34 protein-coding genes, 1 tRNA gene and 1 pseudogene are annotated in these 43,294 nt (G+C 51.2%); 15 read left to right on the plus strand and 21 right to left on the minus strand.

Going from position 1 to position 43,294, the window contains the following annotated elements; all coding sequences use genetic code 11:
• Together GOV89_RS22715 and GOV89_RS21320 are read left to right on the plus strand one after the other, a co-directional pair.
• Positions 1–314 (plus strand): annotated as a pseudogene (locus tag GOV89_RS22715) (hypothetical protein); the annotation flags it as partial.
• A gap of 881 nt (positions 315–1,195) precedes the next feature.
• Positions 1,196–2,035 (plus strand): SDR family oxidoreductase, encoded by an 840-nt coding sequence (locus GOV89_RS21320; protein ID WP_171181970.1) that lies wholly within the window; start codon positions 1,196–1,198, stop codon positions 2,033–2,035.
• 386 nt (positions 2,036–2,421) lie between these two features.
• Here GOV89_RS21320 and GOV89_RS21325 read toward each other — a convergent pair whose 3' ends face one another.
• From GOV89_RS21325 to GOV89_RS21335, 3 genes are read right to left on the minus strand one after another with little or no spacing between them, the layout of a single operon-like run.
• The gene (locus GOV89_RS21325) at positions 2,422–3,546 is read right to left on the minus strand and encodes an ABC transporter permease (protein WP_171181972.1); all 1,125 of its coding nucleotides are present in this window, start codon (positions 3,544–3,546) and stop codon (positions 2,422–2,424) included.
• Positions 3,547–6,246 (minus strand): ribosome-associated ATPase/putative transporter RbbA, encoded by a 2,700-nt coding sequence (gene rbbA / locus GOV89_RS21330; protein ID WP_171181974.1) that lies wholly within the window; start codon positions 6,244–6,246, stop codon positions 3,547–3,549.
• Positions 6,243–7,238: an HlyD family secretion protein gene (locus GOV89_RS21335; protein WP_171239053.1), complete on the minus strand. Its 996-nt coding sequence runs from the start codon at positions 7,236–7,238 to the stop codon at positions 6,243–6,245. Before GOV89_RS21335 ends, rbbA begins: the two co-directional genes overlap by 4 nt.
• Positions 7,239–7,508: 270 nt before the next feature.
• Between GOV89_RS21335 and GOV89_RS21340 the strand changes: the two genes are divergently transcribed.
• Positions 7,509–9,155 (plus strand): alkaline phosphatase family protein, encoded by a 1,647-nt coding sequence (locus GOV89_RS21340; protein WP_209509760.1) that lies wholly within the window; start codon positions 7,509–7,511, stop codon positions 9,153–9,155.
• 210 nt (positions 9,156–9,365) lie between these two features.
• On the opposite strand, the gene GOV89_RS21345 is transcribed toward GOV89_RS21340, so the two are convergent.
• The 4 genes from GOV89_RS21345 to GOV89_RS21360 form a co-directional block, all read right to left on the minus strand.
• Complete coding sequence (locus tag GOV89_RS21345; protein ID WP_171239054.1) at positions 9,366–9,782, minus strand: c-type cytochrome; 417 nt, start codon at positions 9,780–9,782, stop codon at positions 9,366–9,368.
• A 418-nt stretch (positions 9,783–10,200) separates the two neighbouring features.
• Positions 10,201–10,539 carry a cytochrome c gene (locus tag GOV89_RS21350; protein WP_171239062.1) on the minus strand — a complete coding sequence of 113 codons (339 nt, stop codon included), beginning with the start codon at positions 10,537–10,539 and terminating at the stop codon, positions 10,201–10,203.
• 860 nt (positions 10,540–11,399) lie between these two features.
• Positions 11,400–11,819, minus strand: a complete 420-nt coding sequence (locus GOV89_RS22720) for a hypothetical protein (protein ID WP_209940277.1) — start codon at positions 11,817–11,819, stop codon at positions 11,400–11,402.
• Between the two features lie 703 nt (positions 11,820–12,522).
• Entirely contained in the window at positions 12,523–13,230 is a 708-nt protein-coding gene (locus tag GOV89_RS21360) for a helix-turn-helix domain-containing protein (protein ID WP_170486081.1), read from the minus strand.
• Positions 13,231–13,373: 143 nt separating this feature from the next.
• Here GOV89_RS21360 and GOV89_RS21365 point away from each other — a divergent pair, with 143 nt between their 5' ends.
• From GOV89_RS21365 to GOV89_RS21380, 4 genes are all read left to right on the plus strand, one after another.
• Complete coding sequence (locus GOV89_RS21365) at positions 13,374–14,180, plus strand: class I SAM-dependent methyltransferase (RefSeq protein ID WP_170486082.1); 807 nt, start codon at positions 13,374–13,376, stop codon at positions 14,178–14,180.
• Between the two features lie 283 nt (positions 14,181–14,463).
• A complete protein-coding gene (locus GOV89_RS21370) occupies positions 14,464–15,255 on the plus strand; it encodes a class I SAM-dependent methyltransferase (RefSeq protein ID WP_170458396.1) in 792 nt (263 codons plus the stop codon).
• 304 nt (positions 15,256–15,559) lie between these two features.
• A complete protein-coding gene (locus GOV89_RS21375) occupies positions 15,560–16,336 on the plus strand; it encodes a 2-keto-4-pentenoate hydratase (RefSeq protein WP_170791928.1) in 777 nt (258 codons plus the stop codon).
• Between the two features lie 108 nt (positions 16,337–16,444).
• Complete coding sequence (locus tag GOV89_RS21380) at positions 16,445–17,917, plus strand: DUF2779 domain-containing protein (RefSeq protein WP_170585298.1); 1,473 nt, start codon at positions 16,445–16,447, stop codon at positions 17,915–17,917.
• A gap of 85 nt (positions 17,918–18,002) precedes the next feature.
• Here GOV89_RS21380 and GOV89_RS21385 read toward each other — a convergent pair whose 3' ends face one another.
• Complete coding sequence (locus GOV89_RS21385; protein ID WP_348540132.1) at positions 18,003–18,980, minus strand: adenylate/guanylate cyclase domain-containing protein; 978 nt, start codon at positions 18,978–18,980, stop codon at positions 18,003–18,005.
• Between the two features lie 462 nt (positions 18,981–19,442).
• On the opposite strand from GOV89_RS21385, the gene GOV89_RS21390 reads away from it, so the two are divergent.
• Both GOV89_RS21390 and GOV89_RS21395 read left to right on the plus strand, forming a co-directional pair.
• Positions 19,443–19,536 (plus strand) — tRNA-OTHER (locus tag GOV89_RS21390).
• Positions 19,537–19,555: 19 nt separating this feature from the next.
• Positions 19,556–20,434, plus strand: a complete 879-nt coding sequence (locus GOV89_RS21395; RefSeq protein ID WP_171239055.1) for a hypothetical protein — start codon at positions 19,556–19,558, stop codon at positions 20,432–20,434.
• 236 nt (positions 20,435–20,670) lie between these two features.
• Here GOV89_RS21395 and GOV89_RS21400 read toward each other — a convergent pair whose 3' ends face one another.
• From GOV89_RS21400 to GOV89_RS21435, 8 genes are all read right to left on the minus strand, one after another.
• Positions 20,671–21,993 carry a VWA domain-containing protein gene (locus tag GOV89_RS21400; RefSeq protein WP_170679174.1) on the minus strand — a complete coding sequence of 441 codons (1,323 nt, stop codon included), beginning with the start codon at positions 21,991–21,993 and terminating at the stop codon, positions 20,671–20,673.
• Positions 21,986–22,756, minus strand: coding sequence for a helix-turn-helix domain-containing protein (locus GOV89_RS21405; RefSeq protein WP_171239056.1), 771 nt, complete (start codon positions 22,754–22,756; stop codon positions 21,986–21,988). Before GOV89_RS21405 ends, GOV89_RS21400 begins: the two co-directional genes overlap by 8 nt.
• Positions 22,735–23,874: a hypothetical protein gene (locus GOV89_RS21410; RefSeq protein ID WP_171239057.1), complete on the minus strand. Its 1,140-nt coding sequence runs from the start codon at positions 23,872–23,874 to the stop codon at positions 22,735–22,737. Before GOV89_RS21410 ends, GOV89_RS21405 begins: the two co-directional genes overlap by 22 nt.
• The gene (locus tag GOV89_RS21415) at positions 23,858–25,375 is read right to left on the minus strand and encodes a hypothetical protein (RefSeq protein WP_170679168.1); all 1,518 of its coding nucleotides are present in this window, start codon (positions 25,373–25,375) and stop codon (positions 23,858–23,860) included. Before GOV89_RS21415 ends, GOV89_RS21410 begins: the two co-directional genes overlap by 17 nt.
• Before the next feature lie 92 nt (positions 25,376–25,467).
• Positions 25,468–25,860 (minus strand): thermonuclease family protein, encoded by a 393-nt coding sequence (locus GOV89_RS21420; RefSeq protein ID WP_170494867.1) that lies wholly within the window; start codon positions 25,858–25,860, stop codon positions 25,468–25,470.
• Positions 25,861–26,272: 412 nt separating this feature from the next.
• Entirely contained in the window at positions 26,273–27,274 is a 1,002-nt protein-coding gene (locus GOV89_RS21425) for an AraC family transcriptional regulator (protein WP_170679166.1), read from the minus strand.
• Positions 27,275–27,439: 165 nt separating this feature from the next.
• On the minus strand, positions 27,440–27,754 hold the full coding sequence (locus GOV89_RS21430) for a hypothetical protein (RefSeq protein WP_171239058.1): 315 nt from the start codon (positions 27,752–27,754) through the stop codon (positions 27,440–27,442).
• A gap of 202 nt (positions 27,755–27,956) precedes the next feature.
• Positions 27,957–29,570, minus strand: a complete 1,614-nt coding sequence (locus tag GOV89_RS21435; protein ID WP_170679162.1) for a hypothetical protein — start codon at positions 29,568–29,570, stop codon at positions 27,957–27,959.
• A gap of 1,362 nt (positions 29,571–30,932) precedes the next feature.
• Here GOV89_RS21435 and GOV89_RS21440 point away from each other — a divergent pair.
• From GOV89_RS21440 to GOV89_RS21450, 3 genes are read left to right on the plus strand one after another with little or no spacing between them, the layout of a single operon-like run.
• On the plus strand, positions 30,933–31,601 hold the full coding sequence (locus GOV89_RS21440) for a HEPN domain-containing protein (protein ID WP_170679160.1): 669 nt from the start codon (positions 30,933–30,935) through the stop codon (positions 31,599–31,601).
• A gap of 53 nt (positions 31,602–31,654) precedes the next feature.
• A complete protein-coding gene (locus tag GOV89_RS21445) occupies positions 31,655–34,078 on the plus strand; it encodes an AAA family ATPase (RefSeq protein WP_254435589.1) in 2,424 nt (807 codons plus the stop codon).
• Positions 34,079–34,084: 6 nt separating this feature from the next.
• Positions 34,085–35,386: an McrC family protein gene (locus tag GOV89_RS21450; protein WP_170541096.1), complete on the plus strand. Its 1,302-nt coding sequence runs from the start codon at positions 34,085–34,087 to the stop codon at positions 35,384–35,386.
• A 54-nt stretch (positions 35,387–35,440) separates the two neighbouring features.
• Here the strand turns inward: GOV89_RS21450 and GOV89_RS21455 are convergent, their stop codons facing one another.
• The gene (locus GOV89_RS21455) at positions 35,441–35,791 is read right to left on the minus strand and encodes a hypothetical protein (protein ID WP_171239059.1); all 351 of its coding nucleotides are present in this window, start codon (positions 35,789–35,791) and stop codon (positions 35,441–35,443) included.
• Positions 35,792–36,055: 264 nt separating this feature from the next.
• On the minus strand, positions 36,056–36,187 hold the full coding sequence (locus GOV89_RS23145; protein WP_171239064.1) for a DUF3291 domain-containing protein: 132 nt from the start codon (positions 36,185–36,187) through the stop codon (positions 36,056–36,058).
• A 148-nt stretch (positions 36,188–36,335) separates the two neighbouring features.
• Here GOV89_RS23145 and GOV89_RS21465 point away from each other — a divergent pair, with 148 nt between their 5' ends.
• A complete protein-coding gene (locus tag GOV89_RS21465) occupies positions 36,336–37,040 on the plus strand; it encodes an SDR family NAD(P)-dependent oxidoreductase (RefSeq protein WP_171239060.1) in 705 nt (234 codons plus the stop codon).
• Positions 37,041–37,514: 474 nt separating this feature from the next.
• Here the strand turns inward: GOV89_RS21465 and GOV89_RS21470 are convergent, their stop codons facing one another.
• Entirely contained in the window at positions 37,515–38,327 is an 813-nt protein-coding gene (locus tag GOV89_RS21470) for a hypothetical protein (protein WP_170486092.1), read from the minus strand.
• A 164-nt stretch (positions 38,328–38,491) separates the two neighbouring features.
• On the minus strand, positions 38,492–40,333 hold the full coding sequence (locus GOV89_RS21475; protein ID WP_170486093.1) for an adenylate/guanylate cyclase domain-containing protein: 1,842 nt from the start codon (positions 40,331–40,333) through the stop codon (positions 38,492–38,494).
• 212 nt (positions 40,334–40,545) lie between these two features.
• On the opposite strand from GOV89_RS21475, the gene GOV89_RS21480 reads away from it, so the two are divergent.
• Together GOV89_RS21480 and GOV89_RS21485 are read left to right on the plus strand one after the other, a co-directional pair.
• Positions 40,546–41,400 carry a PHB depolymerase family esterase gene (locus GOV89_RS21480; RefSeq protein WP_170486094.1) on the plus strand — a complete coding sequence of 285 codons (855 nt, stop codon included), beginning with the start codon at positions 40,546–40,548 and terminating at the stop codon, positions 41,398–41,400.
• An 86-nt stretch (positions 41,401–41,486) separates the two neighbouring features.
• Positions 41,487–42,308 (plus strand): class I SAM-dependent methyltransferase, encoded by an 822-nt coding sequence (locus GOV89_RS21485; RefSeq protein ID WP_170486095.1) that lies wholly within the window; start codon positions 41,487–41,489, stop codon positions 42,306–42,308.
• A gap of 351 nt (positions 42,309–42,659) precedes the next feature.
• On the opposite strand, the gene GOV89_RS21490 is transcribed toward GOV89_RS21485, so the two are convergent.
• Positions 42,660–43,294: LysR substrate-binding domain-containing protein (locus GOV89_RS21490; protein ID WP_171239061.1), on the minus strand; the 635-nt coding region annotated here is incomplete at its 5' end.

Consider the following 43,294-nt stretch of genomic DNA (forward strand, 5'->3'; position numbering starts at 1 on the left):
CGGTTGAGAGGGTCGATCTCGACGGAGACCTACAACGCGACTGGGTTCTGAATGAATCTGGTTTTGCGTGTTCAAGCGCCGCATCTCTATATTGCGGAACTGGCGGATGCGTCTCGCACTTCTTGATTGAAGAGGAGGTGCACTCGTTGCTCAACCAAGGCTGGACGGTCATTGATTTTGGGCGTCAACGCGTTGTCGTCGCAGATATACATGGCTCTAATTGCGACGGAATAAACCCAACGCCTTGCTTCAGCGCCAGTACTTGGGATGCGGACGCTAAAACGTGGCGCTCGTCTGCTGGCGATTGGGAGTAAGCTGCATTTGAGCATTGCAGATAAGTCATTGGAGCTGTTTTGTTCGATGGGCTTTCTTTAGCACGCAATCTTATGGGCAAATCATGCACTCCGACTCGAAAGCACTCTGGCTTCTGTCGTTAGGTGCTCTCAAAACTGAGCCAAAGCCAGTGCCTTACAGCTATAAGTATATATAAGCTCGCATGTCTCAATACTTGATTGCAGAAATTTTCCAAAGGTTGTCCGCAATGAACCTGAAACGACGTCCTTCTTAAGACACCAGGGAACTAAAAAGGCGGTATGGTTTTGATGAAACTCCATACACACAGCCTCAACCCGCAATGTTAGGTTCTAGTCGTCCCAATAATCCTCTTCTTGCCGCCGCCGTTCTTCCGCGCAAGAGGAACAAAATCCAGTAGCATCCAGATAATCTGTTTTTCTGTCATCATCCACAAACGATGTAGGGACGCGCGTAACGCTGCATTCCTATCATTGATTTTATTCAGAAAATCTGGGTGTCGTCGCCCATAAGTTTGCACGATTCGCCCAAAAGTTTGCACGGTTCACTATACGCGCTCAATTGTCGATTGACTTAGCGTAGCTCGATCAACTTGAACGCACCAAAACTCAATCAAAAGTGCATTCTAGTTGGCAAAACTCAACCCAAACCACGCTTGGGCAGCAAAAACTCCAAAATGAAGTGGACAAGAGTGGCATGGCAGACCCCGTCATTCCGATAAGCTTACAAGCAGAAAAGGCGACCTAGGCGCTATTCACCGCCTACGGTTTGGAAGGTATTATCAAGCTGAAGACTAACGTTGCCGACGCCGCCTAATATCACCAGGCCGGTCTGGATTTTCCGGACCTTTCGATCCAACACGGGCTTAGGAGGAGCTTAGCCGATGACACACCCCGCATTTACCTCAGACTCTGTGGCCGTGATTACCGGGGGTGCTTCCGGCATTGGCCTCGCCACCGCAGTGAAGTTCGCGCAAATGGGAATGCGCATTGTTATTGTTGATCGAGACACCGAGAAACTGGCGGCCGCGGCAAACATAGTGTCTGCCGCTGGCGCGGCCGATGTAATGACGTCTGAGACAGATGTCCGTGATCGTGCGCAGTTAGAGGCGTTGGAGCGGATGGTGGCAGACCGCTACGGAGGGACAGATATTCTGATGAACAATGCCGGTGTCGGAGGCAATTCATCGACAGTTGGCGACGCCGCGGCTTGGGACAATATGCTGGGTGTAAACCTATGGGGTCCGATCCACGGCACCCAGGTCTTCGCGCCAAACATGATCGCTCGTGGCAGACCAGGCGCAATCATCAATACAGGGTCCAAACAAGGCATCACGACACCGCCAGGTAACCCGGCTTACAATGTCTCCAAGGCGGCTCTCAAAGCCTTTACCGAGGCACTGTCCCACGAGCTCAGAACGGGCCCAGGTCATCAGATTACCGCGCATCTTCTGGTCCCAGGATTCGTCTATACCGGCATGATCTCCGCGCCCGAGAAGCCTGCCTCCGCCTGGACCGCTGAGCAGGCGGTCGACTTCTTTGTTGAAAGCGTGAACCGAGGGGATTTCTACATCCTTTGCCCCGACAATGACGTTTCACGCGATATCGATGAGAAACGCATTGCTTGGAGCGTGGGAGACATCATCGAAAATCGCCCACCTCTCAGCCGATGGCATCCAGACTATAAGAAAGCGTTCGCGGACTTCATGGCGAAGCCTGGCTGATCATCGCCATAGCCCAACAATCACGACAAGTTAGCGATTGAAGAATGCCGCCAGCTTTACAGTTGCCGACAGCCTGTCGCCTGTCACCATAATTGAACCTCATTAACAGTCTCATCTGGCCTGTCCAATTCTATTGTGTGTACCCGTTGTGGCGTAAAAAAACTTCGGTTCAGAAACGGGCGGAGAATTTTGTCGCTTGAACGCCTTGGACTTGCCCATTTGATTCAGAAGGTTTCGACACTTTCAGTGCAAACCTTTGAGTTTGCGACTATGGCCTTTCAAAACCTCGATTGCATCGCAATCCAGCCGTCGGCCCACATAATGCCGATATGACTAGAGACATTGAAGCTAGCGCTCCAATCTGTCACAGCCAACAAGTTGGATTGCTAGCTGATCTGCGCAAGAGAACGCCGAAAAAGCCGTAGGCTCATTAGTAACAAAGCAATTCCCAACAACGTCATCCAAACGAATTCCGGCCAGACAGTCTCAATACCAGCGCCTTTGAAAACAATAGCCTGACTTGCTGACATGTAATGGCGTGACGGCAGAACCAAAGTACCTGCCTGCAACCACGCCGGCTGACCTTCAATTGGGGTTTCGCCACCTGACAGCATTAGCATTGGCAGCACAATCAACATGACCAGAAGCGCGAACTGCGCCATAGAGCGTGCAATGGTTGCCAGAAACACCCCAAGCGCCGTCGCAGTAAAAAGAAACAACGCCGTGCCAACCAAAAACAACATCTTGGATCCAGCGATACTAATACCCAAAGAACCCTGCATCACAAATGTTAGTGAAAGACCAGCCGCTACCAAAACCACTGCTGCATTCGCCCAAATTTTAGCAATAGCTATGTCAAATGGGGCAAGCGGCATGGCAAGGAGATGTTCAATAGTCCCGTGCTCTCGCTCTCTAATCATTGCCGCTCCGGTCAATATAGTTGTGAGCCACATGATCTGGCCGATCAAAGCAACGATACCAGCAAAACGTACAGTATCTCTATTTGGGTTGAAGGCGCTTCTAAGGATGACACTGATTGAGGGAGCATCCACTAGATCGATACCAATTGCATAGCGATGTATTTCAGCGCTCAAGATACTGGTGATGTAGTTTGCACCAATACCGGCCTGTTCCATAGCGGTTGCGTCAATAAGAACTTGAATCTCCGGACTGCGCCCTGCGCGCAGATCCTTTTCGAATCCGGGGGGCACAGCCACAACGAAAATAAAGCGCCCAGCATCCATGTACGCTGGTCCTTTTCCGGGTTCGATTAGGACGACCGGTTGGAACTCTGGTGGGAAAAACGCTGTGGCAAGTGATCGAGAAAGAGGCGAGTCGTCTTCATCCGCAAACGCTATCGAGGCGTTGTTTACAGAACTTGCCACTCCCGTTGCTTCCATGATCGGGGCCAGCGTGAACGACCAGACCAACAATGCCATCATCACCCAATCACGGCGCAGGCTCATCACTTCTTTCAAGCCTAGCCAGAATATGCAGTAGAAGCGCTGCATTCACTTCTCCTGCGCCCGAAGACATAGGGCTGCGATCAGTGTCAGAACTGGTCCGAAGCAGGCGAGGGCCAGAATGTCTGGCGCAAGGGCCTCCCACCCCAAACCTTTAGTGAAGGCTCCAACGTTTAGGTGTAGGAAATATGAGGAAGGCCAAAGAGAGCCAACCACTTGTGCGCCTCCTTCAAGCGTTGAAACAGGTTGCAACAGACCTGAGAACTGGATTGTTGGGACAACTGAGGCGATGGCAGTTGCAAACGTGGCGGCCACCTGACTGGATGTCATTGTGGCGATCAACAACCCGTAGGATGTTGTTGCCCAAACGTAAAGAAGGGCGCCAACAGCCAAAGGGAAAGGGTTTCCTTTTAACGGTACCCCGAAAAGAAAAACTGTCATTCCGGCCAAAAGCAGAAAATTTGCGTAGGCGATCAAAATGTATGGAATTTGTTTGCCGACTAGAAATTCAAGCCGCGTGGTTGGTGTCACGTAGAAATTGACAACTGACCCCAGCTCTCGTTCCCTTGCTACGCTTACAGCAGTCAAAACAGCTGGCAACATAATCAGTAAGATAGCAGGCATTGCCGGAGCCATCGCGGCGATGCTTTCAAAGCTCTGATTGTAGCGAAACCGGGGTTCGATCCGGGCAATATCTATCTGGGTTTTGCCATTGCTATGGGCATATTCCGAGAGAAATGATTGGTGCAATCCGGAAACATAACCTTCAACCGTCTCACCTTTAAATGGGATAGCGCCGTCTACAGTTGCAAGTATCTGGGTCGGTTCACCCGTACTCATCTTTCGGTCAAAGTCAGGTGGCAACTCAACAACCAGAGAGACCTCACCTGCCACTAGACGGTCGCGCCCTTCGCTGGCGCTTTGCAGCGGCGATGTGGCTTTAAAGTAGGACGATCCGGCGAATTCAGCCGAATAAGCACGACTCTCCGGCCCCTGAGAAAGGTCAAGTACCGCGAATTCAAGTTCATCTATATCCAGCGTAATTCCAAAGCAAAAAACTAACATTAGAATAGCAGAACCCAGAAACGCGAAAGCCAGACGCACCGGGTCACGAGCTACTTCAACGGTTTCGCGCCGCGCATATGCCAATACACGAGAGAAATCCCTTCGACTGGCTTGGGATTTAGTCCCAAATTCTACTTCTGGCGCGACAACAGAGACTGGTTTTTCTGCTGCTTCCAATATCGAAATGAAAGCGTCTTCAAGGCTTTCCACCCCTTCAATAGCGATCAGTTCAGCCGGAGTACCTTCCGCTAGAACTCTACCAGCATGCATAAAAGAAACGCGATCACAGCGTTCCGCCTCGCCCATGAAATGAGTGGACACAAAGATTGTAACCGACTCATTTCGAGAGAGCTCAATCAGCAAATCCCAGAAGGAATCGCGCGCCTCTGGATCCACACCGGATGTTGGTTCGTCGAGAATTAGCACCCGCGGGCGGTGGATCACTGCTACGGCTAGCGACAGTCGCTGTTTGATCCCAAGGGGCAGTGCCGTCGCCAACGTATGCCGGTGTTCCTCGAGCCCAAAGCGCTCAGTGAGTTCCGAAACACGTTGTTCTCGGTCGGCAATTGCAAATATCCGCGCATGCAATTGTAGGTTCTGATGGACCGACAACTCGCCATACAAGGAAAAGGCCTGGCTCATGTAGCCGATTTCACGCCTCATTTTTCGATCATATGCATCGACAGGGTTGCCAAACAGCAGTGCTTCACCTGAGCTGGAAGGTAACAAGCCAGTCAACATCTTCATTGTCGTGGACTTGCCGCAACCGTTTGATCCTAGAAACCCGAATATCTCTCCTTGATTGATTGTGAAGTCGACGTTGTCTACGGCCGTGAAATCACCAAAGCGTCGTGTCAGTCCACGCGCAACTATCACTGGGCTTGCTTCGATCTGCACATTCGTTTTGTTTTTCCCCTCCGATTCGACGGGCAACTCCTGTGATCTCAGACGCCGATATGCAATTTCGAGGTCGACATCACTCCCTTTCAATTCGGCGGGCTTCCCCTGAAAGATGACTTGACCCGCGTCCATCGCGACAATCCGGTCAAAACCGTCGGCTTCTTCCATGTACGCCGTTGAAACCAATACCGACAGTTCAGGGCTTTTTGCTCGGATTGCATCAATCAAAGCCCAGAACTGCCGACGCGACAACGGGTCGACCCCGGTCGTTGGCTCATCCAAAACCAAAAGTTTGGGGTCATGGATTAAAGCACAGCAAAGGCCTAGTTTTTGCTTCATCCCACCCGAGAGCTTGCCCATCAGACGGTCTTCAAACTGCGCAAGCCCTGTCGCAGCCAATAGCGCTGCGATACGGTCATCCCGCTCTGAATGCCCTTGAGCAAAGAGACCTGAGAAGAACTCGAGGTTCTCGCGTACAGACAGCTCCGGATACAGGTTTCGACCCAGCCCTTGCGGCATGAAAGCGATGGCTGGGCAAATCCTGTGTCGATGGCCAGAATTGCCAATCGGGCCGCCTAGAACGTCGATATTGCCGGATTGCAGTTTCTTTGCGCCGGTGATCAAACCAAGCAGTGTAGACTTTCCCACCCCATCCGGCCCGATAAAGCCCACAAGCTGGCCGCCTGGCAGTTCCAACGAAATAGAATCCAGTGCAACATGCTTCCGATAGCGGTGCGTAACACCTGAAATTCGAATATCGCTGGTTTCACCCTCTACTCTCATTCGAAAAGCTCTGCTGGGATGCGTTGTTCCAGCGTCTCAGGCCAAGCAACGGCTGGGTTAAGCCGGATCACCGCGACACCGCGCAGACCGGTTTTGACGTGCTCGATCCGACTTTCAACCAAGTCTATTGGGATACGGACGCGAACGCGAAAAACCAGTTGCTCCCGTTCATCCAGGGTCTCGACCTGTTTGGGAGTGAATTGTGCCTCGGGAGAAACAAAGCTCACGAATGCAGGTATCGCATATTCCGGCAAAGCGTCGAGCACGATGCGAGCCTCAGCTCCAATGGGCAAAAGTCCGGCTTCACGCGCCGGAAGAAAAACTTCCATGTAAACATTCTCAAGGCCAAGAATAGTCAGGATTGGTTCGCCCGCGCCAACGACCTCTCCGGGTTCTGCAAGCCGGTAAAGCACGCGTCCGGGCAAAGGTGCCACTAGAGCGCTGTCTTCAATCTGTGCTTCGATCCTGCGCACTTCTGCCTCAGCGGCTGCAATACGGCTTTCTGCGGTTGCAACTCGGGCTTTGGCGGCGCCCAATACTGCTGTAGCAACTTTATGAGTGGTATCGCGATCTTCAAAAATAGTTTTGGAGATATTTTGTCCTTCCAGCAACGCCGTGGCACGATCAAGCTCTTGCTCAGCCCTGCGCTGTTCGCTTTCGCGTTGCACAACGAGCGCTTCTGCTTCGGCCTTTGTTTGATTTGCCAATGCTACTTCGGCTCTAGCCCGATCCAGGGCCGCAGATAGCTCGTCTATGTCCATTTCGGCCAGGATTTGACCGGCTGCAACCATACTGCCCTCTGTTGCCGTTACCTTCGCAACCCGACCTGCATTAGTTGGTGCTATTTCGACTTGTTCCGCTTCAACCCGCCCGTTTCCTTGAACAAACCCAACCGGCAATTCATCGCCATCCTCGGCAACAACGACATACAGCAACGCACCAGCAATTACTAAACCAGCCAAAATAAGAAAAACCGATAGGCTTTTGGTCATAGCGTTTCACCTGAAACAGGGTTTCTGGCGCAGAGTTTAGTGTCTTAAAAGACTCAAAGCCTTGTTTTGGATCAAAACCGACCCGGACACCTCAGTGCCAAGCAATTGTTTGTATGAACACCGGTTTGGGTGTTGCAGGCTCTTTCGCGATAGGTGGGAAGAAGTAGACTTGAAGCGTTTTTGTTATCAGTTTGGTATTGAAACGGGTTGTTCTAACGCGCAATTGCGGTCGCCGCTAACCAGCTGCGCAATACAGCGAAAGGAAACACTATGACCAAAACACTAAGAGCTTGTTTGTCTTTGTGGTTGGTTGCAGTCGCTCCTGCGTATGCACAAGAACCTCCTCGTCTCGTTTTGCAGCTGACCGTTGACGCGTTTCGGGGCGATCTACCGACACGCTACTTTGAGAATCTTGGGGAGGGTGGCCTTAAGTATTTACTTGAAAACGGTGTACACTATGTGGACGCCCATCATTGCCATGCCAATACAGAGACTGTTGTCGGGCACGCCACATTGGCCACCGGGGCAACACCGGCAGTGCACGGGATGATCGGAAACATTTGGTTCGACACAACCCTAGACCGCCTTGTTTACAACGTTGAAGACAGCACCGCTCCGCTCCTTGGAGATGGCGCTGGCGTCAATGACGACATTGAAATTGACCCAACACAGGCGGCAGCTGGCACAGATGGGCGGTCACCACGCGCTATGCTTGTTACAACTCTTTCGGACGAATTAAGCGCTTCCACTGCTGGTGCGGCCAAGGTCTTTGGAGTTTCAATCAAAGACCGTGGGGCTATTACAATGGCGGGACAAAGCGGCAAAGCATTCTGGTTCTCAAAAGCCGCAAACCGTTTTGTCACAAGCTCGTATTATTACGACAAATACCCGGATTGGGTTTCCGCCTGGAATGACGCATCGCCAAGCGCCTCCTTTGAAGGAACCTCTTGGGAATTGATGCACCCAAAGGAAGCCTATCTCTTTGGCGACCGTGACAACCAACCATGGGAGACGGATGTCGCCGGGTTCGGCACAACCTTTCCTCATCGCTATTCTTCGGCGCAAAATGGGTTTGACCCGCTGGAAGATCCCTACTTTACGACCTTTTTAACGCTTAGTCCCGCTGGTGACGATCTGACGGCGCAATTTGCCAAACGATTGATTGATGCCGAGGATATCGGGCAAGACGCGGTAGCGGATTATCTGGCGATTAGCTTCTCGTCCGTGGATTACGTCAACCATGTGTTTGGCCCCTCCAGTCTTGAAGCCGAGGACACGATATACCGCCTCGATCAGACTCTCATGAATCTCTTCGCGTTTATTGACGAACGGATTGGGCTGGAAAACGTTTTGATCGTTCTATCGGCGGACCACGGCACCACCGATGCGCCGGGCTATTTAGAGAGTGTTGGCATCCGAACTGGCCTTGTTGCTCCGGACACATGGGACCCGACGGAACAGATAGCCAGGCTTAAGGAGCGGTTTGGGATCACCGGGAAATTGCTTGAGGGTTATAATCACCCCTATCTCAATATCGCCCCCGAAGTATTGGCTCGCAGTGATATTGACTTACCCACGCTGGAGTCAGCCATTGCAGAAGAGCTTCTATCCTTTCCCGATGTGGCATTCGCCGTCCCCAGTACGGCTATCGAAGCAAACCTCCTGCCCGATACCGACATCATGCGCTTGGTCCGCAACAACTACCACCCCACCCGATCCGGGAACATATACGTAATCTTCAAACCCGGCTGGTTCATCGCGGACTTCGATGGTCTGTCTGTCACATCCACCCACGGGTCACCGTGGCGCGGTGACACACATGTGCCGATTATCTTTGCTGGACCGAACTTAAAACCGCAACGGGTCGCACGCCGTGTTTGCACGACTGCTCTCGCATCCACACTGTCAGCATATTGAGCACGGCACGTCCTAATGGTGCGAGCGGTGAGGTACTACAAGAAGTCTTGGATTAGACCGCTGTGAAGCGCGAGACCTGATACTGAAGCACGCTAGGCCAGACCGCGACGACATCGTCCACAAAGCGATCCTCATATTCGTTGCTTCTTGGCGACTACGGAAACCGCCCAACGTAGCATTCTTTAGCATACGTATATGCGGAGCAGAACTTCACGGAACATATCGTTCCGGCTTCGGAGACTGAATACTCTCCAAATACTCAGCAACTTCGATTAGTCTGGAAGGAATACGCGTAACCAAACCATTCCCCGTATCGAATTCGACAGTAGGGCCGTCGTTCAACTCGTTGATTATTGGCATGTCATCGCGAGGTTCTTGAACTTTCAAATAACCGTCCAAGATCGACATGACCTCCAACATGGGCCACACGCCTCCCCTACGGTCGGAAATCTTTGTTAAATCAGCAGGATCAGTTTTCAAATCAGCTGCGTCAGGCCCTTTTCCAGATGCATCGATTCCGTGACATCTGGCGCAATGCTCAACAAAGAAGTCTTTGCCAAGGTCCGAAAACTCATCGGCCGCAGACGTCGTTGCAACCGAACTAATGCCCATGCTTGCAACGATCATAAAGTGCCTCATAAGCCGGAGGTCCTTTGCAACACGAGAGTTTACTACAACAGAAATGGACCGACATCTTCCCCCGGTCAACGTCGGTCCTCTACCATATAACATTTGCTATCCTGTGGCCCAAAACCGATTGATGGGGACAGGCAGCAACGAGCTCAGAACAGCTTCACTATTTAACATTCGAAATTTAGCATGTGAAGGCGCTCGACTCTTTGACATAAATCATATTTCAACTCGCAGTCTGCCAGAATTGGACTCGACACGCCAATTCGGCCAAATGATTTTGAGTGACTGCTTACGCCTAGCAGAACACGGCGCTTCACAATGCTGGGCCTGCAATTGTCACCGGGTCAAAAAAGGTGCAAGTCCAGAACACCGGCAAACGATCAATTACTGACCTAACGCCAAGAACACCAATCTACTGTTGGATGCCTTCTAAGAAAAACAATAACCCTGCTAACTCGCGCGGGGTGGGCGTCAAGACACCCTCGATTTCAACCGGAACCAGGTCTTCCGCCATTTCCCCACCAAATTCCGGCATAACCCGAGCAAGATGGCTGTTTCCTGGGTCGCCATAGATGTAGCTTAGGGCCCGTGCTTGAGGGAAAGTGCCTGCGTTCTTCGCGCTCAATGTTGTCAAATCTGTTGGCTCAACGGAAAGACCGCTGCTTGCCGGGCCACCGCCTCTACCATCCACACCATGACAAGAAGTACAGTTTTCTGAGAAAAAGGCTGCCCCATCAGCGCGAGTGGGCATGACATCGGCGTCAGGATACAAATCTGTACACGACGCTGTGGCTAGAGCGATAAATCCAGCCGATAAAATAACCCACCTTATAGCGTGCATGCTCTACCCCGTTTATTATTCAGCCTACGGTCCAATGTAGAACATGGCAATGACAGCAACTGCCGTTTTAGGATCGGTGAGGGCCAACTTTACAAAACTCTCACAAAACGATGTAGGGACGCGCATGACGCTGCGTTCCAGTCACTGATTTTATTCATGAAATTCAAGTGTACTCGCCCATAACTTTGCGCGACGTTTGCGCATAATTCTGCACGATTTGCCCAAAAGCCTGCACTCCGAGTCGAAAGCACTCTGACTTCTGTAGTTAGGTGCTCGCAAAACTGACCCAAAGCCAGCGCCTTACAGCTATAAGTACATCTAAGCTAGCAAGCTTCAACACTTGGTTGCGGAAAGTTTGCCACAGGTTATTGGCAATGAACCTGAAACGACGTCCGTCTAAAGACACCAGTGGACTAAAAAGGCGGTATAGTTTTGATGAAACTCCATACACATAGCCTCAACCTGTGATGTCAGGTTCTAGTCGTCCCAATAGTCCTCTTCCTGCCGCCGCCGTTCTTCCGCGCAAGAGGAACAAAGTCCAGTAGCATCTGGGTAGTCTGTTTCTCTATCATCATCCATATAGACTGTCCGAAGACAGTCGGAACACTGTTGGTGTGCCATGCTTACCCTCTAGGTTTAGTTTTGATGAAACCGCCTGATCGGGTCGGCGATTTCATTACCGTTCAATTGTGGTGGATTCTGACTTCTTGCCGCTATGAAACAACAAGGAAGTGGCGGAGCGCCGAGTGCGAAGCGTCCAATCCGCCAAACTATGTTACGGGCAGTTTGCGACGCTCGACTCTCTTCCAATCCCGTCCGGAAACGATGCCCCAGTTTCCCGCTCCGTTAGGGCGACGCCAACGCGGAGTGGCCATCTTCTGAAGTTCGGAAAGCGCTTCGTCATAGGAGTCATACTGAACCTCCTCCCCCTTGGCTCCAATTGTGAATTTACCGCCTCGAGCCAGACGAGGATGGAAATAAGCGTTATCGGTAGCCACCGGAACGAAAACCACTTCATCTTCGAAATCTATGCTGGGCAAGATTGGTGTAACGTTATCCGGCTTTTCCCAAATTGAAGGGTAATATTCCTTCCGACCTTTAAGCCATTGAACAGCACTCGATGCAGTTACACCCTGCTCAGCCTTTACAAGACAGCTTTCGCCGCTCGACAACGATGTAGGTGCGCTCATAACGCTGCATTGTTTACATTGATTTCGTTAAAGAAAATCTTGGAGCTTTGCCCAAAACTCTGCGCGGTACTTGCGCATAACTTTGCACGATTTGCCCATAAGTTTGCGCGTTCCAAAGTACGCGCTCAATTTAAGATAGTTCCTGTACGGGTCCTACAACTTTAGAGCACTGCCCTTCAATCATAAGTGCGCTTTGATTGGCAGTCTTCAACTTTTGACCGATCAAAGTACTTCACTCGCACGCAGGCGATAAACCGCAAACGCGTCAGTTATGAGATGCCTGGACAACAACAGCAAACAAACGCGCATCAGCGCAAATTTATTCGCGCAGGAGAAATGCCACATGGATCTCAAAGACTTCTCCGGCCTGTGGGTCTGCTTTGGGCTGGATGCGGACTCCGCGACAATGAATGCGAACGGCCGCTCTGAGCCCAAAAAGACTGATGCTGCGCTATGCTCGAAAGGCGGCTTCTCAGGCTGCGGGCAAAAACCTGCCAAAACCTCTGAGGTTTTGGACGGGGTTTGTGACACGGCTAAGCCGTTGATCTTACGTTAGGGCAGGACGATGTGCCAAAAACGACCGTTTTTGGAACTCACACCGGAGCCACGTGCACCCAGAAGTTGCTGAGAGGTTTATGGCTCGGTCGGCTGCTGCGTGCCCAAACCTCCCAAATGCTCCGGGCTCAGCGAGTGTCCGGGTTTCTCACTCCGGTCGCAGTGGGAGGATGTCAGGAACCTTCGCGTAGGGTGCGGGAGGCAGCCAGTTCTGAAATGTCCGCGCCAGTCGCGGATCACCACTAAGGAAGAATGACCCCAGCTCCGTCTCCTTTGCCAACGTCGTTCGCCCCATGATGATGCCGCCCATCGCGACCAATGTTGTTTCAACATATAGGTCAACGTCGAGATCAGGATCGTGGACGCAAAGTTCAGGAGGCATTCCCCGCTGGGCCAAAAACCAAAATGTGTCGTAGTCCGTTGGCTCATCCCTGAAATGAAAGCGGATCACGGATCGCTTGTCAGGCAGAGCATCTACCTGGAGCACGCTTTGACACTTCCACATCATAGGTGAGGCAAGTGTTCCAGCGAGCGCGACCTCTGCCTCAATGTTCTGCTGTGCCCAGACCCCGAGCGCTTTGATGACAGGTTCCAACGCTTCGGACTTCGGCGTACGGAAATAGTCCACGGCACCCGTTGCTTTGTCTTCGACACGCTCAACTAGACCATTGTGCTCCATCTCCGAAAGTCGCCGTGAAAGTACGCCGGGGGAGATGCTGCCGAGGCGTCTTCGTAATGTGTTGAACCTGGTGGCTCCGGCCCAAATCTCAGTCAGGATTGGAATAGTCCATCTTGGTTCCAGCAACTGGCTGGCACGGGAAATTGGGCACAGAAGACCGTATGGTTTAACGTTCATGAAAAACTCCTCACCCCCACATCATAGCCAGCAAAGCCACTTGGGCTAGTACGTCTGAAGTACCGGCATCAGTACCTCCCACGCACTACTCTAGCAGAACTCCACCATGGTTGAGTTGGTCATCACATAGTGAGGAGAAAACGATGACACAGAACAGCCCTATGACAGGGGTCGCTAACGGAGAGATGTGGGGCCATCGGGCGCAGGATTGGGCCAAGTATCAGGAGGCCTCCATTGCACCTGTATTTGACGCGGTTCTCGACCATACTGGCGTGAGCGAGGGGACAAGATATCTTGATATCGGCTGCGGGGCAGGAATGGCGGCCGCAAAAGCCAGCGCGCTGGGAGCGGTGGTTACTGGTCTCGATGCATCAAGTGCATTGATCGACATTGCCCAGTCCCGGTTACCGGCAGCGGCCTTTCACGTAGGGGATTTGCAGGAACTCCCGTTTGCAGATGGCAGCTTTGATCTGGTGACAAGTTTCAACGCCATCCAATATGCCGGGGATGTCGCCGAGGCTCTTTCAGAGGTGAAACGCGTCCTTGCACCTGGTGGCACAATAGCTATCGCGACCTGGGGCAACCCGGACGGCATGGAAGCAGCTGAGGTAGTGACAGTTTTGAAGCCGCTATTGCCGCCGCCGCCACCCAACGCACCGGGCCCGTTCGCTTTGTCTGATGACGAAGTTCTGCGTCAGTTCGTTGAGAACGGCGGGTTCGAAGCATTCGATGTATTCGATGTCGACAGTCCTTGGTCTTATCCCGATGAACCGGCTGCAATCGCGGGTCTTGCCGCATCTGGCGTAGCTGCCAAAGCAATAAGCTTGGCAGGCAAGGATGCGGTGGATGAAGCGCATCGTTCGGCCATCGCTCCATACCGCAAGGCAGATGGTCGGATCGAGTTCGGCGCCGCTTTCAAGGTGGTGCTTGCCAGGTTATCAACCGAATAGCACTTGATGCGAAAGACTTAGTCCTAAAATGCGGCCGTTGCAGGCCTCCAGAGCAATGGCCGCTTTGTCTGCACTGCCGACCTAGACACGCGCGCTTGTCGTATGATCAACTCGACGTAAGTGCTCGCGGTTTGGTTGATCGAACGTTAGCGCTCACAAACGACCGTTTTTGACCAGAGGGTTCTGTCATCGGGTTATTGTCACGGGCTTCTTAGAAATTTGACCGCCGAGTTCGCTGCTGTGTATCGTGCTCCAATCCGTGCAGCCAGAAAGGATGAATGCCGTGACATTCCAGCTGGTGGGCAATGGCCCACAAATCTACGAAGAGGTCATGGTGCCCCTTTGGTTTGGTCGGTGGGCCGAGGCGCTGATTGATCTGGTATCGCTTCAAAAGTCCGAAAATGTTTTGGATGTTGCATGCGGAACAGGCGTGACGACGCGGATGGCAAAGAAAAAAGTCGGGCCGAATGGAAGGGTAGACGGCCTCGATATTAACGGGCCAATGCTTGCAACGGCCAAAGAACTGGCGGATGGCCTCAACATCAACTGGATCGAGAGCGATGTCTGCGACAGCGGTCTACCGCCCGGGACTTACGATGTCATCCTGTCGCAGCACGGCTATCACTACTTCCCCGACAAGCCGCAAGCTCTCTCAGAGTTTTTGCGGCTACTTGTTCCAGGCGGACGTATGGCTTTCTCAATCTGGGACGGGCATAGCCCATATACAAATGCAATCTGCGCTGCAGTCGAGCATCACATTTCAGCTGAGATTGCGGGTAAGCAACGCGCACAACGACAAACACCGTCTTTAGAAGAGCTCAGAGATCAGTTGAGTGCCCAAGGGTTCACCAATGTGGCAGTTCATCGACAAGAGCTCATGATTGACGTGCCGCTCGCGCCGGAGTTTGTACCTTTACATCTAGCGTCAATGCCTATTGCAGGTGCGTTTGCTGGACTTACTGAAACGGCCCAGAAAGCACTGATCGACGAGGTTACGGAAGCCCTCTCAGACTACGTGCAAGGGGATCGGCTGGTTTACCCAGACGCCGTGCATGTGGCGGTTGGGTACAGATAGAGATGCCTCCAAGGTCCGGTTCTTAGCCAAAGCTCATGCGTTTATGTCATCGGTGAAAACGACCGTTTTGGGCCATGCAAGGATTCCGGAAGCGGCCTTTTGCGCAACTGCAGCGAAAACTCACTTTGTCCGCAACTCAGTCGTTGCCCCGACTATGTCGAACATCTGCCGTTGGTACGAAACTGCCGTATAAGTTAAAGACACTTTGTAGGTCTTGGAGCTAGACTTGGGCGAAAATCATTACTCTGGTCCTTCAGAACCTTGCTTGTATCGCAATCCAGCCGTCGGCGAGTATAGTACGAATATGACAAGAGATCTTGAAGCTAACGCTCAGAAAATCGCTCATGCCCTGACCTCTGGCCAGCAGATACCCAAACTGTCTTCAGAGGCAGGAAAGCTAACACTGGATGACGCTTATTCGCTTGCAAGTCGCGTCCGAGAGCTTCAGGGCAAAAAGAGAGTCGGCCGAAAAGTCGGCTTCACGAACCGCACGATTTGGCCTGTTTACGGTGTGGATCAACCCATTTGGGGAGAGGTCCACGCAGATGGGCTGTTTTCGACTGATCAGCCGGTAAACTTGGCAAGTTATTCAGAACCGAGAATCGAACCAGAAATCGTACTAGGCCTTGGCTATGCCCCGACGGCTGAAATGAACAATGAACAGTTGGCAGGTTGCGTGGAGTGGGTCGCTCCAGGGTTTGAAATCGTGCAATCGATTTATCCCGACTGGAAATTCTCAGTCGAAGATTCAATCGCAGCACAAGGATTGCACGGCTGCCTTGTTCTTGGCGACAAAGTCGCGGCGACGCATGATGTTTTGATCGGCTTGGCCGAAGTGCCACTAGCATTGTTCAAGGGCACCAAGGCCATCGGGTCCGGCAAAGGTGAAAACGCGCTTGGAGGCCCAATTGAAGTCCTGGCTCATCTTGTGTCTCTGCTCTCCGAAGCCGACCAGCTTCAGGGAGGCGAGCTGGTTACAACCGGTACTTTGACAGACGCATGGCCAGTGTCTCCGGGTGAAGAATGGTCAGCTGGTTTTGGTGGCGTGATGGACACCGAGCTCTCGGTACGATTTACATGAGGCTTTGGTAGAGTGGTGACGCCGACTGCACCAAAGAAATGTTGCTCTCAATAGCTGACCATGATGGTCTTCCACTGGTTTCATCAATTCTGGGATGCAAATTAAACGATGCTATCCAAATCAGATTACATGATGTTTCTTAGGCACCCAGCCTGGCTATGGATCAAGAAACACGCCAGGCATCTGTTGCCGCCGATTGACCCCTCATTGCAAGCGCGCTTTGACGAGGGGCACGCGTTTGAGCCTTTTGCTGAGGAGCTATTTGGTGATCTCGTTCACCTCGGTTTTTCAGATTTTTCAGAATACCAGGCTCTGCCCGCGCGTACTTTGGAGGCTTGGAGAAACGGTGCAAACGCAGTGGCGCAGGGACGTTATGAAGATGGAACCATAACTTGCATCTCCGACATCGTGAGCCGCAGTGACGATGGGTACGTTCTGACAGAGATCAAGAGCGGGACTTCTGCAAAGCCCGAGCACACTTTTGATCTCGCATTCCAGCGTGTCGTGCTTGAGGCAGCCGGGTTCCCCATTGCGCGCTGCGAAGTGGCACATGTGAACCGTGACTACGTCAGAAACGGCGAAATCAATCCGCGAGAGCTTGTCAGCATCACTGACATCACGGATGCGGTGACTGAGCAGCTCGAAAAAACACGCACGCGTATCGATCAGGCATTGAGCGTCGTTGCCAGCGGTACGATGCCTGATCCGTCCCCCGAACGTGCGCGCCTTAAATCCTACGGTGAATGGCTGGAGATCCGCGAGAAGCTCGACCCTCCAATCGCGCAAGACAGCATCCACCGCCTTCCGTTCATGAACGCGGAAAAAGCCTCCGCACTCATCGCAGACGGGATCACAAAGATTGACGAGATCAGTGATCCATCTGTGTTGGGCAAGTCAACACAGCGCTACTTGAGAGCAGTGGCAAACGGTGCACGCACAATCGACCATCAGGAGTTGAGCAGGTTTCTGAGCGAGATTGTCTATCCGGTTTATTTTTTTGACTACGAGACGTCTCAGAGTTTGCTGCCACCTTGGGACGGAACGCGTCCCTATCAGCAAGTGGCTTTCCAGTATTCCTTGCATATCCAGCGTGAGCCTGGCGGAGAAATTGAGCACAGGGAGTATCTCCACCGAGACGCCAGTAACCCGATGCCAGCCTTGCTGAAAAGGCTTCGTGAGGACATAGGAGACGTTGGCTCTTTAGTGGTTTGGTATGCGCCGTTCGAGAAATCGCGCAATACGGAAATGGCGGAAACCTATCCAGAGCACGCTGGGTTTCTGGAAGACTTAAACGCCCGCGTAGTTGATCTGATGAAGCCGTTTGCGGATGAAGTGATCAACGATCCCGCGTTCAAGGGAAGCGCCTCCATCAAGGCCGTTCTTCCAGCGCTTTTGCCAGAACTTTCATACGATGATCTGGACATCAAAGAGGGAGCGAGCGCGTCTCGCCTTTGGAAGGACGTAACACTGACCGAACCGGATGATCCAGAGCGCGAGAAGGTCTATTCTGATCTTGTGGCGTATTGCACGCGCGACACCTGGGCGATGGTCGCAATTCACCGGGAACTGCTGGCGATGTGAGGTGTGCTGCGAACCTCAAAACAACTTGCGGTGCTGCTCCCCAAGGAGACTAGGCGAATTACCGGAGTTACGGCGCCCCCAAGACTTAATCTTGCCACTCCAACCGATACAAGACGTGGTGACCGCGTAGACCTTTAAGGAGTCTGGGTTCTATTTCAGAAAAAGAGAAATCGGTTCGTCCTCCGACCATGGCACGAGTCGCATCTGAAACGAGTATCTCGCCCGCCGCACCAACGGTCGTTATGCGTGACGCTTTGTTGACCACAGTGCCAAAAAAATCTCCACGAGATTGCACGACATCACCAGTATGAATCCCAATCCGGACACCGAAAGATGGCTCCTCGGAAGCCGATGCAATGGCCCCCTGAATCTTGATAGCGGCCGTTAGTGCTTCTTTCGCGGACGGAAAGACGGACAACGTTCCGTCTCCAAGGGATTTCACGAACTGGCCATGATACTTTTCGATGATCGCCGCCAAGACTTGGAAGTGGTTTTCGATCAGCACCGACCAACGCTGATCGCCCAACGCCTCCGCCAACGTTGTGCTGCCCTCCACATCAGTGAAAAGTACCGAAGCCAAACCTTCGGTTTGGACCAGCTCGGGTCCATCTTCACGCGCAGCATCCACCAGTTTTTGGATGGCCAGCTGTTCTTTACCCACGAGTTCAATATTTGGAGTGGGTACTGAAGCGTGGCGATTGATGATCTTCCAGGCCGCACCCTCCAAGACAAAAATCAGAACGGTGCGGTAAAAGACGGCTTCATCAAAGCCGACAAACTGAATCTTATGGACGAAGGATGACCATCCCGTTTCTCCGTTTTCGAAGGCCTCAGCTTCAACTTCTTCGAAAACGACGGGTGCCGGGATCTCCGCAAAAAATCCGCTAACCCCATCGCGAACTGCTTGCCCGCTCCAAAACTCACCTTCGCCTGTGCCAACGAACCTTAGTTCATCTGCTTGCGACAGAAAATCCTGCAACTCGTCAGTATTCTTTTTGGTTCTGAGTATTTCATACCAACGCCTCGAAACCGCCAGCAGCTCAGGTGAGGAACGTATCGTCACAAATGACTCGAGACGCTAAATGGAATGAGGCTTACAAGGTCTTGCAACCGGGATCTCCATTTTTCGAAAGATGCAGGTCAATGCTGCCGCTGACGTTTGGTCAGATCAAGACTTTTGTATTTCTCCAGAACACAGCGCGTCAGACGCAGATCAAAAGACGCGCGTCGGTTCAGAGCGAACTATCGACGGAGTTTCTGAGCTCGAGTCTGGATCACAGGGCATCGAATCGCTTCGCTGTCTGAGAACTACTCGACGCTGTACTGGCCCGCAAAATAGGATGCTTCATTCTTTTTGGCACACGCTAAGCTAGAAGGTTCCCAGAACTACGCGGTGAATTTCGAAGTGCAGCACGCTCCGTCTTGACATGGTTATGCGAACTGGTTCAGCTTGCGGTCATGACGTTCACACGCATCCACTGCCATCGAATATCGGCCTGAAGTCGATAACCCACGCGAAATCCGCGGGAGGCAGCATTGGTATGCGGGCGAGGCTTATATCCTTGTAATTGCTCCAGATTAGAGTGCACGAGTCGGTTCGATTCCGACGCCTCCTACCATCCTTAGGAGGTGTCCGACATGGCGGACGACGTCACGAACACAATTGATTTCAACGATATCAAGCAATCGGTCGAGGAGAGCCTCGGACGCACACCCGAAGGCTGGTCCGGCTTGGTCACCGCGCTCTTCACAGAGGTTAAGGAATACTGCGATCTGAAGGGTGCCACCTACCCCTTTGTCCTCCAGATCAAGGGGAAGCTGGGAGAGCTCCGCATCTACCACAGGTGTGATGATCGACACATCCAGTCGATGATCATCGCCACGATTGCACGAGCAAATCGTACCTGTGAGCGCTGCTCAAACGCTGCCGAGACCCAGCTGTTGGACGGCTGGTACACGACATTGTGTTGTTGGTGCGCGCATGATGTCGCGACCAAGCGCCATCCGAAACGGCACCGGCTATTTGGCGTTCGAAAAAAGCGTGTTCGAGATCGAATGACCTGCGGTGTCTGCGGATATTACGGCCACCCTCGAAATCAGACGGCCTGGGCGCTCGTCCGCAAGATCGCAGACCTTTGGCTTGCGGGAACTGGCGCGGGCGAAGAAGGCGTTGAGGCAGAGCTGCCGCCGATGATCCGCAAGTCTGTCCGCGAACTAGATGAGAGGGTCGAAAAGGAATCGAACCAGAGCGAAGATTGGAATGCTGTGATCAAGCAGATATCTGATGACGAACCGTATTCCCTGGGCTTCTACGCTGACAAATTTGAGTCGTGGACAGCGGACGAGATTGGAGCTCTTCGATGTGATGTGGTTGAGACAGCAACGGAGGAGGAACTAATGGCCGAGGTCGAATGCCGGCGAAGAGCTGGTCTACTGCCCAAGGAGGCCTCTAATGATGGATTCTCAGATCTGGTTGATGATCTCTGGGGCAAACTCGATACAGACCCAGACTGCTAGTACAGCTTACCGTCGACGTTTTTGAATACGTCAAGTTACCGAAACCCATCGTCAACTTCCTAATCTGCGACCTGAGGAACGTCGCCTTCCAAGGCAATCTTTCTATATTGAGATCGAGGTTTTGAGGGTGACCGATGGCAAGCCTCACATTTGGATTTCGCCGTCGATGCTGCCGAGTTTGCGCGCCAATAAACAACGCGCAAAAAGCTCGGAATATCTGGTTTTCAGAGAGTTTTTTAATCACCACCGACCATGCGATCCACCCAGGATTTTTTTGCGGTTCCACGGTGGTCTGCACGGCGATGAAACGCAAGCTCTGAACTGAGCGTCATTTCTTTGTGCATTCTTGGAGAAATATCACGGTCTACGTGCCGTGCGAGTACTTTTAGGCCACGCACCAGTTCCCGGCTTCCCGGCAATTCGCGAACATATGCCTCAAAATACCGTAACTCTCTTTCAACGTAGTTGGCCGCCTCCCGAAACGCTCGATCTCGGTTCATTTGCCCCGCGCGGTTCAATACGTGAGCCTGCCAATGTGTTGCGACTATCGACGCAATTTCCGATGATTTTGGACACCTTGCGTTTTCTCCTCTGTCCGCAGCCATAAGTAGGGCTGTACTGAATTGCGGTTGAAATGGCTCGCCGCCTCCCACTGATCTGGCAGAAACGCTCGCTGTGAATTCAAATCGCTGTTTATGAGCAGACGTCGGACAAGTTACTTTTGCTACCACCGCGCGTTCTACTTCGTTTTGAAGGGGCCCCAAATCGACATTCAAGCGTCCCGCGTGTCCAAGAGATGAGGATTTGCCGAGGATTTCTACGTGAAACCCAGCTGGATACTGAATTGAAACTTCGACGTTGTCGGCCACGGTAGAGAAGATGTCTTCTAGCTCCCCGAGCAAAACCGATGAAATCTCGGTGTCAAATTCGGCATCATGCAGTCTTCCACCTCCATTTTCAGAGATGCCCCGCAGCAGCTGTTCATCGTATCCATTTCCAATACCGAGTGCTGAAGTTGTTACGCCTCTTTTGCGCAGTTCGCTCGCATGCCGGCGGAGTTCAAAAGGATCCGTAACGCCTTCGTTGGCGTGCCCATCGCTTAGGATAATGACCCGTGGCGGCAGTCTGGAGTCCGCCTCGTAAACGGTGGCGGCACGGTCAACAGCTTGGAACCACCCACCGCTCAAGTTTGTACATCCACGCGTCCGCAAGCGCGAAATCTCAAACTCGATTTCTGGCAAATTTTTGTTGTCGACCGAAACAGCATCCAGGTGAGTAACAACGTCCGAACCAAAGGAAACAAGCGTCAAACGATCTTGGCTTGACAGCTTCGGCACAAGGCCCAACGCTGCCTGTTTTGCTGCCTCAAGCTTTCCACCTGACATCGAGCCACTGACGTCAATTGCCAAAGCAATGTTCATGGGTTCCCGTTCGCGTCTAGAAGACGAGTTGCAATCCGAGGCTCTTACCTTGGCCACCAAGTAGCGAACGGAGTCGCCGCGTTCCCAAAACTGCTCACGGTCAAATTGGCACTTCAGTTCAATATTATTATCAGTCACGTTTCTTGCCTCCTATTAGTATTGCGCGGAGATGGTCCGCGAGTTGTTCGAATAATGCGCGCTCTCTTGGTTCAAGCTTTCCTCTGATCGAAAGCTCCAGGTCTGGAGTGATGGAGATCCGGTTCCAGATCATGCCTCGGGCACGCCGAGGTGCTGGGCCCTCGAAAAGCTCTTCCAAACTGACGATCAGTTGCTCGATACTGGCAAGGCTCTCTTCTCTCTCAAGGCGCTTTGCTTCCCGCCGTTCACTGAAACGCGGTTTCTTGTCACCGAACAGATCGCGGCTTTCTTCGCTGTGCTGGCCATCAGATCTTGCGCGCGGCATCGGTGCCATTTTGTACGCGAGCGGAACCTCCTTTTGTGTCTCAATGTTCCTGAGATATTCCCGCGCCGAACCTCGCGATCTGGTTGCGGTCGGCAACTCCTCGGCCCATTCTTCTATCTGTTCTTCCGTTGCCGTCATGAACCGGAGTCCAATGTCTGCCAGCGTCATGCCGTATAAGTTTTTTAACGTCAAAACTGCCTTGGCTCGCTCTACATTTGTTGCAGGGTAGGTTGCCCCTCTCCCCGATTTGCTTGGCGAGGAAAGTAGTCCTTCGCTTATCCATGAGCGCAATGTTCGAGGTTCCACCCCAGTTCTTTCGCTCAGTTCTTCAAGTGTGATTCCATTTGTCATGACGAGCTGAATAATATTGACATCTCGACATGTCAAGTTGACGACTTCTTGCGTTTTACTGTTGATCACTGTGTCACGACGCCCCAATTTACCAGCTCAGCTCGGGATAACCTGTAAAGTTGGTCGGCCGGTGTAGACGCTCCAGCCACAAAAAACTCCTCTGAAACCCCTGCCGCTGAAAACAGGTGAACGAGAATGGCTGAGGTTAGTTGGGAGTCGGCCTCATCCGACACACCAACTTCTGTCCGCCATTGGTGAATTTCAATTGAACCGCTTCCAACCACATCCCTTTCTGCGCCTCCCAGAAAAAGCAAAGTGCACGAGCTAGCACACGGACCAGTCGCAATGGTTTTTACGTCTGCGTCGCGAAGAACCGTATGTCCGCGGATAGCCTCGTCTACTAAACCTCCAGGAGATGAGAACTCTATGACGTTCGCGCCTTGACCAATTGCATTGATCAAAGCGTCCACGCTTTCCGCAGTGACCTCTCCGGAAAAACTGTATTTCTTGCCCCTTTCAGGTATTTGAGCCGTATTAGGATTGCCGTTCAGCCAAGGACAATTTCGGAAGAGCTTTTCTGCTTCACCTTTGGAAATCCCGGCTTTTGACAGGGTAGCATTCGACACAAAAGCTTGTTGCGGCGTTCCACCTGGATCGAGATTCCCGAGGCTAATTTTTAGATTCAACCCGTCCGCATAGATGTTCGAATAGCACCAGGCTGTATCGAAGTTCTTGTCTTCTTCGTGCTTGAAGGAATGCCCGGCGGTCACAGGAAATTCTGTACCTCCCAACATGACTGATGTTTCCCTGAAAATAGTAAAGTCGGTTGTGATTACTCCTCCATCAACGGACTTCTCATTAGTTCCAACAGCGGGCCAAGGGCTGACTTCAGTGGCAGTCGCATCGGAGGCCTCTGTTACTTGGACTTCGGACTCTGACTGCATTATCCAACTGACAGCAAAACCAATCGCTAAAACTAAAACTGCGGCAGCAATCATAATCAGTGAGGACCGAATTCCCTCTGCAATAAGGACACGACGCTTGGACTGTGCGGCGGCGTGCTCGATTTTAACTTGAGCTTCGGCTTCAACTGTTCTGGTGAGACGAGCAGATGCTTCGCGAACTTGTCTTGCTGGTTCAGCGATCTTGTCTGACATGGACCGAACAACGGATTCCAGCATCTGCGTATCATGCAGCGTGCGCATAGCTAATCTCCTCACTATCAGAATCTTTTTGGGAAGCCGCGAGCTGAGTTTTTAGTTCGTTTGCGGCTTCTTCAGGAAGGGCTTCGAGGATGGCATCCAAGGCGCCCTGTACGTTTTCTCCGACAGGAACAGGTACGTAGGTAAACTTCGTTACGGGCACCTCGATTTCGACTGGCTTTTCAATTTCTTTTTCCACAGTGACTTCAACCGGCACCTCGACGCGTTGCACGACAGGTTTCACGCCACGTACGCGAAACCACTCGGCATAGAGGGCAACACTTGCTCCGGTCAAAGCGCCCACGACCCCAAGCAATACCCCAAACGCGGCACCAATCTGTTTGGCCTGGTCTTCGGAAACTTCGTACGGCTCAACACCAAAGACAAACGACGCCCAACGGTGCATTTGAGACTGGTTGGAGAGCTCCTCGACATCGGCGGATTTCGTAACCGCTTTTTCCTCCAACACCTCAATTTTGGCACCACGTTCGGCAGCATGCATCTGAGTTTTCGCAAGCGCTTCAACTCGCTCCGCAGCCCGCACTGCACTTTCGGCTTCGTGCTCTGACAACCGCTCGGCTGCTTGGTTCCTTGCGGTCTGAGCATCATTCAACGCTGCCAGCGCCTGCGGATCAGGTTCTGTAATGGACGCTTCGATTTCCGTGTTTAGCTTTTGGATCTCGGCATCAAATGGTGCGCGGGCTTCTGCGATAACTGTCTGCTTGGCCGGCATGCTTCTCATACGGGCATTCAATTGAGCCCGAGTTTGCTGGTCGATTGCTGATCCGTTAAGGCGAGACATGATGCTGTCTTGTTCGCTTTGCCATGCGTCTGCGGCCGCATCGCCAGCTTCTGTTTGCTGGTGGATCACGCGCTCTAGCTGAGAACGAAGTTCTCTTGTCTCTAAGCTCTCAAGACTTTGCTTTGCACGCTGAAGTGCCTCTTCTCGCAGGGCCAACGAGGTGCGAAGACTCTCCAATTGTTCAGCATCAGCTTCCTTGATCTTTGTTCCATCAAGTTCATCCTGCAAGGCGGCTTCCGACAAAGCTTTGATTTCGCCTTTGATTTCCCTTAGTTCCGCTTTGGCTTCTGCTACTGGCGTGGTTGTGACGTGAACAAACCTCTCGAATCCGTTGAAAATTGTCTCGAAAGAAATCAGTGCAGCCACCAATAGCCCAACGGATGCGAACAAACGCGCCCAGCGTCTTGAATGAAAAACAACAGTCGCTGCCGGAATCTTCGCCAACTCTACGGCAGCAAGAACAACAAAAACGCCGAAGACTGGAAACGTCTGCGCAAATCCACTGCCCTCTGGCATGCTTGAAGCCTGTGCGAATGCAATTCCCAAACCGACAGACACTAGAATAAGCTCAATTCCCCAGGCAAGCCGGATGAGCTTCCGCGCGTACCCGAGGTTTTGACTTTTGACGTCAGATTGACCCACGAAATCCGAGGCGAGCCCGCCTACGTTTTCGGTTCCAGAGTTTTCTACTTCTTCCTTCATAACAGCGACCTCACGTAAACCTTTGATTTACATAAGTCCGCTCTAGGAATTGACTTTTTACTTCCTGCCAGAGGCTTGAGGAATTGTGCCGTTCAACAGTACTTTGCGCGTCTTAGTCGAGATTTTGCCGCGGATGTTTCCAGATGACGGTAGCGACCACCAGAGTATCGTGCGCAATCCAATGCATGGCCGGCAGATATAACCGCGGCGCCAACGTCTTGCCCATCCGCATAACAGACGCCCACATACCGGTCGTACGTTCGTTCTCCGTTGAGTTTGCACTCAACAGTCTTGCCATTCAAAAACATCACCATCCAACGTTTCGCATCCCTACCAGCGACGCTGCCGAGTTCGGGTGCATCGACACCTTGTAGTCGGACAGGTGTACCGTTCACTACGATGGTATCAGCGTCGCGAACCTGTAAGCTCCCCGCAGAAAGCGAACTCGCCGAAAAGAAGCAAATTATGAATGCCAATCGCAGCATCTATTTCTTCTCCATTTGTTGAACAATGCACACCACAGGTGATCGGCGGGGGGGCTACGCAGACATTTGTGTTCTGTTGCGTGCCACGCCCCCTGATCCCGCCGCACTCCTCGCCGTCGAGCTTCGCCTGTTCGACGATACAGCGGAACTGGTCTGCATTTGACCCACTCTCTCCCGAATTAATTGCGAGATGCGGCCAAAAGCTTTTTTTGTCATGCCAGTTCCGGGCAAATTCCTACTTTCACTGAAAGCTAGGAACTTCTGCGCCATCAACGACTTCAGACAGGAAATCAACAGAAGGGTTTTCAGAAACACAATCGGCTAATTTGCCTGTTGATGCACTCGGCTTCTTAGGATGTGCTAACGAGCATCCCCTGCGCGCGCCATTTAAGCTCGCAATCAAAGAGCTGGATCAGTTGAGCAGTGAGTAGCCCCTTGGTGCAACGCCGGTCCAACGTTTGAAAGCTGTGGAGAATGCGGCTTGGTCGGCATAGCCGAGCGCAAATGCGATCTCAGAAAACGCCATATCATCTTTCATAAAAGTCTTTGCGAGATCAAACCTAAGTTCGTCCACAATTAAACGGAATGTGAGCCTCTCCTCTTTGAGACGACGCGCAAAAGTCCTAGGGCTCATTCCGAGGCTGGCTGCAACCTCATCTGCCGACAGAATTCGCGCCGGGAGTGAGGTCGTCAACAAACCTTCTATTCGGGATCGAAGTGTTTGATGTCCGTTAACCTGCTCTCGCAGTAGGCGCTCTCCATATTCAGAAAGATGCTCTCTCAGTCTCAAATCATAGGTCGGTATCGCCAAGTCTAGCGCGGAAAGCGGCAAAATGATTTCAAGACTTTCCGACCCAAAGACGACGGGGAAACCCGCCAATTTTTGAAACTTCTCAGCTGATTTTCTAACCTCGTGGTCGAACCGCATTTCTATCGGAAAGAAATTGGTTTGCGTAATCGCCCGCATTCTGGACAACACTCCAAACAACAAAAATTCAGTATGCCTATGGAATTTAGAGTAGCTTGGATCCTTCCATGTCACTTCGAAAGACGCAGCGTTTCCGGATACTTTCAGAATGTATTGGACAGCCGGATCGATGATCTCATGAAACCTTGCGGTGTTTTCTACAGCAGCTCGCAGGTCCTTAGAATACTTACTGATGTAGCCTGTTAAGCTATTTGAAACTCGCCAGGTCGCACCCGCCCGAGCTCCAAATGTTACGTCGCCTAAAGCGTCGCAGGCCTCCCTCACAAACAAAGCTTCTTTTTTGTACTCATAGTGCTTGGCGTTTGGCGCTGCGTCCTTGCGCGTCAAACCACTCTTCTTGAGCACTCGTTCAGCTATTCCTTTGTCACCAGAAAGTTTTTCTAACTCGCCGATTAAATGCGTGAGCCTAGAGGCATCGACTTCCATGAACACACCAGTTTGAATTCGATTTTCCAAAATCCTATTGCTGAGGGATCAGATTTCAAAATGTTAGTCGGCTGCGTCCAGAATTTACAGGTTTGCACTGGCGTATAGGCAACAGAGGACGCTGATCAACACGCCCTCTTGGAAAAGCAAACCGGCCAATTTGAATTAGGCAAATTTGACGTTTGGTGTCTTGGGACCAACGAACGGCAGCATGAACACCGCGAAGGGCAAAAAAATCCACAAGCCCCAGGTCCAATCACGGTTTAGCATCGAAGCGCGTCGCGCCAAGACTGTTCCGACGAAGTAGGCTAGATAGCCCTGCCCAATCAACATCAGAGCGTTGACTGCATGCGCCTCGGTCCAAGTATTGAAGGTCGACGGAATTCCGTACGAAACAAGCACCTTCCAGACAAGTGGAACACCAAAAGTAAAACCAAAGAACGTCAAACCATCAATTGGTGCGTACGCTTTCCGTGTCATGCCAAAAATCAAAAATCCCAGCCATGTCAGGAGCATTGCCCCTTGCACAGAATTCGAAATCGCCATGTGAGTTTCATAATTCATTTCAAGTAACCTTCCTCTTTAACCCTCTGATAAAATGAAGGTTTGAGAGAAAGGTTTCTTTATAGATTCTGCCAAAAAGTTAACTCCAGGCGTCAAAATGAAACTCGCTTCCTGAACGTTACTCTTTCCTGCTTTCACCGTTCTCGAAGACTATTTGCCCCGTTTTTGTGTCGAACCCTAATTCGTACCAAGCCACACCGCGCGCCGTTTTCCCTCTGTCAGGGCTATGTGCAAACCAGTCGATCATTGCGGCGACAACGCACAAGTCCCCTGAACAAGAAATATCGAAGCTTCCGTCCCTGGCAGTGTAATCTCTATTTGGCCAACGCTCAGCGAATTTTTGCTTTTCTTTTAACAACGCTGTTTTACTCAACATACTACCGTAAAATTCGATTTTTGAGCTGTAGGCATTCTCCATTGCTCTCATCGCCGACGTGTTAGGAAGCGACCAACCCGCGAGGTAATTTTTGTAAATTCCTTCCGCATTATAGCGGTCGACGAGATCATCTTTTACGCTGCTACGGCCCTCGTCTTCGGGTTGCTCTCCACTAATGCAGAGCTGAAACGCACTCCTCATCAGGCGCTTGTCCGACTCATTCGGACGAAGATGGAAATACATGCTAATGCCAAGTGCACCGGGTAACCGAACCACGCCTTTCGCCTCACCTGACAGCAAATCTACACCGCGAGAGTCAATTTGGATTTCCGCCACGGCGTGACTGTTACTATAAAAACGCACGTTCTGCGGTGGATACTCTAATTTTGGTTTTCCGGGCGGTGCCCACAGGGAAAAACCGCTAACCATCTCTTGAGCGAGGCCCATTGTGCGTTCATCAATCTGTTTCTGATCTTCAAGCAGCGAAAGAAGCAAAAATGGGACTTCAGCTCGGCAGAACACAGAGACTTTTCCGATGATATTTCTGCCTTCTACATTTCCCGGGAAGGTTGCGTATGCAAAAACACCTTCACCATAAGGTTCCAAAGTGAAATTGCTGAATGCATCGGCAGGCAGAATGTTGAACGACGTTAACTCCTCAAATGTCGGAATGTACATCTCCTCAGGTATTGTCATGCTCATTCTTGAGAAAAGGTCTGGCGATATTCCCATAGACGAAATGTAGCTGTGAACAATTCCAGAAAGGGTTTGTGTCATAACTTCAGTTTCATAGACATCAGCTACTTGGCCTGCTGCGTTGGCCGCGCTGCTGAACTGGTGGAAACCGAGAATTGAATCGTCCCTTAACTCCCTGCTTTCCCCTCCAAGGAAGGCGAGAGCACAAGCCGACATACATATCCCGGGCTCTTCCTTGGGGCGCCAATAGTCATCGCCTTCTGTTCTCTGGCGATACGAGACAACGCGCGCGATCAACCCCTGTTCCCGTATCATTTTCCCGAGCGCCATGCCCCCAAAAAGGCTGCCACCCCGTGAGTTCAAATCGATATAAAAGGTGAAACCATCAAATGGCTCTGAGTTGAGAAACTCTCGAAATACATTAGGGGTATCTGAAGTTATCTCACCATCAGCTACCACGTAGTTGCTGTGGTTCGCGTAGATTATGTCAAAGGTCATTTCCTTTGACCAAGCCGGCTGAACAAGCAGCACAAGCAGCGCTAGGACCCCCAGAAGATCTTTGATCTGCACCTTTGGCCCTTTCGTGCTGATTTGCTCGAATCCTGCGTCTCGACCAGATCTGGTCACCGCTGGAAACCCTATTCGAGTAGTTAGCTTCATCAAGTTGTCCTATGCCGACTTCACCTAAATTCGAGCAGAGACCGTTGCTCAAAGTAAACCCTGAATTGCGTCATATTTTGAGCATCGGTTAGTTTCTAGGAAGGGACATAAACTCAGTGGGTGAGTAGCGGCGTTTCTAGCAACTCACGTGCCCGACAACGCCTGAGCGTGCGCCTGTAGAAGTCACTGTGCAATGTGATCTTTGGGGGGCCGGTGCCGGGCTATTCAATGTTTCAGCGCCAAGCGCAATAAGAGCAGCACCCGTTTGAGCGGCCCCAGAATTTGCCTCTGACTGCTGCCAAGTGGTCATTACACACTGCGTCATTTCTTGGGTGCCCGGAACAAAACCAAAATTTTGGCACTTCTTGGTGAAATGTGCGCGTTTGGTTTCCATAGGCGTCGCGCTGTGCCAAATCGGGCTTTCAATGCGCGTAATCGCGGCAGTTCCGTCTACATTTGTACACGCCGCAACTAAAGGCAGTGCCGCTGCTATCAATACCAAATTCTTCACGATCTTTTCCTCCGATCAATTATCTTGTTTCAAGGCTGAGTTAGTCATGGGGACACAACCGAACTTTTTAATCTACGCCAGAGAACGTGAAAGTGCTGCCAAATGATTGGGCTCAATCTATTTTGCGGGGATTCCTACGAGGTTGTAGGGGCGCTTACAAACTTGCGTTTTCAACATTGATTTCATTGATGTGAATCTTGGAAGTTTTCTCATGTTTCCGCGCGAGCATTTGCGCTTTGGTCAAAGCCTCTTCGAGTTCGGAGACTAAATTTCATGGCCTGCTCGCATGTATTTTATACCACCGCTATCATTACGATTGGCACATATTAAATTGCACAAAAAAGCCGCTGGCTTTCTGCGGCAAGTCTTATCAACACCTTAACCCCTAAAATATGACATTTTTTCATATATTTACAAAAAATCAGATGAACTGAGCCACAAATAGTGGCAGCACGGAAAAAAAATCTGGCACACAATATAATGTTTTATCTCAAGAGCAACACAACTTGAAGACGTGAAGACTTGCTGTTCGAGCCATCAAGGTACTCGAACCATTCGTCAACCAAATAAGGGATGAATAAATGTTTGCGAATAAAGCTCTGACACAGTTTGTTCTAGGTATTATCGGTGCTGTAATTGTATTCCAATTCACACCAGTCTACACCGATGAGAAAGTGGATCTTGCCCAGATCGCGGAATTTCAAATTTCTGCCTATACATGAACAATAATTCGTCACTTTGGTACATTTTGAATTAGCAGTCGCCAGGTATCAGCACGCTGATTAGTGTGACAAAAATGCTGAGCTAAATGCCAGACTTGCTGTGCGAGCGAAGTGTCGAAAGGTCGGAAAATGACTTTGGATCTATCTCATACCAACTTGAAGTCAAAGCAGAGGGAAATTCGAAATGGGTTTCCTGAGGGCCTTGGTTTGCGAGTTCATAGAGCCCTAAGCTGGCTTGGGAGAGCCGAAACGCTTAGCGACGATAACGATGCTCAGTTTGTTTTTCTTTGGATCGCTTTCAATGCCGCATACGCTAGAGAAGACGCGTTCCATGAGTATGCGGCCACTGAGCGGACGGTATACACTGAATTTTTTTCAAAGCTGGTTTCACTGGATGATGAGCAGCGAATCTATGATGCGATCTGGAAAAAATTCTCAGGGCCAATACGAAGCCTGATGAGCAACAGATTCATCTTCAGCGCTTTTTGGCATCACTTTAACGGTAAGCCAGGTTTTGAAGATTGGGAGCGGCGCTTTGTGACGTCCTCGCGCGCATTCACGAACGCAATACAAGCGCAAGACAGCGCTCAGGTCTTAAGCAAGTTGTTTGAGCGGCTTTATGTCTTACGCAACCAACTGATTCACGGTGGATCTACGTGGAAAAGTTCTGCAAACCGGGAACAAGTCCGAGACGGAGCGGTCATCTTGTCCTTTTTAGTTCCTGTATTCATTGACATCATGATGGATCATCCCGGGGAGAATTGGGGACAACCATATTATCCTGTGGTTGAGAATTAGGCCCATTACCACCAGTGTGAAAAACAAAAATGTCCTCGGAGGAGCCAGGTAGCATGTCTCGATATAATCCGCATGAGCACGCAGCGCCTGTGTACGAAGCTGCAAGTGTTTGGGTTCAGAACTGTCTTGAGACGGACGGGTCCTTGTTTTTGGCAGGCGAAAGCCGTTGGACAAAAGAACTGTTCGACGAGCTTGATCTGTACTTTGTGCAAAACTTGGACGAAGGAGAAGGAAACTTCTACGAGAAACTTGAAGATCAACTCTCGCGATGCTCATCGCAAGGCAAACAGCTGATGGCTGAGGTGACTTGGTTGCTGCTGTTGTTTGCTTCACGGATCACGCCTGAAAAGAAGAGATCAGATATCCAACTAATCTGGTCTTGGTCGGATGAAGATTTGGACGAGAGCCATCACCTGTTGACCAAAGAGTGTCTGGGGGGAATCGGTCACACAGGAACGGCATACAACACGCACAGATGGCGTGAGTATGTATTTTTCATCAACGCAATGCGTGATTTCAAATCAAAGTCGCAAGTAGAAAAAAGTGAGCTTGCAAATGAACCGTGGAAATTTAACGACTGGTTGTTGAGTGTAGCAGATGGGGAAAACCGTCAGCTTCGTCATATTCTGACGCACCTAGTTTTCCCAGATAGTTTCGAGCGCATTAGCAGCTTCAAAGACAAAAAGATGATTGTTTCTACGCTCCGAGATGTTCCGATAAGGGAAGTCAACAAGTGGGAGCTATCACGTGTGGATCATGAATTATTGGAGCTTCGGGAAGAGATCGAAAAACAACGAACAGATCCATTGGATTTCTATTTGGATGAGTTTGTAGCGCAATGGCGACCTACAAAGACAAAAAAATCAAAAACTGCACAAGCGTTCCAAGGTTCATCGGTATCAGTTGAATCGAATGACGAGCCGGTCGAGCCAGTTGCTCGTAATAAACGGCAATCTCTGAACACAATCCTCTATGGCCCTCCGGGTACAGGCAAAACCTACGAAACAGCACGACGGGCCGTAGCCATATGCGACGGACAAGTTCCGGCAACACGTTCAAAGCTTATGAAAAGGTATGCTGAGCTTCAGGCAGAAAAGCGCGTTGAATTTGTAACTTTTCATCAAAACTACAGCTATGAAGAATTTGTCGAAGGTTTGCGTCCGGAAACTGGCGATGAAGACAGCGACGCGGTTCAATCGGCGGGGTTCCGTCTGACACCTCGATCAGGTGTACTAAAACGGATCGCGGAACGCGCGAAGCAAAGGCCCGCGAGGTTGACAAGTCAAAGCGACTATTCTGACAAGAAGATTTTCAAGATTTCATTGGGTCGGGCCTGGAACCCGGAAGATGACAACATTCGCGCCGAAGCCTATGAGGAAGGTATTATTTCTTTAGGCTACGGAGGAGAAATAGACTGGTCTGACGCCGCCTACGGCAGCTTTCGCGCAATTGCTGAACGCTGGCGAGAAGAACCCGGTGAAGCAGAAGCGACAGGTAAAAACCCAAACATAGAGTTCATCAACCAACTACGAAACGAATTGCGGGTGGGGGATATAGTTGTTGCCAGTCAGGGAAATCGGCGTTTTCGAGCCGTCGGTGTAGTAACTGGCGAATATGAATTCGAAATAGACGCACGCTACCCACATCGTAGAAAGGTCGAGTGGCGATGGCAGTCAGAAGACGAGATTGGGCTTGAAGTTGGCGACATCTATGAAAGTAACTTTTCACAGCAATCGATTTATCAACTCTATCCAAAGCGAATAAACTGGCCAACTTTGTTGGCTTATCTTGAACCCGACGCAACTTCTGATCTTCATCCTGCTCACGTACTGATTATTGATGAGATCAATCGCGCTAATATCTCCAAGGTGCTGGGAGAACTCATTACTCTTTTGGAAGAAGACAAGCGTATCGGTGCTCTTAATGAATTGACTGTTTCGCTTCCATATTCAGGTGAAGCCTTCTCCTTGCCATCTAATCTACACATCGTTGGTACGATGAACACCGCTGACAGATCTATTGCTTTGCTCGACACAGCACTTAGGCGCCGTTTTGTCTTCGAAGAGTTGCCTCCCAAATACGAAGTTCTAGAGGGCATGGTCGTCGAAGGTATACCCTTGGATCAAGTGCTAAAAGCGATCAATCAAAGACTGGAGTGGTTCTTGGGGGCCGATCATTTAATTGGCCACGGCTATTTTACAAATGTCCAAGATCTCTCTGACCTTGACGGTGTAATTGGGAATAAGGTGGTTCCCTTACTGCGTGAATATTTCCACGAAGATCTTGGGCGAGTTCGCGCAATTTTGGGGGGCGGCGACAGCTTTTTGCGTCGTGAACGAATCCAAACCCCACCAGGAATGCAGGTGGATTATGAAGAGCCCAGGTATCGGTTTTTAGACAACTATCTTGAGCTGGGCGAGTACGGCCCCGAGGCGTATGACGAACTCTTGGGTATCTCCACAGAACAAGAGGGATGACGCTGGATGCATAGTGTTAGCTATCGTCAAAAAACCCTAACTACAAAAGAATGGGGTTTGATCAGGCTTGGCGAAAACGGACTTTCCGAGGAGCAAGTCGACCGCTTGCAGAAAACTGCTGAAAAAGCGGCCGGGTGTCTGCACTTACATGAAGGTGCAGTCCTCACGAGGGTTGTGAATGGTCTAAAAGCCGGACAGGTTTGCGGTGTAGTCAGCACGCAAGATCGAGCGGTTGAAATCTTGCCGAAGATCGAAGGGCTATCTGGTGCCGAAAGTAAACACGCCCTAATTCGAATGCTTTCAGTCGCTCACGATCTGAATGTTTCGGATAGCGAAAGCGCATTTCTCGCAACCCAAAGACATGACTTGCTAGAGTTACTGATCCAGATCTTTGTGCGTCGACTTAAAAAGGCTATGCAGGCAGGTTTACAAAGACAGTATCGGACAAATGACGAGGAGCTTCCTTTTGTCCGCGGAACACTAAAAGTTGTGCAGCAGCTCACGAAAAGACCTGTAGCGCCGACGCAACTGTACTGCCAATTCGACGATCTTTCTGAGGACACACCTCTGAATCGCCTATTAAAAGCTGCCTCAACGGCTGTACTTGGGATTTCGAGAACTCAAGAAACTCAAAGAGAACTGCACCAAATATTGGACGGTCTTCGATACGTTGGAAAATCAGAAAATGCTCTGAATGAGCCTGTGCAATTGGATCGAAGCACGGCTGCATTCAAAGACCTGGTTCCTTTGGCACGACTCCTTTTGACAGGGAATTGGCAGAGTACTACTTCCGGCGAAACAACCGGTACATCTCTCTTGTTTCCTATGAATGAACTTTTTGAGAGATACGTTGCTCGACGAGCTCAGCAAACAATTGGTAGCGAAATCGTACGCAAGCAGCACGCGAAGCATCATGTGCTTGTGAACAAGCTCTTTCGGATGATCCCGGACCTGGTTTTTGACTATCCATCGGGGCCCGTCATAGTTGATACAAAGTGGAAAAGCTTGGACATCACAGATCAAAAGAAGCTCGGTGTTGCCCAATCTGATGTTTACCAAATGCTGGCCTATGGCCATGGTTATTCGAACGACAGTGCGAAGCCTCGACTTGTTTTGTTGTATCCACATCCTTCCGACCTGGGGACAAATGAAGGAATTCTAAAAAACTGGATTTTGTCGGGCTCAGGGTTGCCACTCTCAATTTGTAGTGTTGACGTCTCTCGACGTCGCTCTCCCACTGAATGGCGAGATTTTTTTCGCAAAATCGCACCTGCTGAAGCTTCCAAGACGCAGACGATGGCGATTTGAAACGACTATTTAGATCCTGGCTTCATTGTAAGTCTTTGCCCATTGGATCTTGTTCTACTGTATCAATTTCCCAAGTCGACTTTGGGCGGATGCAACCGCATTGCTGTCAAATACGTCCGGAAAGCGAACAACGACAGTTTCCCAGATTGTATTCAGGTTGAACAGTTTTCCGTCAGGGTCGAAGCCTCCGAATTGAACCTGATGAGCAATTACATCAATGGCCGAAGCATAATCACCGGACATGAACATCCGCCAAGTGTATGAAGCAAATCCACTTTCAGTCACGGAAAGCTCATATTCCCCCAATATCTTCAAACATTCCCGCACAGCTTCGTAGGCACGAGAGTTTCGAGAAGGTATCAGCACGCCATGTTCTCGCAGGCATTGCTCAGAAGCGTCGGCCATAATAGCGCGTGCATAGGGCATACCAGCATTGGGCAGGTATCTTTGGCTCCTTAGGAGACTTGTACCAGAGGCGCTCTTAGTCGTACCTCAAGACTCTGGTTATGACCTGAAACATCTGGCAAAGCTCCGAGATGAGATTGGTCTTGATGGAATTCGTTTCGCAACATTACCAGAAGCTGGAGCCAGGCGTTTTGAAGACTTGGTGGTTCAGGAGTAAGCAACGGGTTAAGGATAGTCGATCCAGATTTGAGGTCGCTGGGCTGCTTATTTAACAACCATATCTTTGCCAGTTGCAAAGTCGTAAGCCTCCGGACTTGGCCCATCTGTTCTCAACCGAAGAAGTCTTTCCTTTCCTTCTGTCAGGCTCGGGATATGGCCAGCCCAGATTGGCCAGATACTCGTCTGTCGAGCAGCAGCCCAAACCCGACATTAAAAACAAGACTTTGCAATTCCAGCTTTGCGAACTTTGCCGCCCCTCACCGAACGAAACAAGAGGTTTCGTGCTACGATTGCAAAGAGACTAAAGCTGTAAGGAGAAGAAGTCATGGATGGCAAGGTATGTCTCATCATCGGTTTTGGCCCGGGCTTGGGTGCCGCATATGCTGAGGTTTTCAAGCAGGCCGGTTACTCTCTCGCACTGCTGAGTCGTTCGGGCGCCACACTCGGTGACGACGGTTCAACTGATACGTCAGTTCGATCCTACAGATGCGACGCCGGAGACCCTGAAAACTTGAAGAAAGCGCTTGCCACAGTCCAGAGCGAACTAGGCGAAATTGATGTCGTTATCTACAACGCAGACCTCGCACAGTTTGGAACGCTTGAAGACGTTTCGGAGCTCCAGTTCGAGCAGAGTTGGCGCGTCGGGGCTCTTGGTCTTTTTACTACCGCAAAGCTTCTAGGGCCTCAGATGGTCGAACGTGGTTCCGGAGTGATCATTGTGTCGGGCGCGACCGCTGCGCTTCGTGGGAACGTTTGGACTACTGTTTTTGCGCCTTCAAAGTCTGCCCAACGTACGCTGGCAAATGCACTGGCAAAGCAACTCGGTCCTAGGGGTGTACATGTGGCGTATCTCGTTATCGACGGTGTGATCGACACCGAGGACACTCGAACGAACTTTGCACCAGATGAACCCGATGACTTCTTTATCAAGCCAGAGCGGATTGCGGAGACAGCTCTGATGTTGGTGCGACAAGACAAGTCGGCCTGGACATTCGAACTCGACATTCGCCCCTTCGGAGAAAAGTGGTAGCTCTCTGACAGCCCGAAGCAGCCATTCACAAGAGGACTTTGAATTTCCTGAAAAGCAGACAAAGCTGTCGTTTTCTTTTAGCGCCCTATGGTTGTCTTTTTGACCTTTTAGGCACGCCGAGAACTTGAGCACTTCTCTATAAGTTGGGGGATGGCCCACTCACTAACCATCCCCCAGCCGAACTGGACTACAAAGGTCCAGGACGGTTGACTAAAACCCTTCAATTGCGGTTTCGACCTGGCCACAAAACTTATCAATATCGCGCTCAAGCATATCGCTTTCTCGGGTCTCATCTCTGACCGCAGATAGTTCATCTACAACAGCCCGCAAATCTTCTTATGGAGCTGCCTCCGCGATGCGCCCCAAAGCTCGAATAACCTGCTGGGTGAAGCAGCCGGTACATCCCATTCGCGGACCTTCGCAACCAAGCTTTGCAAATTCCGAAATGCCAACCGAACAGACTTTTGTCCGAGATTACACCCGATACCAGTTTTCAACTTCTCGGGCGGCTGCTTCGGCTGAAAAAGTAGTCTCTACCTCTGCGATTGCGTACTTTACTTCGTCTGAGCTAGCACCGAGTTCTAAGACGTTCGCATTCAGGTCATGGGCTGACCCGGCATCTGAATAAATCGTATCGACCGCAATTCTGACAACGTTTCGGTGTTGCAGCAGGTGCTCAAAAAACCGCACATAGATCAGCTCCTCGTACGGAGAATGAATATCCGCTTCAGAGATTAAGCCCAATTCTGCGGCCTTGGCACACGTTAAACGCCAAGCCAGTTCCATTGTGGATGGTGGCGCGTCCCTAGCCTCATCAGGATGTCTGGGGTTCGCAAACGTAGATCTTCGAATAGCTTCGAGATTGGCACGCAAGCCCTTTGTGGGAACCGGATAAATGAATTTGGTTTCCTCTGAAGCTAAGGCAGGCTCAAGCTGATCCGGCTGCGCCTGGATGAACTCTGAAAACCTGTTTCCGATGATAGGGACTTCACCGACAATCATGCCTGTGGGGTCGGTATTCTCCGCCAGCCATCGCGCCAGTGCTCTCCGCCCCCACAGCCCGGCTGCCTTTCGGATCAACGGATGAGTTCCATCCGAAACATCCGGATACCTCGCGAGTATATCTTCGGTTTGAAACGCCGCGAGCCCCGTATCCCAACGCATGATATGCACACGACGTCCCAAGGAGATCGCAATGGATATCTGCTGACGCAACAGGAATGACTTTCCAGATGCCGGTAATCCAGTGAAGAAAACCATGCGGCAACGACGTGCAGCGTCCGCCAAGTGTCTTCCAATCTCTGTGTCCGCAAAACTGTCCTTTGAAATAACGAATCTCCTAATTCGGTGTCGGCAACAGCGTTAGGTAGCAAGCGCAACTTGGTTCCAAAACCGCTACAAACATTCTATGCCCGCCCTTCTGAAGGCGATGTTTGCAAGCAATCTCGGCGTTAGTTCTCTGAAACTTCAATACCGGCAATGCGAAGCCCATCCATTATCTTTTCGATCAGCTCCGTTGGCATTCCACGTGCTCGATACGGTGCGCGTGGATCGTCAAGAAACTCCGGGTGTTCGTTTTGCAAGCGTCGCGCCATCTCTTGCGCCTTTTGTTGCTCGCCGTCCAAAGCATAGCTTGCAGTCAGGCTTGCCATCGACATGGTGGATTTCGGCGTACCCCAGCTCAAGATGACTTTTTGTGCTTCATCATAATTGTCTTGCAAGATCGCGTGCAGCACCCAAGCGTTGTTGTAGCCAGGATGAAGTTTGGGGTTGAGGTCTTTTGCGCGGGAAATCCACTCTTTACCTTTTTCAAACTCGCCGGAGTAAGCAAGAAAGATACCCAGATCCGCGAGGATCCAGGAATCATTGGGACTAAGCTCCGTGGCGTTCTTTGCGTGTTCAAAGAAGACCGCCTTGTCTTCTCCCGTCATTCTGCTGAGGATTGCCAGGGCGTAGTGCGCATCCGCATTGTCCGGGTCTTCCTCAAGTGCACGTGTGGCGGCGTCTCGGGCCTTATTTGCCCAATCCGGATCGGTGTCGAATGATCGTTTCTTAGACTCGAGATAGTTAAAGGCCAATCGCGACCAAGCAAGAGAGTAACCAGGTTCTTCCTTCACGGTTCGCAGTAGACAGTCCCGAGCCTTGCGATGCGCTTCAATGCTGAAACTTTGATAAAACCAGAATCCCAACAGATAGCATTCATAGGCTTCCAGGTTTTCCGGTGCCTTGTCGCGGATAGCCTGCTGTACAGAAGCGTTGAACAACGGGGCATCGCTTGAGCCGATTTGCGAGGCGACCTTTCTTGCAATCTCAACCTGGATATCCAGGACATTTGAGATGCTTAGGTCCATATCAAAGGGGCCCGGCGGCGTGAGTTGACGGCAAGTCCTTGCATTGATGAACGTAGTTGTCACCCGCAGTTTCGAGTCAGACCGTTGGGCCGTGCCGCCAAGTATGTAATCGGCCCCTAACGCATCCTTGATCGCTTCGCAATCTATCTGACTGCTGAAGTCGGCGCCAGCTTCGGGAGCTATAACAAACAGGTTTGAGAACTTCGCCAACAAGGCATTAAGATCACGCGTCAAACCTTCAGCGAAATACTCGTCTTCCTTGTTTTCCCCGATTGTTTCAAAAGGTATAATGACAATCCGCGCACCTGACGGAAGGTCGCGCGGATCATCTCTTCCAAAGACAAAAAAAGCTGAAATCGCGGTAACTGTGGCGACAACAGCCGTCGCGGCAGTCCATCGGATCGCTGCGCTGCGCTTGGGTTTGACCGCAAGTTCCGGAGGCCAGGTCCAAACCTCGACCTTATTAGCGATATTCTTCAATTCATGGGCGCCAGCATGCGCAAATTCCGCGTCCACCTTTCCCGAAAGTTGATCGGCAACTGCTTTGGAAACACAAATGCCTCCGGGCGGTGCGATTGCTTCCAACCGAGAGGCAATGTTGACGCCGTCTCCCAGCAGATTATCGCCATCTGCCACGACGTCACCGAGATGTATTCCGATACGAAGGTTCATGCGCCCTTTTTCCGGCAGATCGAGGTTGCGAGCTTTCAGTTCTCTTTGAATTTCCAATGCACAGCGGGACGCGTCCGTTGCACTTGTGAATTCAGCGATGACGCTGTCACCCGCGCTGCCGAACACGCGACCACCATAGTTTGAGATGAGGTCATCAATGAGTTTTCGGTAGCTCTTTAGGGTGGTAATCGTGCCCTCTTCATCACGCCCGATCAGGCGTGAGAATCCCACAAAATCCGCAGCCAGAATGGCGGTTAGACGGCGTTCCATAAGTCCCCCCGTACCACTTTAATGAAAGTTACCTGGGTTCTCGAACAAAATCTAAGTTCTTACCCAAGCTCATAACTACTCATTTGGAAAGAGATCGACCGGCCAACTTTGCCTAAACTTCAGATAGTTCACAAACGCTTGGCCGCTGCCTTCGGAGATGCGCAACGCTGTGCTATGATTTTCTGTGACCTAACCACAAAGGTACACTTTTGATGCGACCCGAAACGCGCAATCGCATTTTGACGCTCAGTATTGTCATTGCTGTTATTGCTGCAAGTCCGAAAGAGGCCTTTGCCTCGGACGGAGAGTGTGGCGCGCCAGATGTACCTTGCACACTGGAAGGCGGTGAGTACTACGTGGCCCTACCAGATGTTCCGGATGAACCGCCTGCCGTCATTTGGTTGCACGGTTATGGACGGTCTGGGAAAGGGATGATCCAGAACTCCGCCTATGTCGATCCTTTCATCCGGCGCGGCTACGCTGTGATTATGCCGAGCGGGCAGCCCAGTATTAATAACAAAGACCTCGATTGGGGCGTGGCTGACGGGTATGACCTGGCACGGGATGATGTCGCCTTTATCGACGCCGTGCGCGCCGACGCGGTGGAGCGCTTCGGTATAGACCCGTCGAGAATACTGATCGCAGGTTTCTCCCGCGGCGGTTCGATGGTCTGGGACATTGCGTGCCAAGCGCCAGAGATGGCAAGAGGCTTTGCCGCTGTGGCTGGAGCATTCTGGGAGCCCATGACCACTGAGTGCGATGCGCCAGTTCACCTATTTCACGTACATGGCTTCAAGGATCGAATGGTGCCGTTCGAAGGCCGACAGCTGACATGGGAGGGTGTTGATTTTCACCAGGGTAACGTCATGAAGGGCTTGGATGTCTGGCGCCGCGAGAACGCCTGCTTGGGTAGCGCGGAAAACAGCTTTGGCGATGACGACTCGATGCAGAAGGACTGGATGGATTGTGAGGCAGGCTCGATCCGGCTGAAAGTCACCAAAGGTGGACACGGCGTGCCGGAGGGATGGCGGGACGCGGTGCTCGATTGGTTCGAAGCTATACCTTGAACACTTGAGTGCCCTTATACCCTTCGGTTGCTTTGGTCGTAGATGAATTCAGTAGCACCCGACTTGTTTGATGAAAGGGTGGGAAAATGAAAGAACAGGTTTCCGATCACTATGGTCGCAGCCGTAGCCTGATCGACCAAATAGCTGATCGCCTGAAGGCCGCGGGCGTTGACCCGAAGAAACTGTGCGCCGCTGATTTTGAGCCTATCGATGAGTTCCATTTTCGAGGCAGACAGGCGACTTTACAGCTACTGGAGAAACTGGAGCTAGCGCCAGGTTCGAATGTGCTTGATATTGGTAGTGGCCTGGGTGGGGTCACCAGAACAATTGCTGAAGAAGTACAGGGCAAGGTTACTGGCATAGATCTGACGCAAGAGTTTTGCGACGCAGCCAAGACCATTTCAGATTGGGTCGCTCTCAATGAACAAACCACGTTTATTCAGGGAGATGCAACAAAGCTGCCATTTTCGGACAGCAGTTTTGATGGCGCGGTAACTGTCCATGTTGCAATGAACATCCCGGACAAGCTTTCGGTGTACAAAGAGGCCCGTCGTGTCCTGAAGCCGGGAGCACGATTTGGCATTTATGACATTCTACAGGGTGAAGGTGGTGACGTTGTATATCCGACACCATGGGCCATGGATGCCTTAATCAGCTATCTCGCGACCCCGAAAGAAATGGTCAGTTTGCTGCAAGATGCAGGTTTTGGGATTTTGGACGAAGAAGATTCAACGGCTGAAAGCTACGAATGGCTAAAGGCGAGAGTTTCGAAGCCCAAGTCTAAGAGCACCGTGCCGGTTACGACTCAGATACTATTTGGGGAAATCGCCAGCGATATGGTTCAGAACCAACTTCTGGCTTTGGACGAACGTCGTTTGTTAACGTACCGCTTCATTTGCGTGGCCTGACGATGGGGTTGCGCCGACGCTCGGCCCGGTTTTTGCTGGACCTTTAAGCTCGGGCATGACCGAGGCTAACTTGCTTGAATAGTGTCGGCAGGCATCGGGCCCACGAAACGAAATTGCCGCGTTTCCCTGTTGAACAACCACCTTTGTTCAATTCAGGGCGTTCATTTTCTCCGAGTTCTCAGCCACCTTGGCAGAACTCTTTTTGACGACGCGGCCAATTCTTCCTTCGCTGGCCGGTCGGAGTATATATCGAGTTCTTCCGCTACGTTGATGAAAAGCCTTCACTGCCGTTTTGTGCAAAAGAGTTTGCCCTCGTGTCAAAAAGCAGAGTCTCAGCCTATTTTCACTGGATCACGACTTGTAGATCGCAGCGTAACGAGGTGCGAAGAACTTAACGAACGCTCTAACCTCTGGCCGACGATAGGCTTCAGGCGAAATGAGCATTATGTGCGGCACCGCAAGTTCGGGGATTTCGTCGAAGCATCGGATAAAGGACACGTCTGTTTCAACCAACTTCACATTGCTGATCCCAAGACCTTGTCCTGATCTAATCGCCGCGTGCATTAGCTCCAGTTCGGTAAAAGACATGACGATCTGTTCCGGTGCCACGTGATCGGTCAGCCATTCGTGGAATACATTCGGTACATCGTCCCGCTGAAAGGTAACAAACTGATGCCCGGTCAGATCATCGGGTGACCCCGGCAAGCCAAATTTGTCCGCGTAATTCCTGCTGCCGAACAAAGACCAGCGCGCCGTGCTGATCTTCCGGCAGATCAGGTCAGGATCAGGATCGGTTCTTGCGAGGCGCAAAGCAATGTCGGCCTCCCCAGCCATCAGGTCCAGTGCCCGAACGCTGGATAAAAACTCGAATGCGACATCCTGATTGTCGGCGGAAAACTCGTTTACGATTTCGATCATGCGTGCGGAGAAATTTGCCGAATAAGCGGTGATACGGATGGGTTGTGTCGACGTCAATTCCTTCGCGC

Source organism: Ruegeria sp. HKCCA5763 (assembly GCF_013034545.1).
In the GTDB taxonomy this organism is placed as follows: domain Bacteria; phylum Pseudomonadota; class Alphaproteobacteria; order Rhodobacterales; family Rhodobacteraceae; genus Ruegeria.

What these genes read in the sequence shown, in the direction of transcription:
- GOV89_RS21320 (WP_171181970.1), top strand. Translation starts at nt 1,196, where the DNA reads ATGACACACCCCGCATTTACCTCAGACTCTGTGGCCGTGATTACCGGG.
- GOV89_RS21325 (WP_171181972.1), bottom strand. Translation starts at nt 3,546, where the DNA reads ATGCAGCGCTTCTACTGCATATTCTGGCTAGGCTTGAAAGAAGTGATG.
- rbbA (WP_171181974.1), bottom strand. Translation starts at nt 6,246, where the DNA reads ATGAGAGTAGAGGGTGAAACCAGCGATATTCGAATTTCAGGTGTTACG.
- GOV89_RS21335 (WP_171239053.1), bottom strand. Translation starts at nt 7,238, where the DNA reads ATGACCAAAAGCCTATCGGTTTTTCTTATTTTGGCTGGTTTAGTAATT.
- GOV89_RS21340 (WP_209509760.1), top strand. Translation starts at nt 7,509, where the DNA reads ATGACCAAAACACTAAGAGCTTGTTTGTCTTTGTGGTTGGTTGCAGTC.
- GOV89_RS21345 (WP_171239054.1), bottom strand. Translation starts at nt 9,782, where the DNA reads ATGATCGTTGCAAGCATGGGCATTAGTTCGGTTGCAACGACGTCTGCG.
- GOV89_RS21350 (WP_171239062.1), bottom strand. Translation starts at nt 10,539, where the DNA reads ATGCCCACTCGCGCTGATGGGGCAGCCTTTTTCTCAGAAAACTGTACT.
- GOV89_RS22720 (WP_209940277.1), bottom strand. Translation starts at nt 11,819, where the DNA reads ATGAGCGCACCTACATCGTTGTCGAGCGGCGAAAGCTGTCTTGTAAAG.
- GOV89_RS21360 (WP_170486081.1), bottom strand. Translation starts at nt 13,230, where the DNA reads ATGAACGTTAAACCATACGGTCTTCTGTGCCCAATTTCCCGTGCCAGC.
- GOV89_RS21365 (WP_170486082.1), top strand. Translation starts at nt 13,374, where the DNA reads ATGACACAGAACAGCCCTATGACAGGGGTCGCTAACGGAGAGATGTGG.
- GOV89_RS21375 (WP_170791928.1), top strand. Translation starts at nt 15,560, where the DNA reads ATGACAAGAGATCTTGAAGCTAACGCTCAGAAAATCGCTCATGCCCTG.
- GOV89_RS21380 (WP_170585298.1), top strand. Translation starts at nt 16,445, where the DNA reads ATGCTATCCAAATCAGATTACATGATGTTTCTTAGGCACCCAGCCTGG.
- GOV89_RS21395 (WP_171239055.1), top strand. Translation starts at nt 19,556, where the DNA reads ATGGCGGACGACGTCACGAACACAATTGATTTCAACGATATCAAGCAA.
- GOV89_RS21410 (WP_171239057.1), bottom strand. Translation starts at nt 23,874, where the DNA reads ATGCGCACGCTGCATGATACGCAGATGCTGGAATCCGTTGTTCGGTCC.
- GOV89_RS21415 (WP_170679168.1), bottom strand. Translation starts at nt 25,375, where the DNA reads ATGAAGGAAGAAGTAGAAAACTCTGGAACCGAAAACGTAGGCGGGCTC.
- GOV89_RS21420 (WP_170494867.1), bottom strand. Translation starts at nt 25,860, where the DNA reads ATGCTGCGATTGGCATTCATAATTTGCTTCTTTTCGGCGAGTTCGCTT.
- GOV89_RS21425 (WP_170679166.1), bottom strand. Translation starts at nt 27,274, where the DNA reads ATGGAAGTCGATGCCTCTAGGCTCACGCATTTAATCGGCGAGTTAGAA.
- GOV89_RS21430 (WP_171239058.1), bottom strand. Translation starts at nt 27,754, where the DNA reads ATGACACGGAAAGCGTACGCACCAATTGATGGTTTGACGTTCTTTGGT.
- GOV89_RS21435 (WP_170679162.1), bottom strand. Translation starts at nt 29,570, where the DNA reads ATGAAGCTAACTACTCGAATAGGGTTTCCAGCGGTGACCAGATCTGGT.
- GOV89_RS21440 (WP_170679160.1), top strand. Translation starts at nt 30,933, where the DNA reads ATGACTTTGGATCTATCTCATACCAACTTGAAGTCAAAGCAGAGGGAA.
- GOV89_RS21445 (WP_254435589.1), top strand. Translation starts at nt 31,655, where the DNA reads ATGTCTCGATATAATCCGCATGAGCACGCAGCGCCTGTGTACGAAGCT.
- GOV89_RS21450 (WP_170541096.1), top strand. Translation starts at nt 34,085, where the DNA reads ATGCATAGTGTTAGCTATCGTCAAAAAACCCTAACTACAAAAGAATGG.
- GOV89_RS21455 (WP_171239059.1), bottom strand. Translation starts at nt 35,791, where the DNA reads ATGGCCGACGCTTCTGAGCAATGCCTGCGAGAACATGGCGTGCTGATA.
- GOV89_RS21465 (WP_171239060.1), top strand. Translation starts at nt 36,336, where the DNA reads ATGGATGGCAAGGTATGTCTCATCATCGGTTTTGGCCCGGGCTTGGGT.
- GOV89_RS21475 (WP_170486093.1), bottom strand. Translation starts at nt 40,333, where the DNA reads ATGGAACGCCGTCTAACCGCCATTCTGGCTGCGGATTTTGTGGGATTC.
- GOV89_RS21480 (WP_170486094.1), top strand. Translation starts at nt 40,546, where the DNA reads ATGCGACCCGAAACGCGCAATCGCATTTTGACGCTCAGTATTGTCATT.
- GOV89_RS21485 (WP_170486095.1), top strand. Translation starts at nt 41,487, where the DNA reads ATGAAAGAACAGGTTTCCGATCACTATGGTCGCAGCCGTAGCCTGATC.